General features: G+C 69.8%; 46 protein-coding genes. 20 read left to right on the forward strand and 26 right to left on the reverse strand.

Annotated features, from left to right (window positions below):
- Nucleotides 1-1,168 precede the first annotated feature (1,168 nt).
- Nucleotides 1,169-2,251 carry an SBBP repeat-containing protein gene (locus WME97_RS35015; protein WP_437544098.1) on the forward strand — a complete coding sequence of 361 codons (1,083 nt, stop codon included), beginning with the start codon at nucleotides 1,169-1,171 and terminating at the stop codon, nucleotides 2,249-2,251.
- 129 nt (nucleotides 2,252-2,380) lie between these two features.
- Here WME97_RS35015 and WME97_RS35020 read toward each other — a convergent pair whose 3' ends face one another.
- From WME97_RS35020 to WME97_RS35045, 6 genes are all read right to left on the reverse strand, one after another.
- Nucleotides 2,381-3,709: a ferritin-like domain-containing protein gene (locus WME97_RS35020; protein ID WP_437544100.1), complete on the reverse strand. Its 1,329-nt coding sequence runs from the start codon at nucleotides 3,707-3,709 to the stop codon at nucleotides 2,381-2,383.
- 145 nt (nucleotides 3,710-3,854) lie between these two features.
- The gene (locus WME97_RS35025) at nucleotides 3,855-5,432 is read right to left on the reverse strand and encodes a leucine-rich repeat domain-containing protein (protein ID WP_437544102.1); all 1,578 of its coding nucleotides are present in this window, start codon (nucleotides 5,430-5,432) and stop codon (nucleotides 3,855-3,857) included.
- A gap of 448 nt (nucleotides 5,433-5,880) precedes the next feature.
- Nucleotides 5,881-7,470, reverse strand: coding sequence for a caspase family protein (locus tag WME97_RS35030; protein WP_437544104.1), 1,590 nt, complete (start codon nucleotides 7,468-7,470; stop codon nucleotides 5,881-5,883).
- On the reverse strand, nucleotides 7,467-8,240 hold the full coding sequence (locus WME97_RS35035) for a DUF4384 domain-containing protein (protein WP_437544106.1): 774 nt from the start codon (nucleotides 8,238-8,240) through the stop codon (nucleotides 7,467-7,469). The genes WME97_RS35030 and WME97_RS35035 overlap by 4 nt, the downstream gene beginning before the upstream one ends.
- Nucleotides 8,237-8,746 carry an RNA polymerase sigma factor gene (locus WME97_RS35040; RefSeq protein ID WP_437544108.1) on the reverse strand — a complete coding sequence of 170 codons (510 nt, stop codon included), beginning with the start codon at nucleotides 8,744-8,746 and terminating at the stop codon, nucleotides 8,237-8,239. Before WME97_RS35040 ends, WME97_RS35035 begins: the two co-directional genes overlap by 4 nt.
- Before the next feature lie 19 nt (nucleotides 8,747-8,765).
- Nucleotides 8,766-9,479, reverse strand: coding sequence for a hypothetical protein (locus WME97_RS35045; RefSeq protein ID WP_437544109.1), 714 nt, complete (start codon nucleotides 9,477-9,479; stop codon nucleotides 8,766-8,768).
- A 580-nt stretch (nucleotides 9,480-10,059) separates the two neighbouring features.
- On the opposite strand from WME97_RS35045, the gene WME97_RS35050 reads away from it, so the two are divergent.
- The 3 genes from WME97_RS35050 (at nucleotide 10,060) to WME97_RS35060 (ending at nucleotide 12,480) form a co-directional block, all read left to right on the forward strand.
- Nucleotides 10,060-10,656: a hypothetical protein gene (locus tag WME97_RS35050; RefSeq protein WP_437544111.1), complete on the forward strand. Its 597-nt coding sequence runs from the start codon at nucleotides 10,060-10,062 to the stop codon at nucleotides 10,654-10,656.
- A gap of 108 nt (nucleotides 10,657-10,764) precedes the next feature.
- The gene (locus tag WME97_RS35055; RefSeq protein WP_437544113.1) at nucleotides 10,765-11,448 is read left to right on the forward strand and encodes a hypothetical protein; all 684 of its coding nucleotides are present in this window, start codon (nucleotides 10,765-10,767) and stop codon (nucleotides 11,446-11,448) included.
- A 501-nt stretch (nucleotides 11,449-11,949) separates the two neighbouring features.
- Entirely contained in the window at nucleotides 11,950-12,480 is a 531-nt protein-coding gene (locus WME97_RS35060) for a hypothetical protein (protein WP_437544115.1), read from the forward strand.
- 65 nt (nucleotides 12,481-12,545) lie between these two features.
- On the opposite strand, the gene WME97_RS35065 is transcribed toward WME97_RS35060, so the two are convergent.
- The 5 genes from WME97_RS35065 to WME97_RS35085 form a co-directional block, all read right to left on the reverse strand.
- On the reverse strand, nucleotides 12,546-13,613 hold the full coding sequence (locus WME97_RS35065) for a hypothetical protein (protein WP_437544117.1): 1,068 nt from the start codon (nucleotides 13,611-13,613) through the stop codon (nucleotides 12,546-12,548).
- 203 nt (nucleotides 13,614-13,816) lie between these two features.
- Nucleotides 13,817-15,247: a M56 family metallopeptidase gene (locus WME97_RS35070; protein WP_437544119.1), complete on the reverse strand. Its 1,431-nt coding sequence runs from the start codon at nucleotides 15,245-15,247 to the stop codon at nucleotides 13,817-13,819.
- A complete protein-coding gene (locus WME97_RS35075; RefSeq protein ID WP_437544121.1) occupies nucleotides 15,244-15,618 on the reverse strand; it encodes a BlaI/MecI/CopY family transcriptional regulator in 375 nt (124 codons plus the stop codon). Before WME97_RS35075 ends, WME97_RS35070 begins: the two co-directional genes overlap by 4 nt.
- Before the next feature lie 105 nt (nucleotides 15,619-15,723).
- Nucleotides 15,724-16,119 (reverse strand): GFA family protein, encoded by a 396-nt coding sequence (locus WME97_RS35080; protein ID WP_437544122.1) that lies wholly within the window; start codon nucleotides 16,117-16,119, stop codon nucleotides 15,724-15,726.
- Between the two features lie 96 nt (nucleotides 16,120-16,215).
- Nucleotides 16,216-17,124 carry a pirin family protein gene (locus WME97_RS35085; protein ID WP_437544124.1) on the reverse strand — a complete coding sequence of 303 codons (909 nt, stop codon included), beginning with the start codon at nucleotides 17,122-17,124 and terminating at the stop codon, nucleotides 16,216-16,218.
- 1,210 nt (nucleotides 17,125-18,334) lie between these two features.
- On the opposite strand from WME97_RS35085, the gene WME97_RS35090 reads away from it, so the two are divergent.
- The gene (locus WME97_RS35090; RefSeq protein ID WP_437544126.1) at nucleotides 18,335-19,090 is read left to right on the forward strand and encodes a hypothetical protein; all 756 of its coding nucleotides are present in this window, start codon (nucleotides 18,335-18,337) and stop codon (nucleotides 19,088-19,090) included.
- Nucleotides 19,087-19,809 (forward strand): hypothetical protein, encoded by a 723-nt coding sequence (locus tag WME97_RS35095; protein ID WP_437544128.1) that lies wholly within the window; start codon nucleotides 19,087-19,089, stop codon nucleotides 19,807-19,809. The genes WME97_RS35090 and WME97_RS35095 overlap by 4 nt, the downstream gene beginning before the upstream one ends.
- A 136-nt stretch (nucleotides 19,810-19,945) precedes the next feature.
- Here WME97_RS35095 and WME97_RS35100 read toward each other — a convergent pair whose 3' ends face one another.
- Entirely contained in the window at nucleotides 19,946-20,359 is a 414-nt protein-coding gene (locus tag WME97_RS35100) for an NAD(P)-binding domain-containing protein (protein WP_437544130.1), read from the reverse strand.
- 355 nt (nucleotides 20,360-20,714) lie between these two features.
- Here WME97_RS35100 and WME97_RS35105 point away from each other — a divergent pair, with 355 nt between their 5' ends.
- Together WME97_RS35105 and WME97_RS35110 are read left to right on the forward strand one after the other, a co-directional pair.
- Nucleotides 20,715-21,749 (forward strand): RNA polymerase subunit sigma-70, encoded by a 1,035-nt coding sequence (locus WME97_RS35105; protein WP_437544131.1) that lies wholly within the window; start codon nucleotides 20,715-20,717, stop codon nucleotides 21,747-21,749.
- Between the two features lie 122 nt (nucleotides 21,750-21,871).
- The gene (locus WME97_RS35110) at nucleotides 21,872-22,498 is read left to right on the forward strand and encodes a glutathione S-transferase family protein (RefSeq protein WP_437544133.1); all 627 of its coding nucleotides are present in this window, start codon (nucleotides 21,872-21,874) and stop codon (nucleotides 22,496-22,498) included.
- A 190-nt stretch (nucleotides 22,499-22,688) separates the two neighbouring features.
- On the opposite strand, the gene WME97_RS35115 is transcribed toward WME97_RS35110, so the two are convergent.
- Both WME97_RS35115 and WME97_RS35120 read right to left on the reverse strand, forming a co-directional pair.
- The gene (locus WME97_RS35115) at nucleotides 22,689-24,023 is read right to left on the reverse strand and encodes a hypothetical protein (protein ID WP_437544135.1); all 1,335 of its coding nucleotides are present in this window, start codon (nucleotides 24,021-24,023) and stop codon (nucleotides 22,689-22,691) included.
- Nucleotides 24,024-24,760: 737 nt separating this feature from the next.
- Nucleotides 24,761-25,594, reverse strand: coding sequence for a helix-turn-helix domain-containing protein (locus WME97_RS35120; protein WP_437544137.1), 834 nt, complete (start codon nucleotides 25,592-25,594; stop codon nucleotides 24,761-24,763).
- A gap of 120 nt (nucleotides 25,595-25,714) precedes the next feature.
- On the opposite strand from WME97_RS35120, the gene WME97_RS35125 reads away from it, so the two are divergent.
- The gene (locus WME97_RS35125) at nucleotides 25,715-26,443 is read left to right on the forward strand and encodes an SDR family oxidoreductase (protein ID WP_437544139.1); all 729 of its coding nucleotides are present in this window, start codon (nucleotides 25,715-25,717) and stop codon (nucleotides 26,441-26,443) included.
- 32 nt (nucleotides 26,444-26,475) lie between these two features.
- Entirely contained in the window at nucleotides 26,476-27,156 is a 681-nt protein-coding gene (locus WME97_RS35130; RefSeq protein WP_437544141.1) for a dienelactone hydrolase family protein, read from the forward strand.
- Between the two features lie 93 nt (nucleotides 27,157-27,249).
- On the opposite strand, the gene WME97_RS35135 is transcribed toward WME97_RS35130, so the two are convergent.
- On the reverse strand, nucleotides 27,250-27,558 hold the full coding sequence (locus WME97_RS35135) for a DUF6968 family protein (RefSeq protein ID WP_437544143.1): 309 nt from the start codon (nucleotides 27,556-27,558) through the stop codon (nucleotides 27,250-27,252).
- 995 nt (nucleotides 27,559-28,553) lie between these two features.
- Between WME97_RS35135 and WME97_RS35140 the strand changes: the two genes are divergently transcribed.
- Nucleotides 28,554-29,774, forward strand: coding sequence for a cytochrome P450 (locus WME97_RS35140; RefSeq protein WP_437544144.1), 1,221 nt, complete (start codon nucleotides 28,554-28,556; stop codon nucleotides 29,772-29,774).
- Between the two features lie 314 nt (nucleotides 29,775-30,088).
- Nucleotides 30,089-31,012 carry a hypothetical protein gene (locus WME97_RS35145; RefSeq protein ID WP_437544146.1) on the forward strand — a complete coding sequence of 308 codons (924 nt, stop codon included), beginning with the start codon at nucleotides 30,089-30,091 and terminating at the stop codon, nucleotides 31,010-31,012.
- A gap of 120 nt (nucleotides 31,013-31,132) precedes the next feature.
- Here the strand turns inward: WME97_RS35145 and WME97_RS35150 are convergent, their stop codons facing one another.
- The 9 genes from WME97_RS35150 to WME97_RS35190 all read right to left on the reverse strand — a co-directional run bounded on the left by WME97_RS35150 (nucleotide 31,133) and on the right by WME97_RS35190 (nucleotide 40,998).
- Complete coding sequence (locus tag WME97_RS35150) at nucleotides 31,133-33,232, reverse strand: ATP-binding protein (protein ID WP_437544148.1); 2,100 nt, start codon at nucleotides 33,230-33,232, stop codon at nucleotides 31,133-31,135.
- A gap of 144 nt (nucleotides 33,233-33,376) precedes the next feature.
- The gene (locus tag WME97_RS35155; RefSeq protein ID WP_437544150.1) at nucleotides 33,377-34,387 is read right to left on the reverse strand and encodes a cupin-like domain-containing protein; all 1,011 of its coding nucleotides are present in this window, start codon (nucleotides 34,385-34,387) and stop codon (nucleotides 33,377-33,379) included.
- Between the two features lie 49 nt (nucleotides 34,388-34,436).
- Nucleotides 34,437-35,018, reverse strand: coding sequence for a hypothetical protein (locus WME97_RS35160; protein WP_437544151.1), 582 nt, complete (start codon nucleotides 35,016-35,018; stop codon nucleotides 34,437-34,439).
- Between the two features lie 242 nt (nucleotides 35,019-35,260).
- Nucleotides 35,261-36,526, reverse strand: a complete 1,266-nt coding sequence (locus WME97_RS35165) for a hypothetical protein (protein ID WP_437544153.1) — start codon at nucleotides 36,524-36,526, stop codon at nucleotides 35,261-35,263.
- A 133-nt stretch (nucleotides 36,527-36,659) separates the two neighbouring features.
- Nucleotides 36,660-37,550: an STAS domain-containing protein gene (locus WME97_RS35170; protein ID WP_437544155.1), complete on the reverse strand. Its 891-nt coding sequence runs from the start codon at nucleotides 37,548-37,550 to the stop codon at nucleotides 36,660-36,662.
- Nucleotides 37,551-37,584: 34 nt separating this feature from the next.
- Nucleotides 37,585-38,070 carry a hypothetical protein gene (locus WME97_RS35175; RefSeq protein ID WP_437544157.1) on the reverse strand — a complete coding sequence of 162 codons (486 nt, stop codon included), beginning with the start codon at nucleotides 38,068-38,070 and terminating at the stop codon, nucleotides 37,585-37,587.
- A gap of 324 nt (nucleotides 38,071-38,394) precedes the next feature.
- On the reverse strand, nucleotides 38,395-39,402 hold the full coding sequence (locus WME97_RS35180) for an RNA polymerase sigma factor (protein ID WP_437544159.1): 1,008 nt from the start codon (nucleotides 39,400-39,402) through the stop codon (nucleotides 38,395-38,397).
- Nucleotides 39,399-39,986 carry a dihydrofolate reductase family protein gene (locus WME97_RS35185; RefSeq protein ID WP_437544161.1) on the reverse strand — a complete coding sequence of 196 codons (588 nt, stop codon included), beginning with the start codon at nucleotides 39,984-39,986 and terminating at the stop codon, nucleotides 39,399-39,401. Before WME97_RS35185 ends, WME97_RS35180 begins: the two co-directional genes overlap by 4 nt.
- A 232-nt stretch (nucleotides 39,987-40,218) precedes the next feature.
- Complete coding sequence (locus tag WME97_RS35190; RefSeq protein WP_437544163.1) at nucleotides 40,219-40,998, reverse strand: DUF1287 domain-containing protein; 780 nt, start codon at nucleotides 40,996-40,998, stop codon at nucleotides 40,219-40,221.
- Between WME97_RS35190 and WME97_RS35195 the strand changes: the two genes are divergently transcribed.
- Both WME97_RS35195 and WME97_RS35200 read left to right on the forward strand, forming a co-directional pair.
- On the forward strand, nucleotides 40,997-41,917 hold the full coding sequence (locus tag WME97_RS35195) for an iron-containing redox enzyme family protein (RefSeq protein WP_437544165.1): 921 nt from the start codon (nucleotides 40,997-40,999) through the stop codon (nucleotides 41,915-41,917). The two genes, WME97_RS35190 and WME97_RS35195, sit on opposite strands and share 2 nt — an antisense overlap.
- Nucleotides 41,918-42,029: 112 nt before the next feature.
- Nucleotides 42,030-43,016, forward strand: a complete 987-nt coding sequence (locus WME97_RS35200) for a hypothetical protein (RefSeq protein WP_437544167.1) — start codon at nucleotides 42,030-42,032, stop codon at nucleotides 43,014-43,016.
- Between the two features lie 13 nt (nucleotides 43,017-43,029).
- On the opposite strand, the gene WME97_RS35205 is transcribed toward WME97_RS35200, so the two are convergent.
- Nucleotides 43,030-44,259, reverse strand: a complete 1,230-nt coding sequence (locus WME97_RS35205; RefSeq protein WP_437544169.1) for a serine hydrolase domain-containing protein — start codon at nucleotides 44,257-44,259, stop codon at nucleotides 43,030-43,032.
- A gap of 401 nt (nucleotides 44,260-44,660) precedes the next feature.
- Between WME97_RS35205 and WME97_RS35210 the strand changes: the two genes are divergently transcribed.
- On the forward strand, nucleotides 44,661-46,292 hold the full coding sequence (locus WME97_RS35210) for a sigma 54-interacting transcriptional regulator (protein WP_437544171.1): 1,632 nt from the start codon (nucleotides 44,661-44,663) through the stop codon (nucleotides 46,290-46,292).
- Between the two features lie 208 nt (nucleotides 46,293-46,500).
- On the opposite strand, the gene WME97_RS35215 is transcribed toward WME97_RS35210, so the two are convergent.
- Complete coding sequence (locus WME97_RS35215; protein WP_437544173.1) at nucleotides 46,501-48,459, reverse strand: DUF4215 domain-containing protein; 1,959 nt, start codon at nucleotides 48,457-48,459, stop codon at nucleotides 46,501-46,503.
- A gap of 668 nt (nucleotides 48,460-49,127) precedes the next feature.
- Here WME97_RS35215 and WME97_RS35220 point away from each other — a divergent pair.
- From WME97_RS35220 to WME97_RS35240, 5 genes are all read left to right on the forward strand, one after another.
- Nucleotides 49,128-50,405 (forward strand): ABC transporter substrate-binding protein, encoded by a 1,278-nt coding sequence (locus tag WME97_RS35220; protein ID WP_437544175.1) that lies wholly within the window; start codon nucleotides 49,128-49,130, stop codon nucleotides 50,403-50,405.
- Between the two features lie 11 nt (nucleotides 50,406-50,416).
- Nucleotides 50,417-51,313, forward strand: a complete 897-nt coding sequence (locus tag WME97_RS35225) for a carbohydrate ABC transporter permease (protein WP_437544176.1) — start codon at nucleotides 50,417-50,419, stop codon at nucleotides 51,311-51,313.
- Between the two features lie 116 nt (nucleotides 51,314-51,429).
- Nucleotides 51,430-52,197, forward strand: a complete 768-nt coding sequence (locus WME97_RS35230) for a carbohydrate ABC transporter permease (protein ID WP_437555552.1) — start codon at nucleotides 51,430-51,432, stop codon at nucleotides 52,195-52,197.
- Entirely contained in the window at nucleotides 52,194-54,548 is a 2,355-nt protein-coding gene (gene yicI, locus WME97_RS35235; protein ID WP_437544178.1) for an alpha-xylosidase, read from the forward strand. Before WME97_RS35230 ends, yicI begins: the two co-directional genes overlap by 4 nt.
- Complete coding sequence (locus WME97_RS35240; protein ID WP_437544180.1) at nucleotides 54,545-57,520, forward strand: glycoside hydrolase family 3 C-terminal domain-containing protein; 2,976 nt, start codon at nucleotides 54,545-54,547, stop codon at nucleotides 57,518-57,520. Before yicI ends, WME97_RS35240 begins: the two co-directional genes overlap by 4 nt.
- Nucleotides 57,521-57,671 lie beyond the last annotated feature (151 nt).

Here is a 57,671-nt window from a genome sequence, read left to right on the forward strand (position 1 = left end):
TACTATCAGCCCGCAGGCGGACCGGCTGATTTTCGGACGTTCCAGGAGGGCTGCACCACTCCGGGTGAGCGGCAGCTGCGTCAACACTGCACTGGCGGCGGGAGTCGCCTCGTCGGTTCCGGAGATCGGCGTGCCGAGTTGCTACGCGCGAGCACGGTGCCCACGCTCTCCGGCGACGGCGGAGCTTCTCCGACGTGTCCGGTTGCGCGGCCACGATCGGCAGGTGCGGGCTCAGGACGACGGCGGGCCTGCCGCCTCCAGGTGCTCGTCGATGAGCTTGGCGAGACGGACGCGGCAGGGGCGCTCGCATCGCGGCGCCGGCACATCGCCGCGAGCAGCGATACCACAACCTATCATTCCCACTGAAAGCGCGGGCCAGCCCGAGGAACCAACCGACTTCCTCAGCAGAGTGGCGTACGCTACTCCAGCACTCGCGCTGCGCGGGGGCAGTGGGGTCAGCATGCATTCAAACCACGATCGCCAGCGGCCAGCGCACCGCCAGGTCAGCGGCTTCCTCATCGGCGGAATCGTCCTTCTCGGCTGCGGAAGCACGGTCCACGAAGAGGACACCCGGCCTTCTTCCGGGGGCACGGGTCACGCGGAAGGCACCGGAGCGACAGGCGGCGGACCATCGAGCGGAGGAACGGGCGCGAGCGGCGGCCTCGGGAGCGACGCTGGGAACACGACCGCCGCCGCGGGCAACTCGAGCGGCAGCGGAGGGGCGTCGGGCGGAGCAACCGGCGAAGGCGGAGGGACCTCAGGCGGAGCAACCGGCGAAGGCGGAGTGGGGTCGGGCGGAGCAGCGGGCGAAGGCGGAACGCCCGGCGACGGAGGAGCAGGTGGCGCGCCGGACGACAGACCCAAGATCTGTCCTGATGGTTCGTTCGATCATGACGGCGACCCCAGCAACACCTGCAAAGCGTGGTCGCGATGCCCCCCGGGTCAGTACATCGCGAAGGAAGGCACCGGCACCAGCGACCGCCAGTGCGTGATCTGCGGCGATGGTACCTTTTCGACGATGCAAGACGCGCGCGCGTGCACGCCCCTCACGGATTGCGCGCCGGCTTCGAGCTCATGGCCACAGGGCGGTGTGGCGACCCCCGGAACAGCAACCGCCGATGCCGTATGCGCCGACCCTTATTACAAATTCGGTTCGGATGGCCTGTACGTGGCCTTTGCCGTGGCGGTCGACGGCGGCGGCAACGTTTACGTCGCGGGAAACGCCTACGGCGCGCTCGCGGACGGCGGTGAATCGGACGTCTTCGTCCGCAAGCTCGATGCGCATGGATCCGTCGTGTGGACTCAGAAGTTTGGGACATCGAGCGACGAGCATGTCAAAGGCGTGGCGGTCGACGGCAGCGGCAACGTCTACGTGGCTGGAACCACGGGGGGCGTGCTCGAGGGTGCCAACGGAGGATTTGGCGACGCGTTCGTGCGGAAGCTCGACTCGAGCGGCGCGACGCTGTGGACACGGCAGCTTGCCACGTGGCGTTCGGAGTCGGCGAACGCGCTGGCTGTCGATGGCCAAGGAAATGCTTATGTTGCCGGAACCAGCTACGGCGGCGACCAGAGCACGGGTGAGGCGTTCGTGACCAAGATCGACGCGAACGGCGCGCCAGCGTGGACTCAGCTGTTTGGTGGGCCAGACGAGGACGAAGCCATGGCCGTGGCGGTCGACGGCAGCGGCAACGCCTACGTCGGCGGATACACCTCCGGTGGCGTCGTCGCAGACGCGGACCGAGGACAGCGGGACGCCTTCGTCCGCAAGCTCGACTCGAGCGGCGCGACGTCATGGACTCGGCAGTTCGGCTCCACGGAGAACGACTTCGTCTTCGCAGCGCGCGTGGACGGCAGCGGGAACCTTTATGTTGCGGGGAGCACCGCCGGCGAGGTCGGCGGCCCGAGCGAGGGATCCCCGGAAGCCTTCGTGCGCAAGTTCGACGCAGACGGCGCGACGTCATGGACTCACCACGCCGGCAATGCGTCCTACGACTACGGCTTTGCCCTGGCCATCGACGGCAAGAACGACGTCTACCTCGTGGGATCCACGAGCAGCGGCGAAGAGGACGTCTACGTTCGCAAGCTCGACGCGAGCGGCGCAGCGCAATGGACCAAGGAGATCGGGACGGCGCGCAGCGAAACGGCGCTCGCTGCGGCCGCGGACGCCGACGGCGATCTGTACGTCGCCGGGTACACCGGCGCGTTCTTTACCACGTCGTACCCATTCGTCCTGCACGTGCCCGCCCAATGACCCAGGGCCGTCCGCTCAACAGACCGCCGGGAATACGCTGAGCGTCTCCAGCGGCGCGACTCTCCCGGCCCGTGGCGCCTGAATTTCCGGCGACGGCTCATTCTCAATCGGCTTTTCTCGCAGGATTTCTCACCCGCGGTGCTGGGCCGACAGCAGCGTGCGCATGGCCGGCGTGATGACGTCCGCGATCGCGCGGCGCCACGTGGAGGCCAGGGCGGCGCCTTCGAGCCGCCCGTGCGCGGCCAGGGCGCCGGCTGGGGCGGCCTGTGCCGGAGCGGCCGGCGGGGGCGCGGCGAGGGCGGCATCGAACGCCGCCGCGACCGCCCGGCGCGCCGCATCGCCGCCCGCCTGGAGCGCCCAGGCCACGAAGCGCCACGCGAGCTCGGCGTGCCTGGCCTCGTCCTCGGCGATCGTGGCAAGGACGCCCCGGACCGCGGCGTCGCTCGCATGCGCGAGCTGCTCGCTCGCCAGCACGGCGGCGAGGGTCTCGCCGACGCAGCCTTCACGGACGGCGCGCGCCGCCATCTCGGGGAGATCCGAGCTGACCTCGACGAGGCCGCCGAACTCGAACGGCGCGGGCTCGAGCGCCGCGCCCGCGTACGCGCTCGCCAGCCCGAAGCAGAGCGCCGCATGGCGCACCTCGTCGCCGGCGGCCTCGTGCGCGGCGGCGAGCATCGCGGCGGGGGCGCCGACGGCCATCATCTCCAGGGCGAAGCGCGAGAACGAGGCGACGGATGCGTGCTCGAGCAAGGCGTCGCGGAGCCACGCATCGGCCAGCGCGGCGCGGTCTGCCGGCGTCAGCTGCGCGACGTCCGGGCGCGCCGCTGCGCCCCACGCGCCCGCCTCGCGCCGCGCTGCCCGCGCGGTGCGGGCGCGCTCGCCCACGACGAACGGGCGGCCCACGGAGGCGCATTCCGCGGTGTAGTCGTAGCAGCACTGGCCATCTCGAAGGACGCCCTCGCCGATCTCGTAGACTCCGCAGCCGCTGCCTGGGAAACGGTGTTTACTATCGTAAGGGTTGACAGGAGGGCACGGGCTCGCGGGCGCGCCGCCCTGGCCCCCCACGCCGCCAGCTCCCCCTGCACCGCCCTGCCCGCTGACCTCCTCCCGCGGGATGCAGTGGGTGCCTTCGACGGTGTCGTAGTAGACACCACCCGAGCTCGCCGACACGGGGCCACCGTCGATGCCGCCGCCTTGCCCGGCCATCTCACCATGCGATCCCGAGCTCTCGTCGTCCTCTCCACGCGATCCCGAGCTCGCGTCGCCCGAGGTGCGGCCGCCGCCTCCCGCGGTGAGGCCTCCGCCACCTTCGCCCGACGTGCGATCCCGGACGACATCGCCGCTGCACGCGGCGCCTCCAGCCACCATGCCGAGCGTCGCCGAGGTGAGTATCGCGCGGGTCAGCCGTTGAGCGAGCGCGATTTGAAATTGAGCCGAAGAAAAGGATGTCGTCGTCATGGGGCTGCCTGTCAGCAGCAAGCATGCCAGACACGAGATCTTGGGGAATTCAGCGCTTCTGTGCCAGAGCAGCCGGCACATCCTGACACAGAGATGGGTGCGCGTCGGTGTCGAGCGTCAACAACGGCGTTGACCTCCCCGCGGCTCAGGGCGAGCAGGTCCCGGTACCGTTGTTCTCCTCGATCGTGCTCTCGGGCAGCCAGTAGAGGCCATCCATGAATGCCTCGACTTCGCAGCTCGGCAAGCTGTCGTTGTGCGCGATCCGCATCCAAGCAGCGATCGTTCGAGCTCCCAGGCCGCGAAGCGTCGCGAGCGACCGGTTCCCCTCGACGAAGAGCCAGGAGAGCTCGGCCAGGTCTTCGAGCCCGGTCAGCGCAGGCAATGCGTCATTGCCCTGGATGGTGAGCTGGCGCACGTGGACCAGGCCACGCAGAGCGTCGATGTCCACGAGCGCATCGTTGTCCTCGAGCGTCACGCTGTCGGTCACGCCGTTGCCCTCGCTGAGCGAACCGAGCCCGTCGAGCGTGGTGAGCGCAGGATTACCGGTGATTCCGATCCCGTATATGTTGCGGAGGCCGCTCAGGGGTCGGAGATCCGTGAGCCGAGGATTGTGGCTGATCGACAGCTGATCGAGCTCCGAGAGCTGCTCGACTCCCGTGAGGCTCATGAGTCCGGCGTTATCGCTTACGCCGAGAGCCGCCAGCTGGGTGACGCCGGCGAGATCGGACAGATCCGACAGGGAGTCACAGCCGGAGACGGAGAACATTTGCAGGTGCGTTACACCGCCGAGATCGATGCGCGTGAGCTTGGGGTTGCCCGAGAAGTAAAGCCCCGGCATGAGGTCCTCGCCCGAGGGAACATGCGCGAGCGCGCCGGCGCTCACGAGCTCGGGATTCCAACTGACAGCGAGATACTGGATACCGCGGAGCGATAGCATGCCGTCGAGGCTGACCATCGAGGGATTGCCGCTGACCTCGAGAGAGTTGACGGTCTCGAGCGCCGCGAGCCCGGTCAGGTCCACGAGACGCTCGTTCAACCCGATCTCGATGAACCCCGCTTGGACGAGGCCGTCGAGGCCGCGCAGCGAGCTCAGCTGCCGATTCTTCCACAAAAAGAGGTGCTCGACGCTCGTGAGCCGCTCGATACCTTCCAGGCTGGCGAGCCCGTCGCTCTCGGAGATGGCGAGCTCATCGAGCTCCTCGACGGCTCCGAGGCCCTCGAGGCTGGTCAGCGCGTCGCTGTCGAAGACGGTGAGGCTCCCTCGGCGGAGGTTCCCCAGCCCGTCCAGCGTCGCGAGCCGGTCATTGCCCTCGATCCAGAGCTCCCCCTCCTCCATGGTTTCGAGGCCTGCCAAGGACTCGAGCGAATCGTTGTCGATCACGCGCAGCTCCCCTACGTTCACCCCGACGCCGGTGAGGCTCTCGAGGAGCGGGTTTTCACGGATGTCGATGGTTCCCGTGACCTGTCGCAGGCTCGAAAGTCCGCTGAGGCTGAGCAGCGATAGGTTCCGCATCACCTCCAGCCGCATCCCGATGGAGGAAAGGGCGTCGAGACCGTCCAGGGTAGACAGCTGAAATGTGTCGTTGATATCGAGGCGGCCCGTGATGGTCGTCAGGCACGCGAGCGGGGACAGATCGGAGACTTCCCCGCCGATGGTGAGCCTGCCATCGAGCACGGAAACACCGCGCAGCTTCTCGAGATCCTCCTGGCGATTGGCATTCACGACGCCGCCGAGTGAACGGCCCGGCTCGCACCCCTGCGCAGCGCCCCCCGCTCCCCCGTCCCCACCCGCGCCTGCGCCCCCGTCCCCGCCTGCGCCCCCGTCCCCGCCTGCGCCTGCGTCCGGCTCGCTTGGCCCACCTCCGGAGGATTGACCGCCTGAACTGGCGCTCGCGACGACCGCCGGGTCGCCCGAGCCGGATGACGCGGCGCCGGCACCGCCAGCCCCTGCCGTCGAACCGACCTCGCCTCCGCCCGCCGGCGGTTCTTCGACGTCACGCACAATCCGGCCATCACAAGCCGGCGCGAGCGCAATCAGCGCAAGCACGCCCATCCGCCACGACTTCCCCATGCCACGACGTTGAGCTCACTCCGATCCTGCGTCAAGACCCCGGGGCGACGCTGAAAGTGCGCAATCGCGACGCGGCAATTTTGCAGGAGCGCGGCCCGCGTCAAAGGCTCATGCCCACGCCCACGCGGAGCCGCATGGCCACCGCGGGGCCGACCTCTCCCTCGTCGCTGCCGGCGCGTTGCTGCTTGAAGACGTACGTCTGCGCCGCCGCCTCGACGCCGAGGTAGAAGCCCTCCGGCAGATCGATGTTCACCCCTGCATCGACGCCGAACGCCCCTGCCAGGCCATGGCGGTCGGGCGCGCGCCCGGCGGTCTCGAACCGCTGCCTCAGGACGGCGAGGCCGACGTCCAGCCCGACGCCGAGGCTGATCACGGGCAGATCCCAGGAGCGGGACAGGCGCACGTCCAGGCCGAGCTCATCGTCGCTCGCCGTGACGTGCTCGTTCTGGAACGCGCTGCGACACGCGCTGAGCCGGGACGCGACGCCGAGGTGCTGGAGCTCGATCCCGTACCCGACAAAGCCGCCGTGACAGAGCGAATCCCCGGGGACAAGGGGCGTCCTGAGCTGATAACCCGCCACCGGCCCCTGCGCGACCTCGCGGACGCCGCCGCCCTTGCGCACGAGCCGGGCGAACATGACGCGGCTCAATCGCTCGTCGCCGACATCCATCGTCTGCCCGGCCCCGGCGTCGACGCTCCCCTCCAGGAGAAAGTCGGGGCCTCGCCCCCGCACGAAGTAACGGCCAGGGCGCAGGCTGACGGTCCGCGTCGCGTCGCTCGCCCCCACCTCGGCCACCACCGCGCCCTCGCTGGAGTCTCGCATCACGAGGTAGGCCCTGCCGGCCGGAAACCGGAGCACGCCCCGGAGCGACGCATGGACCGGCAGCTCGGTCAGGACGAGCTTGCCCTGGCCGCGGAGGTCGTAACGGAAGGTGGGGTGTTGCGCCCCGGCCCACGTGCGGCTCGTCGCGCGCAGGGTGCTCTCGTAGGCATGGCGGTACGCCTCCTCGAGGGAGACGGCGCCGTCTCGATCCGCGTCGGCCGTCCCGAGCAGCCCCGAGACGAGCGCGTGGGTGAAGAACGACCCTTTGAGCTCATCGGACTCCTGAGCGTCCTCGTTTCCGGAGCTCGACGTGAGCGTCACCATCCCTTGCCCGGCGAGCCGCTGATCGAGCTTGATGACGAAGGGAGGCGCGCTCGTGCCGCCCTTGACGCGCGTCAGCGCCCCGGAGCGGCACGAGTCGACGATCAAGAGCCGCGCCGACGCCGCCGAGCCGCGGACGAGCTGCTCGAACTCCGTCAGCGAGAGCGGCGTCGGCCCGAGGTGAAGCGCGTTCGCGTCGGCGTGGCCGGAGTAATAGACGAGGTAGAGGACATCGGTGTCCGGGCTCGAGATGGCCGCGCGGACACGGTCGTTCATCGTGATGAGCGTGCGCCGGACCGTGTCCGCGCCCTCGCTCCGCAGGAGCACCAGGTTCGCCGGGGGAAAGCCGCCGAGGTCCTTGAGCACGTCGTACATCTTCGACGCGTCGTCCTCCGCGTACCGGAGCTCTACCTCGCCCTTCTCTCCGGCGTTGTTGCCGATGAGCACCGCGAAGCGCTCGATACGCGCCTCGGCCGGGGCCGCCGAGGCGGCTGCGGCCAGGCCGCACGCCGCGGCGGCGAGCGCCGCTCTGCGACGGCGGATCACGGCGACGCCGCCACCTTCTCCGCCGTGAGCGCGTCGACATCGCAGCCCGGCGGGGCGGGCGGCGCGCCGGGGTGCGCCGCGAGCGCGGCCCGGAGCGGCTCGACCGCGATCGCCTCCGAGCAGAACAGCCCGAAGATCCGCTCGGTGCCGAGCGTGTCGTCGAGCACCGTGCTCTGGGGGAGGAGGACCTCCCGGCCCGGCTCGATCCGCGCCGCGACAGGACCGCTCGGGTAATAGACGCTCGCCTGGGAGGCCCCGTCGACGCTCAGGATCACGAGATATCGCGCCTCCGCGCTGGAGTACGTGAACTGGATCGCGTCGCCTGGATGGAGCCTCTCGCCTGCCCCGCCGGGCAGGACGCTCCCGCCGCGCTTGACGTAGAAGCCGATGTGCTCCGCGCCCTTGATGCGCTCTCCGGGGAGCTCCGCGTCTCGTCCCTCTGGCCCGGCCTGGAAGCGGAAGAAGAAGAGCGCCGCCGCCGCCGCCGCGAGCGCGCTCGCCGCCGCGGGCGCCAGCCATCGGCGCGGCGGGCGGACCTTCTCCGCGGCGCGGCGCTCCGAGATGGAGGCGCCGCGGCCGAGCCGCAGGGGCGGCGCCGACGCCGCGAACGAGGCGCGCGCCGCCTCCATCTCGGAGCGCCGCGCCGAGCACCGCGAACAGCCAGCGACGTGCGCGCTCGCCTCCTGCGCAGCGGCCGCGTCGAGCTGGCCCGCCATGAGCTCGTCGAGCTTCAGCTCCGAGAGGCACCCTTCGGGTCGCGCTGGCGTCATGGACTCGAACTCCCTTCTCTCATCCGGTCGGAGAGCGTGGCCTTCAGCCGCTCCAGCAGGTTGCCGACGTGCCGGCGGGAGCAGCCCATCACGCGCGCGATCTCCTCGTGGGTCATCTCATCGGAGTAATAGTGGACGGCGACCTGCGCGAGGTCGCCCGGGAGCTGCGCGAGGAGCTCCCGCGTGAGGAGGGCGTTCTCGGCGGACGCCGCCGCGCTCTCTTGCTGCAGGGGTGCGACGTGGGTGTCGAGGAGCCGTAGCCGGTTCTTGTGATCGCGGATGCGGTTCAGGCACGCGTGCGTGGTGGCGCCGTAGAGCCAGCCCACCATCGGGCCCTTGCCCTCGAGCTGCCCGGGCTCGCCGAGCAGGGACGCGAAGACATCCTGGAGGATCTCCCGCGCCTCCTGCTCGTTCCCGAGGAGCCGCCGCGCCCGGCGCAGCACGAGGTGCCCATGCTGCCGGTAGGCCGCCTCGATCAGCGACACCAGCGCCTCGCGATCCTCCACGTCCGAGCGTGTACCACGATCAGTGCCAGTCCGGGAACTCCAAATCTTCCTGCGGCGCCATGCGGACCGTGAGCGCCGAGCTCGCGCCGCCCGCAGCGGGGCGGATCTTGAGCTTCACGTCATACCCCACGCAGGCCAGATGCTCCGCTTCCGTCGTCGCCGCGGCGTCGCAGGCGTCGAAGGCCGCTTGCATCTCTGCGTCCACGTCGCTCCCGGGCGTGCGCGGGACCGCATCCATGACGTGGTACCCGGGGGCGAGCGGCCCGCCGAAGAGATTCGACCAGCCGCCGTCTTCGTCCATCTCGCTCTCGACGTACACGATCACGTGGTGCTCATCGACGCCGAGCCAGCTGCTCTCCGAGTCGGCATAAACCCCGCTCGGCGCCGCCACGATGATGCCGATGCCGACCCTGGTGTCCTCGAGGCCGACCTCGCTGAGATCGTTGAGCCCGCTCTCCGGAGGGGGCTCATGGATCGACAGCGTGAAGCTCGCGGGGAAGCTCCCGACCGCCGTCGCCCGGACGGGAAAGTTCTCGTTGCCGCTGCCGACCTGCTCGATGTTCCAGACCAGCACGGCGTCGACCGGCCCCGCCGGCGCCTCGTCGAGCTCATTGGCGATCGTGCCTCGCACCGTCAGCAGAGCCTCGCCGGGGTAGTCGGAGCCCACCTGGGGGTCGCCGCACGCGGCGAGCAGGAGCGGGAGCGCAAAAGAGACGATCGAACGATGCTTCATGACACTTCTCCTTGAAAAAAGAACAACAAGCAACGGTGAACGAGCAAACCAGCCATCCGCGAGAGGACCCCGCGCGCAGCGCGCGCCGTCACCGCCGTGGTGCGGTCGCGCCGCCGACGGAGCTCTCCTGGATGCACGGCGAGGCGCCTGCCGTTCGGTGCAGCGCGGCGCCCCAGGGGGGACCCGCCTTCGCTGGCCCCTTCGACCTGGAGAGACCGCAGGGGTCCCGGTTTGGGCACGGGTCGATGTCGATTGCTCATTTTACAGCTCCGATGTAAAACTGCCTCCCCACCATCGGACCGAGCCAGCTCGGGCCGACGCCGCTCGAGTTGCGCGAAGCTGGCTCAAGCCGCTCGCCGCGCGCCGCACGCATCTCCTCCTGCACCCCGTGAACGCCGGCGCCGGCGCGCTCGCGGCGCTTGGCGCATCGGTTGCTATTCCACGTCGCCAGCAGGCGCACGAACGCAGATGGCGAGGCGGCGTGGAGGTCCCCGACCCACGCACGCCTGGCCGGAATGCTCCGGCCGATGCCCGCCCGACGGCGCCCTGCCGACACCACAGACAAAGGAGCCTTGCTGTCATGAACAAGATCGCCCTGCTGTTCGGAGGCTGTGTTGCGCTCGCGTCGATCGCGGCGGCCTCTCCCGCCCAGGCTGGCTGGACCGGCTACGTCTCGGAAGAAGACGCCCCCGTCTACTGTCCCGGCCCCGAGGCCGCCACCGGCTTCGCGTGCTGGGGGGATTACTGCGACGAGGTCGCGCTGCACTGCAATGGATTGCCCTCCTGGAGCTCTCTGGACATCTCCACCAGGTACTGGACGAGCTACTTCTCCGAGGAGGGGGACAGCGATCTCGGCGAGATCGTGTGCTCGGACGGCCCGAGCGGCGGCAGCTGCGAGGCGTTCGAGCTCGGCGACAACGTGCGCTACTGCTTCGGCGGCCGCGGGAACAAGGGCATCGTGACGGGCATCGATTGCGCGGACAGCTACTGCGACGAGATCTCGCTCGAGTGCACCAAACCTGCGGTTGGGCGCCTCACGAGCTGCTCCTGGTCGGGCTGGCTGTCGGAGGAGGAGTGGTACGTACACTTCGGCACGAACCGGTTCATCACGGCGGTGGAGTGCAGCGGCGACTACTGCGACAGCAAGCGGTTCTACGTCTGCTCGCTCGTCCAGTAGCGGCCCGGGCGCCGCGGCGCTCGCCGCGGGGTCGGCCCGGCGGCTCGTGCGTCGCCGGGCGTCGAGTTGTGATACTGCTCGTCTCCCCGGGGGGAGAAGGAAAGCACCATGTCGGAGTCGAAGCTCGCCGCGCCGCAGATGGTCATCGACAGCCGTATGCTCTATTCGAGCTGGGTCCCAGCGGATCCGGCCGCCGCCGCGGCGCTCTTGCCGGACGGGATCAGGCCGGCGGAGAACAAGGCCATTTACATGAACCAGTACGTGGTCGACAAACCGGAGCAGACCTCCGGCTTCGGCGCCTATTCGCTCACCTACCTGGGGCTGGATCTCGCGGATCACACGACGCCCGACGGCGCGAGCCCGGCCCGGTTCTTCACGCACTACGTCAACTCCTCCGAGACGGTGCGCCGGTACGTGCGCGAGCGCGGCGTGCCCGCGTCGCCCGGGGCGACGACGCTCGAGCTGCACGGCAGAGAACTCGTGGCGACCACCTCGGTCGACGGCGTGCCCATCATCCGGACCAGGGCGCTCGTCGGCAACAAGATCGGCGTGGTCGCGCGCGGCCACCTCGCCTACGTGACGAAGGTCGACGGGCGGCTCGTCGCCGGCAACTACCCCTATATCGCGGACATGGCCGACCCGTACGAGCTCCTCGCCGTCGAGTTCCTCGCGAAGGATCACCCGGTGTACGCGCTGCGGCCCGGGAGCCCGGTCCAGGTGGTGACGAGCGCCTCGTGGTACTCGCCCCGCAGCTCCTTCGTGTATCCGGGCGGAGAGCGGGACCTCTTCTGACGGCGCCGCCCCCGGCCGCCCTTCGCTCCGGCGCGGCGCTCGCCGCGGCCGGCGCGGCAGCGGCGTGCCGGGGGTTCACCGGGACGCCAAGGCCGCCAGGAGAGCCAGGATTTTCTCTCCCTTTCGTCCTTGCGCCGGATGGCTCCTATTCACGTCGTCCGATCCGCTTCGTCCGAGCGCCAGAGCGCCGTCCCCTGTGAGCGCGCCGCCGCCATGGCAGGGCGAGCGGCCCTGTACCCATCCTGCCCGCGCCGGCGAGCGCGCGCGCACACACACAGAAGGACAGGCGGTCAGGGTGGATTGGATGGGATCTCGCCAGAGCGCGCGGTCGTGAAGGAGGGAAGCCTGGAAGACCCATGAGCGCTTGGTTTTCAATCGTCGCGCCGCGGGCGGCGACGGAGCCCCGCGCGGCCCCGTCGTGCACAACGCGGCCCCGGGTACGTCGGTTGCTCCGAGCCCGTCCGCGGCCGGAGCCGGCCGCTCGTACAAGGGAGAGAACGAATGAATCGACTGATTCGACTCGGAGCACTCTCGGCCTTCCTGTCGCTCGTCCTCTGGGGCGGCAAGGATGTGGCGGCCGCTCCGATCCCCGCCGCGCTGAGCAGCAAGCAGCTCAAGGACCTGACGACCGCGGACGAAGACACGACGTGTCAATCGCTCATGCCGAACCTCGTGCTCACCAGGCAGGATAGCTGCGAGTTCGTCGGGCTCCTGTGGTCCACGGTCGGGCAGGTGTGCACCGCCGTGAGGGACAAGTGCCTGGCCGAGGGCCAGCAGCCGCCGGCGCGAGCGGACGAGACGGCCACGCCGAGCTGTCTGCCGCCGGCCGATACGCGCGTCGGCTGCACCGCGACGGTGGCCGAGTACGAGGCGTGCATGCTGGCGAACGCCGAGAAGGTCCGGGCGCTCAGCTGCGATTCCGCGGCGAGCGCGCTCGAGGCCCCCGTCGCGGCGTGTGACCTCATCGCGCAGAAATGCCCCGATCTCGGCAACACCGACGACGGCCAGGGCCAGGGCGAAGACCAGCCCTGACGCCACCGCAAGGCGCGCCCCGCAGGCCCCCGTCTGCCTCGGGCCGGCCGCGAGGCGCGCCGCGGCTACAGCGCTGCGCTCCCGATCTGCTGGATCGTCGCCTCCACCCGCAGCCGCTCTCGCTGCTCCGGTGACGACTGGATGAGCTCGTTCAGCTTGCTGTGGATGACATAGAGCTTTCCGTCCCGGAGCACGCCGGTCGTCGGATAGACGTCGCCGAGCCGCTCTACCGCGCGCAACCTCGCGGTGCTCCAGCCGTCCTCGCTCGACAGCGAGAACGCGGCGTTCGACGCGACGCCGGCGGCCTGGTTCGCGACGACCACGAGATCTTTTCTCCCCACCAGGGTCAACCCGTCTCCGCCCACGAACCGCTCGGCGACGTCGACCCTGGAGAACCGCGAGGGGTTCGCGAGGGGCACCTTGAACAAGGTGCCATCGCTCTTCTTGACGACCAGCAAATAGCCATCGGGATGGACGACCACCCCGTTGAGGTTGATCCCCTCGCCGGTGAATTGCTCGTCCCGCAGGAAGACGGCCGCGTTCCCCTGCGGATCGACCTTGTAGATGGTCGGCGCGAAGCTGTCGGTCACGTAGGCGTTGCCTGCCGAGTCCAGCGCGATGCCGTTCACGAGGTGAGCGCCTGGGGACAGCGGCGCGAGATCCACGTAGTGGATGGCCTTGCCCGTGGCGAGATCGTAGACGCCCACGGCGGCCAGGTTCTTCGGCCCCGCGGCAGATGGCTTGACGCTCGCGCCGAGATCGGAGCTCACCGCCCAGAGCCTCCCCCGCTCGGCGTCCACGGCGATGCCGAGCACCGAGCAGAGGCGTGGGTCGTCGACGACACGGGAGACGCCGCCATCGCCGTCCACCGCGTAGATCGCGCCCTCCCTGAACGAGCTCACAAGGAATTTGCCTCGGCTGCCGTCGTATTCGATCGTCTCCGGATACAGCGCTGGCCTGTGGACGGTGATGGGCTGTCCCGTTCGCTCCAGGGTGACGACCTCCGCGCGCGCGCAGCCGGCGGATGTCAGCCCGATCGCCGCAACCGCGCACAGAGCCCGGGCGGTCAAGCCCGCACGCGCCGCGCGCGCAGCCGTACGCCGCGCGCTCGGCGTCCTGTTCATGATCGACATGTCAGCTCCTGTTCTGCTGAGGCATCGCCTCAGTTTCTTCGGAAAATTCACAGGGAGACGGGGAGACGGGGAGACGAGAGGGAAATAGTCAAATACTCCCTGTCTCCCCGCCTCCCTGTTCAATTTCCCCGCTGAAAGCGGCGGCAAAATGAGGGGGATAGCTCGGCCTGTTCTGGACAGGTCCGTGCGATGTGCAGAGCGCGCTATCGAGGCGCGCTGCCGGACGCCCGCGGGCGCCTCTCCCACGTCGTCGATTCGTCGATGAATCGCTCTTCGATCCAGGCCTTCGCGGCGCGCGCGTGCCTCAGCTCCTGGCGCAGCTCGAGCACCCGCACGGCAGCCTGGGTGTCCTCGCGCTGCGCGTCGGGGAGGAGCAGCGCTTCCTCGAGCCGCGCCTCGATCTCCTGCTCGCGGCGCGCGAGCTCGGCCATCTGCTCGCTCCCGGCGGCTGCGTCGGGCGGCGATGCCGTCACATCGAGGGCAGCGCCGCGATCCCGCGGGAGCGCGCTGCCCGCGCCTGCCACGAGCAGCGGCGGCCGCGCGCGCGCCACCTGGACGCTCAGGCCAGCAGCCGCGATGCCGGCCGCGGCGAGGCTGGCGATGGCCCGCCGCCGGCCCAGAGGGCTCGACGTGGCTCGCGCCCGGCTCCTCGCATCGAGGAGGCGCCTGACGCGCGGAAGGAGCGCGCCCGCCGAGCGCGCCATGGCCGGGACCAGCGCGCGCCGCGGGGCGAGCGACGCGCCCGACGCGACCTGGACCAGCGCGCGCGCCAGACCGAGGGGATCCCCCGTGAGCTCGACAGCGCGATCGTCGCAGGCGAGCTCCGCTGTCTGGCGAAAGCGGGACGACGCCCAGTGGATGAGAGGATGCACCCACAGGACCGACTGCACGAGGCCTGCGGCCGGAAACCACAGCCCGTCGCGGCGCTCGATGTGCGCCAGCTCGTGCGCGAACACGGCGTCGACCTCTGCGTCGGTGAGGGCGGCGAGCCTCGCCAGCGGAACGCAGATCTCGGAGGCTCCGATGACGAGCGGACTGCCGATGCCGGCGCTCTCCGTCAGCGCGACCCGGCGCAGCCCGATCCGGGCGCGCAGCCGCTCCAGCCGCTGGAGCAACCGCGCGTCCTGCACCGCCGTGCGCCCGCGGAGGCCACACCACAGCAGCAGCGCCGACGAGGCGAACCGCAGCAGCCCCAGCGCGGCCGCTCCGGCCGTGCACGCGGCGAGCAGGTTCCACCCCGGGCTTCCCCCCGCGCGCCGCGCCGGTGATCCGGCGCCGGCGCTCTCCCTGGTCGAGCCGCCGGCCGCCGGCTCGGCATCGAGGACCGCCGGCGCGGGGGCGCCCTCGAGCGACAGGACGGCGATCTCTCCAGGAGATGCCGTGTCCCCGGGCGCGCGCTCGAAGCCCCATGACATCACCGCCGCGAGCAGCAGTGTCGCGAGCGGACCGAAGAGCGCCATCTTCCAGAGCAGGTGCCGCGTGGAGGACGAGAGGGATCTCCGTCGAGCCAGGAGCGCCGCCGCCCCGGTCCACACCGCGGCGTGGACCGAACAGGTGAGCAGCAGCGCCAGCCAGAGGGCCGCCATGGCGGGCCAGGCGCCCGGCCCCGCGAGCAGGTGGAGCGCCAGGATCACGCTCCTTTCTCCTTGATCAGCCGCTGCATCTCCTCGAGCTCTTCAGGGCTGAGCTGCTCCGACTCCAGGAGCTGCGCGGTGAGGGCCGAGGCCCTGCCGCCGAAGAACGAGCGCAGCACGCGGTGGAGCACGCCCCTGGCCGCCTCCTTCTGATCGACCGACGCGCGGTACACGAACTGCCTGCCAGACCGCTTGCGCTCCACCCACCCCTGCTGGCTGAGCCGCTGCAGCAAGGTCGCCACCGTCGTCGGAGCGAGCTCCCGCCCGTCCTCCGCCATCGCCGAGACGACGTCCCCGACGGAGCCTTCCCCGACGGTCCAGAGGGCCTTCATCACCGCGAGCTGCAGATCGGTCAGCGCTTCGGTTCCCACGACGACAAGTGTCGTTCATGGGCGGCCGTCCGTCAACTACAAATGTAGTCGCGTGGGTTCCGGGGCGGCGGCCGGCGGGATCCCGGGCCCGGGTCGGGCCGCGTGCTACGCCGGCAGCTCCTCGAACTGGGGGAAGGCGTCGGTGATCTGATGCCAGGGCGCCTTCGAGCCGACGTAGATGTGGTGATCGGGCCCCTTCGCCGGCGCGCCGTCGAGCGTGCCGAGCTGCACGTGCGCGAACCGCTGCTCGCGGATGACGTCGTACACGGGCGAGAAGCATTGCTGGCAGACGCAGCGGTACCCGTCCTCGGACTCGCCGACCCGGAGCAGGTGCTCCCGCCCCGCGGTGACGCGGAGCCTGTCGATCTCGATCCCGCCGATGGCGGCGCAGGCGGCGCCGGTGCGCCTCCGGCACCTCGAGCAATGGCAGTAGAAGGCGTAGCCGAACGCGTCGTCGACCTCGAAGCGCACGGCACCGCAGTAACAAGCTCCGTTCAACATGGCCCGTCTATCTCCCTTGAACGCGGCGCCTGAGAGCGCCGCTCCGGCTCCCTCGAACGCGGCGCCTGGGAGCGCCGCTCCGGCCCTCGCGCCCCCTCACCCATCGGGGAACGGGATGAACTCGATGTCGTCGCCCGGCACCTTGGGAAAGAGCCCTGCCTTCCAGTCCTGCTTCGCGCGCTCGATGCGCTCCGGCGAGCTCGAGACGAAGTTCCACAGGATGTGGCGGTCGCCTTCGAGCGCGGCGCCGCCGAGGAGCATCACGCGGCTCTGCGACAGCGCGCGGAGCTCCGGCTGCGCTCCGGCGCGGAACACGAGCATCGTCCCCTCGCCGAAGCGCTGGCCCTCGCAGCCGACCGACCCGTCGATCACGTAGGCCGCGCGCGCCGCGTGCTCCTCGGGCAGCGGGAGCGTCGCGCCCGGGTCGAGCTCCGCGTGGACGTAGAGCGTCGGCGACAGGACGCCGACCGGCGAGCGCGCGCCGTAGGCCTCCCCCGCGATCACGCGCAGCACGGCGCCTTCCCGGGTGACGACGGGGATCGTCGCCGCCGGGTGGTGCTCGAAGCGGGGCGCGTCCTCCTCGTGCTCCAGCGGCAGCGCGAGCCAGCACTGGACGCCGTGGAGGTGCGTCTCGTGCGCCAGGTCGCCGCGCTCAGAGTGGACGATGCCGCGCCCGGCGACCATCCAGTTGACGTCGCCCGGCCGGATCGGCTGCGTGGAGCCGAGGCTGTCGCGGTGGAGGATCTCCCCCTCGAACAGGTACGTCAGCGTCGCGAGCCCGATGTGCGGGTGCGGGCGCACCGAGATGCCCTGTCCCACGGCGAAGCGCGCAGGGCCCATGTGGTCGAAGAAGACGAACGGACCGACGAGCCGCCGGCGGACCGACGGCAGAACGCGCCGCACGGAGAAGCCGCCCAGATCGCGGGCGCGCGCGTCGATGACGAGCTCGATCGCGTTCGCGGGCGAGTCCACGCAGGCGGGTTCATGGTCGGCGTAACGGCTCATCGGGGGCTCCTTCGCGGCGCTGGGCGGGGTGCGCGGGGCGTCGCCTCGGTCCGGGGATCGCTACCCTACCCCAGGAGGAGCTCCGGATGTGTAGCGGCTCGTCGCCCAGGTTTTTGTGTGGCTGCGTGTGAGATGGTGCCAAGCCGCCCGGGGGCCTGCTGTGAGCGCGGAACCAGGGAAGTTCTTGGGCGCCCTCGGGCCTTCGACTTTTCGGCGGGCGCAACGTCTACGCCGCCGAGGCGAACGCGGCCCAGATCGGCCTAGGTGCCAGGAGTGAACGGTGAACGCCGGCGATGACGTGGCCGCGATCTTCACCGACCCGACGCGCGACGCGATGATCACCGACAGGCGCGCCGTCAACCGCGGCGGCGGCCCGCCCAGGGCGTCGCGGCGGGTCGCGCCCGCTCGTGGCGCTGGCACGCGGGCGACGTCGTGCAGCCCAGGGCGCACCGCCGTCCGAGCGCTCTCACGGTCACCTGGACAGACCGCCAGTGACAGCAGCCTGACGAACACTGGCACCGCAGGCAGCTGCGCAGTGGCCCACGCTGTGGACGGTATGACTCATGTCCATTGGGATACCCTCCTCCAGGTTGCATTTGACGCCCAATCCTGCCATCAGAAGAATTGGTTGCATCGCCAGGTTCTCCGGGCGGTACCAAAGGGGGAAGTAACCGATGAGAACGGAATGCCGACGGGTCGCATCGGCGGCGATGTTCGCTCTCGTGCTCGGTGTTGCTTCGACGCAGGTAGAGGCATCGGAGCTGAGCGCCGGTGTAAGCCTCGGCTGGATCCAGGCTGGCACTGCGCCGCGCTTCGCGGTAGGCCCGCATGCTGGGATATCGTGGCACCTCAAAAAGAACCTCCTGCTGAAGGTTCATGATCTGTGCAGCGTTGTGCCTCCAATCCAGATAGGCGGGCCCGGCGTTTACAATCACACCTCCGTTGTCCTTGGATATAGCTGGAGGGATGGCGAGATTGGCGTGGGCCCATCGGTTGCGCTCTACTTCATGCCAGCGTGCGGAAGCACCTTGTGTGGGCGGGTTGCCGGGATGGCGGTAGGCGGACATGCGCAAGCCAGCGCGTACATTGCGGGGCCGCTGGGCATATCGGCGAGCGCCAATCTGGATTGGATCGACGGAAGAAGTCTTGTTCTACCAGGCTACGCATCCGTCGTTGTCGTTGCCGGCCCCGTGATGCGATGGAGTTCCAGATGAGCTCAAGGACGAGCCTGTTTTTCATCGTAACTATCGCGATCTGGGTGTTGGCGGCGTGTAACTGGACGGTGGGAGACTGCTACCCTCGCGAGGAATGGACCTCGGGCGCAGGTGCGGGGCCAGGTTCGGAGCCCGTTCCGGTCTTCAGCTCCAGCGCATCCGGTGACTTCGGAAATGCGCCATCGGGAGAACGGCAAGGCGCCGGCGAGCAAAAGATCCAGTGCAACAAAGCGGATAGCCCAGACGAAGAGGAAGAAGAGCGCTCGGAAGACAGCTCGGAGAGTCCGACAAATGGCACATGCTCAGGCCCCGGTGACACCGCCGGAGACGGCCAGACTTACGTATTCTGTAGCGACACCTGCAGTTCGAAGTGTCCGCCGGCCGGAGTGAACGGCTTCTCGCCAACCATCTTCCGTTTCGTTACGACGATCCCCGACGACGGAACAGGCGAATCGGGAGGCTGGCAAAAAGCTACCGTTCGTCTGAAGGTCAAGCGGTGGGTTGAGATTTATCCGGAGTTCTGGGAATGTCCACAGATGACGTTCGGGATGCCACTGCGAAACAGAGCTCAGGGGCAGATTCCAGCGGACGAGGCTGCGCGCATCAGTGCCGACGTGGCGACCAGAGCTTCGCGTAAGATAATGAGGGCAAACCCCACCATTCCGCGAGGAATCTACTGTACCATGTTAAAGGACGAGATGGACATCAGCCTCCGCAAGCGCGTGGCTGGGTCCAGAGTCACACAGCCATGACGCACGGGGTCGAGGAGTTGTTCGACGTCGTATATCGCTACTACCCTCGGCGAGTTCCGTACGAGGATCTTGGTCGCGTACAAACAGAAGAGGATCGACGGCTGGTGGACGCCCGTCGCCGAGCCGGCGCCGATTGCGAACGGTGGCTTGGCATGTTGCGGCGCCTGCGTGAGCAGTTCCCCGAGAACGAGGTCGACAATCTCTCAGCTCATCTCCCGATGGGAAGTCACGACGGCTGTTATTCCGGCTCTCTCTATCTTCCGAAGGCCACCGAAGAACACCGACATGCAATCGAATTGAGGGTGAGCTTCCTGGCCCCTTATTACATCGTCTACGGCTCGCGCCTCGTTGATGATCTCGAGGGGATCGAGAGGAAAAAATCGCTCCGCGCGACGCCACCTCGTGCCGTCACGATCTTCGTCCATGATACCGCCTACATCCTGCCCGCCTGGGTTGGCAAGCTGATCAAGCTGGTCAAGCCCAAGCTTGCTGAGCCACCTTCGATGGAAGATAAACCCACGAGGCAGGTCATCTCCTTTGAGCTATCGCCCGATGAGCAGCCGTACGCTGCAGGGATCGCCCAAGAGATCGAAGCGACATGGGGATACGAGCGCATGCCGCCGGAGGTCGGCAACGTGGTCGTGCCGGACGTGGCGACCAATCTACGACGTTTGGGAGAGGCCAGGCTATACGATTGCCTTTTTTCAGACGCATGGTAAGCCGGTGATGCTCTCAACCTCGACACTCACCGACATCCCAAGCGATCTGGCAGAGCATGAAGCGCAGCGGACCGGGCTCGAACCGTCCAGAGCGGGCCGAGCTCGCCGACGGGACCTTCGGCCTTCGCGCCCGGTTCTATCGAGCCGGATAGCGGTGTGCGTCGAACGCGGTCTGCGAGCCGCTGTAGAGGATCGCCGAACCCGGGCCGCCGATCATCTCGGGGACGGCCATGATCCCGCCGTCGAGGTAGTCGATGCCATGGGACGCCGACCACGCCGCCAGCTCACGAGCCTGGTTCGGCGTGCTGGTTGTGAGGTTCACGAGGGTACGCCCGCGCAGGCTCCCTGCGGTCGGGCCGAGCACCTTGAGGACCGAGGCGTGGTCGAACAGGCAGGCGACGATGAGGGGGCTGGCGGAGACGGCGGCCTCGGCGGAGCCCGCTGCGGTAGCGCCGCGAGCGACGAGCGGCCGTGCCTTGGCGGGCGAGCGGTTCCAGACGGTGGTGGGGTGCCCGGCGTCGATCAGCGCGGCCGGCCTCAGACGCTTCACCCGCTGGGCGCCTGGGGAACCGAGCGGGTGAAGCGCCTCGAGGCCGGCCAGCGATGATCCCGCCGGGATCTGGGCAAGAGGGCTCGGAGATCGCCGCCGACTTCCCGGAAGCCACCTCGGTGATCGTCAATCACGCGCCTATTCGAGGATTTCACCAGCATTAGGTCGACCCGAGCGCGTCGCAAGAAACCCCTTGACTTCGCAGATCCGTTTGGACCCGCTATACGCCGAAGGTGACGTCGCGTACGCAGTACGGCCGGCTCTCGATGCCCCGGCGCCCGCGCAGAGTCCGCGCAGCGCCTCGGCGCTCGCCCCCGGCGTTGGCGCCCGCCGCGGTTATCGTTATAGACGGCGCATGAGCGACCACGAACCCGCGCCGGCGCCACTCGGGGCCAAGGCGCCCGCCGCCGAGCCCGCCGGCGACCGCGAGGCTTTCGAGCGACTGGCCGCCGAGCTCGGCCCGCAGCTGCGCCTGCATTGCTATCGCATGCTGGGCTCGCTGCACGACGCCGAAGACGCGCTGCAAGAGGGGTTCATTCGGGCGTGGCGGGCGTTCGACGGCTTCGAGGAGCGCGGCACGCGCAAGGCGTGGCTCTACAAGATCGTGACCAACGTCTGTCTCGACCTGGCCGCCCGGCGCAAGCCGCGGGCGCTCTTGCCCGAGGGGATAGGGCCTTCCGACCGGACCGCGCCGCTTTCGCCGCCCTCGCCCGAGCCCTGGTGGCTCGAGCCCTGCCCCGAAGCCTGGTCGGCCGAAGAGGCGGTCGGGCCCGAGGCGCGCCTGAGCCGGCGCGAGGGCGTGGCGCTCGCGTTTCTGGCGGCCATTCAGCTCTTGCCGCCGCGGCAGCGCGCGGTGCTGCTCGTGCGCGACGTGCTCGGCTGGTCGGCCGAAGAGACGGCGTCGCTGCTCGAGGTGACGACCTCGGCGGTCAACAGCTTGCTCTCGCGCGCCCGGGCGACGCTCGAGACCGAGGCCCCGCTCGCGCGCGAGGCGCCCTGGCAGCCGCCCGACGGCGAGGCGGCCGAGCTGCTCGCGCGCTACGTGCAAGCGTGGGAGGCCAACGATCTGACGCTGCTCGCGGCCGTGCTGCGCGACGACGCCTTCTTGACCATGCCGCCCGTGCCAACCTGGTACGCGGGGCGCGAGGCCATCGTGAGCTTCGCCGCGCACAAGCCTTGCGGCGGAGCAGGCCGGCTGCGCCTTCTGCCCGTGCGTGCCAACGGGGCGCCGGCCTTCGTGGCCTACCGGCGCGACGACGACGGCGCCTTCCGCCCCATCGGGCTGCATGTGCCGTCGCTCTCGCCCGGGGGGGTGGCGGCCATCTACGTCTTCTTGTTGCCGGCGGGCGAGCTCGAGCGCTACGGCGCGCCGGCGCTGCTGCCCGGCTGAGGGCGGGCAGGGCCGCGTCGAAAAAAAAAACGAGGGCGACCGAACAGTTTTCGCCGCCGACCCGGTCTCAAGGGGAACGTGCCTCGAAGCATGGGGCACCCACCTCGACAGGAGCACCGACGATGAAACTGTACGAATTTCCGCCGACCCGATCAATTCGTGCCCGCTGGACGCTGCAGGAGCTGGGGGTCGACTTCGAAGCCATCGAAGTCAACCTCATCGCGGGCGATCATAACCGCCCCGAATTTCGCAAGATCAACCCCGCCGGCAAGGTGCCCGTGCTCGTCGACGGAGACTTCGTCGTCACCGAGTCGGTGGCGATCGCGCTCTATCTCGCGGAGAAGTACCCGCAAAAGCGCCTTCTGCCCACCGATCTACGGCAGCGGGCCGAGGTCGACCGCTGGCTTCTGTTCACCGTGACTGAACTCGAGCAGCCGCTCTGGCGCATCGCCAGGCACACGTCGATCTATCCCGAGGCGCTGCGCCTGCCTGCCGACGTCGACCTCGCCGGCCGAGAGTTCAAAGACATGGCCGCGGTGCTCGAGGGGCACATGCAGGGCCGCCAATTCGTTGTGGGCGACGGCGTCACCGTCGCCGACCTCGTGCTCGCCTACACGCTCGACTGGGGAAACGAGGCCAAGCTGCTGGGCGATTGCCCCAAACTTATCTCTTACATGGAGCGAATGTACGCCCGCCCCAACGCAGCGCCGCGTATCGCACAGGCCAGGGCGAGCCTCGCGGCCAGGTAGGTCGCCTTCGCCGCCCGCGCCACCCGGGCTCCGAGCCCGCTCGGCCTCACGCACCCAACGTAAACAGACCCTGGTGTCGTCGCCGTCTCCCCGCATTCGCACGAGCGGGAGCTGGCCACGGTCGTGCATACCCTCGACAGCGCTGCGCTCGTCGCGCGCGCCCGGGCCCACCTCGATCGATGCGGCGCCGTCACCCATCACGAGCCTGGGGTGCCGGCGCTCCGAGCAGCCGCCCGATCGCCTCGTGCGCCACGCGGGCCCCTTCGCCATCGCCGGCAGCGATGGCCAGCCGGAGCCCCTCCCCGAGGTAGGCGAGGATCTTGGTTCGCGGCGCTCGTGTCGCCGTCAGCGCGCCCTCGTCCGACCAATCTGCGGCCGGTCCGCACGCGCCTATTGAATGGCCAGTAGCGGGCCCTGAATGGCCGGCTGCCGCAGGCAACAGTGCCGAACCGTCGTCTGCCCGCTCAAATTCCCGGCATTTCTCTCGCTTCGCACGGTTCGCCCGGCCCAGAGCGCCTTTTGAATCCAGAGCAAAGCCAGCAAGGTGCGCGCCTCGACTTCCCCGTGGGCGAGGGCACCCGCTCCCGCCGTCGTTGTGGGTCAGCGGCTCCGCAGCGAACAGCTGCCCGTCCTCCGGTGGCGCACACCTGGCGCCGGTGTCCCCTGCGCGGGAGCACGGCGACCCAGGCATCCGCGTTCCCGGCGGAGTGGAGACTGGGCGTCCGGATGCGGCGGGCCACTGTCGGCGCGAGCTTGCTCGCCTCTTCGGTGCTGGCGCCAAGCCGAGCAGCCTACCAATCGCCTCGTGAATGACCCGGGCCGCCGCCTCATCACCGAGCGCGACGGCGCGGGTGAGCGTCTCGGCGAGCGAGGCGACCAGGGGGGCCGAGCGGAGGGACTGGTAGGCGCGAGCTCGTCGAACCCGATGCCCGGCGGCTGGGCCCGGGTTGGGTCTATGCCCTCCGAATGGGTGCGATCCGTCGTCACGCCCCCTCGAAATACCGGCGGATCCCACGGTTCGAGACGGTTCGCCACCGCATATTCGTCCTTGGGCGACATCCTGGCTGCATCCGTCTGGTTGCGCTTGCGAGACCGTGCCCGACAGGTGGACCTCGACCGTACCGCTCCCCGTGTTGCTGGTCTTGACGAAGGCGAGGTCGAAGGTGCCATCCTGATCGTAATTGACGAGCTGCCAGGCACCGTCGGCCTCGGGCCTGAAGGAGGTCGGGGTCGAGAGGACACGGGTCTGGTAGCCCGACGCCCCGGACGCGACGAACACCTCGACTCTGCCGGTGGCCGTGTTGCTGGTCTTGATGAACGTCAGGTCGGGGATGCCATCGTGATCGTAGTCGACCAGCTGCCAGACGCCGTCGGTCTCGGGGCTGAAGGTCGTTCCCTTGTGGATCGGCACCGGTGCGTGGTTATCCACCGTGTCGCGAATCCACGTCGCTGCGACCGCTGAGAAGCCTTCGACGCGGTGTGCCGGCCAGTCGCCGTCGCTGTGGCCCGTGACCACGGCGGTCACGCTGCCCTGCGGGAAGGCGGCGTTCGTGCAAATGAGCGGGCCTCCGGAATCGCCCTTGTCGTGGATCGCGGTGCCGCATCACCGCGCCGCCCGCGCACACGGCCGCGAGGGCGATCCTGAGGTGGGCGCGAGTGCGTGTTGTCGGCGGCGAGGTGACGCCACCGCGCTGGATGGCCAGGTCGAGCGCGGCGAGGAGCTTGCTGCGAAACAGAGCACCCATGACCTCGACGGGAAACAGGGAGGATAGGCATGTTGGGAACGTGGCGTCCGCAACCTCGTCCCCGCAGATCCTCGCAGGTGCCGACCGCACTGGTCCCACCGGTGACGGGACTGTCGCGGTGGACATGGATCCGCTCTCGCTCCTGTGCCGCCTCGCGGCCAGCGTCCCGCCGCCGCGCTTTCACACTGTCAAGTACGCTGGCGTGCTCGCCTCGGCAAGTCGCCCACGTTGGCGCGCAAGCGCATCGGACCGCGCCCTGCGAAGCCAGAAGAGCCCACGAAGGCGGACGATGACGCCGCTCCGAAACGCAAGCGTGGCGGCTATCGAGCGGTCGACAAACCGCGCCGAGCTCTTGCGCCGCACATTTGCTATCGATGTCCTCGAGTGCCCAGCTTGCAAGGGGCGGATGAAGCTCGGCGCCTCGCGCGGCCGCCGTCGCTTCCGGGAAACTGGCGATCACCGACTTCGGCATCTCCGTCCGCCACCTCGACAGGCTCCTCGGTGGCCTGCCGAAGAGTCAGCGGGCGGCTCGGGCGTAGGCCCCCGGCGTCACCCCGGCGATGCGCTTGAAATGCCGGTGGAGCTGGCTCTGGTCGTAGAGCCCCACGCGCGCAGCGACCTCCGCCTGAGGGACTCCCCGGGCGAGCAGCGCCCCTGCGAGGCCGACGCGCCGGTAGGTCACGTACGCGTGCGGGGGAAGCCCGACCTCCTCGCGGAAGGCACGACAGAGGCGGAACTTGTCGAGTCGCGCGTGGGCGGCGAGCTCGTCGAGCGCGATCGATTCGGTGAACCGCGCATCGAGGAGCTCGCGCGCGCGCGTCACCGCGCGAGCCCACGCGCTGCGCGGACGGGGCCGATCTCGGCGCATGGTGGTGAGCTCGCACAGGGCGGCGAGCGCCTCGGACGACATACCCGCGAGCTCGAGAGGCGTCGCGTCGCCGCGAAGCAGCGAGCGATGCAACGCCGCCAGCGGTGCAGCGCGCGGGTCGTGCGCGCAGAGCGCGTTCTCCGTCGGGGGCGACGCGGGAGAGTCCAGCGTCGCGCGCGCCTCGTCGACCATGCGCGCGTCGAAGATCACGACTTGAAACCGCCGCTGGCCTTGGCGGGCGTGCTCTGCGAAGACCTCTCCGGGGACCTTCACGTCGATCGTGCCCGGGCCGCTCGACCAGCGCGCGCCTCGAAGCGACCACTCGGAGCGGCCACTGAAGTGGAGCGCGGTGGCGTAGCGGTCCGTCACGCAGGTGAACAGGGGCCCGTCGCTCCGGAACTGCCCGACGGTGAGGCCGGGGAGCGCAGCCGGGCGTGAGAATGCGATCCGGCTCCGCCCGCGCTGCGCCGCCGAGAGGTCCATGCCGAGGACGATACCGCGCGGCCCTTCTCGGCGCTACGGCGTTCTCGGGCTGCTCCCCAAGGACGCGCGTCAGCCAAGATCGCCCAATCTCCTCTGGGCGCTCGGTCGTAGATGGAGGGCATGAACGTCCAGCGAACAGCGCTCGTCACGGGCGCGAACAAGGGGATCGGCCTCGAGACCGCCCACCAGCTCGGCCGCGCTGGCATGACGGTGCTCGTCGGAGCACGCGACGAGGAGCGCGGCGCGCGAGCCGCTGCGGCGCTGCGCCGAGAAGGCATCGACGCGCGCTTCATCGCGCTCGACGTGACGGACGCCGCGAGCGTCGCCGAAGCGGCTTGCACGATCGAGCGCGACCTCGGGCGGCTGGATGTCCTCGTGAACAACGCTGGCATCCTCCTCGGCCGCTCCACGCCGAGCGCGACGCGGCTCGACGAGGTGCGCCACGTGTTCGAGGTCAACGTCTTCGCTGCCATCGCCGTGACGAATGCGATGCTCCCGCTGCTCCGACGAGCGTCGCCCGCGGCGCGCATCGTCATGGTGTCGAGCGGGCTCGGCGGGCTCACGAACCACGGCGACCCAGCGTGGGAGTACGCGTCGTTCAACGCCATCGCTTACCCCGCCTCCAAGGCGGCGCTCAACATGGTGACCGTGCAGTATGCGAAGGAGCTCGCCCCGACGGGCATCAAGGTCAACGCCGCGGACCCCGGTTACACCGCGACCGACCTGAATGGCCACCGCGGCACGCAGACCGTCGAGGAAGGCGCCCGCGCGTCCGTGAGGCTCGCGCTCCTCGACGACGCCGGCCCGACCGGCGGGTTCTTCGACGCGCGCGGCCCCGTGCCCTGGTGAAGAAGAGTGAGTGACGAAAGGAGCAGGACCACATGACGACGATGGTGACGTTTTCGTTGGGGAACGCGGGGCAGATGAAGGGCGCCCTCTCCGAGCCGCCTGGCTCGGGCAAGGTCGGGGGGCTCGTCGTGGTCCACGAGTGGCACGGCCTCAACGAGGTGATGCGAGCGCACTGCCAGCAGTTCGCGCAGGCGGGCTTCCTCGCGCTCGCCCCCGACCTCTATCACGGCAAGCTCGCCGAGAACGACGAGGAGGCGGCGAAGCTGATCGGCGCCTTCGACTTCCAGAAGGCCGTAGGTGAGCTCGGCCACGCGGTCGGCTACCTGCGCTCGCATCCCCGGTGCAACGGGAGGGTCGCGGTCGCGGGCTTCTGCCTGGGTGGCGCGCTCACCCTCGCTGCGGCACGTTACGTGCGGCCGGCCCTGGAGGCGGCGGTCCCGTTCTACGGTCTTCCGCGGATCGCACCGGAGGAGTTCGCCGAGGTGAAGACGCCCATCTGCGGGCACTACGCCAAGGTGGACGACTGGGCGAACCCCTCCGTAGCCGAAGCGATCCAGAGGGCGGCGCGCTCCGGTGGAGGCGCGATGGATCTCTACGTCTACGACGCCGGCCACGCGTTCATGCGCTCGACCGATTCGTCCAAGTTCGAGCCGAAGAGCGCCGCGCTCGCGTGGCAGCGCACGGTCGAGTTCCTCCACACGCACATTGGCTGACGCGTCAGGCGGTGCCGGGCCAGGGCTGCGCCGGGTCGGAGCGGCCGGCGTCGGGAAGAGCCGGCTACGCGTTCGCGCGTCAGCGCGCCGGCGTCACGGCCCGGTGAGTTTGATCGCTGGGAACCCGAGCCACTCCGCATCGAGCCACGAGAGCCGGCCCACACCCTCGTATTTGACGAGCATCGACGGGATCAAATGGAGCGCGCTGTGCAGCGCCTGGAAAGCATCGATGCCGACTCCGTGGGTCTTATGAGCGTCCCCCGCTCCAGCGACTTCCACATCAGCTTCCCAGCACATAGCGTGTGGCCTGTACTCGGGCGACCACAGTCGCACTCGGATGCTTTCGTTCGTCCCGTTCGGAAACGTCAGCTCGAGGGTACGCTCCGCAATCACGTCCGGCATACCCCACCAGCTAGCGCCCTCCTCTGCGATGTCAAGCGCCCTGGCTCAACAGGAGCTCAGGCACCTCCTCTGCCCGTTTTGTCGTGCCTGCTCGCAGATGCTCTTCAGGAGCAGGGGCGCGCGCTCTTCACAGTAAAGCTCCCATCGCGTCGAAAGCGCGAGGCATGCAGTCGGGCAACTGGACCGGCACTTCGCGTAGCCTGCGGCTCGCCCTTCGCTGCTCTCCGCAAGGCAGAGTTGTGTCTCATACCGCGTCAAGAATATATCCATCGCTGATCCACACATGAGCCTCCAGACGTCAGCTCGCTCGTCTACCGCGTCTTCGCACCTTCCCCGCGCCGCGAGCGATTCGTCAGCCTCCAGGATTTCATCGTCCAACGGCTTCCGAGTCACGCGCTTGGCCGACCGCGCACGAAGGAATGAAGAAGCAGATGAGAGCTATTGTGATGGTAGCGGTGATTGTTCGCATGCCTCGCCTATTGCGATCGGTGTGCCGGGCTCATGTGTGCCTCCCTGAGGCGCACCGCATCTCTTCCGAACTAGAAACCAAAGGTTTTAGGACATGAACAGGTCACGTCGGGAACCGCCCTCTTGGGTCTCACCATGGCTCCCATCAGCCTCTTTCCACGTCGACCTCCTTCCTCTTTTTACTCCTCAGCGTAGACAACGACGTCCGATGTCCGGGAGGGAACTGTAAGCCGAGCCGGAGCAGCACCGCGGCCGAGGCGTCGAGAGGTGCGTCGGCGAGCTCGGGTCCGTCGCTGGCATCGAGGCGTGCGCCGGGTCCGTCGCCGGCGGGCGGTACATCGCGGCGCGGCTCGGTCGCCTCGGGCCAGCGCCTGGCAGGGCGCGCCACGCGGAGCCTCGCGCGCCCACCTCGGCCGCCGCCGCGCGGCGATCGACCCGCGGGCAGGCCGCTTCACGGCGGCGCGGCGATACCCTAGCCTGGCCGTGGATCTCCGCCGCGCCACGAGCGCCACAAGGAAAGAAGGACCATGGCCGTCACCTCTGGCTTCGACCTCACAAGCGAGCGCTTCTTCGCCGATCCCTTCCCCACGCTCGATCGGCTCCGCACCGAGGCGCCGGTCTACTTCTTCGAGCCGCTCCAGTGCTTCCTCATCATCGCTCCTGCCGATATCGAGGGGCTCGTGAAGGACCCGAGCTTCACCGCGCGGCGGGCGACGGCGATCCTCGGCAGCCTCGGCATGCTCGGCGAGGACGAGCTCTCGAGAAAGACGTTCGACTCCTTGTCGCGGCTCGCCTTCTTTCAGGACCCGCCGCGCCACACGAAGCTCCGACAGCTCATCATGAAAGGGTTCTCGCCGTCGGCCGTCGAGTGGATGCGGCCGCGGGTCGTGGGGCTCGTGCAGCGCGCCGCCGAGAAGGCCCGGCGCGACGGCGAGATGGATGTCGTCTCGGCGTTCTCCGAGGCGGTCGCGCTCAACACGCTCGCCGAGATGTTCGTGATACCCGAGGCCGATCGGCCGCAGTTCATGAGATGGTCGACGGACCTCCTGAAGCTCGCCGGCGGCGGGGTCACCTCCGACGAGCAGAAGCGGGCGGTGAAGCAGAGCTGCTGTGACATGGTCGACTACATGATGCGGCTCGTCGAGGAGCGCCGGAAGGCGCCGGGCGAAGACGTCGCGAGCAGGTTCATCGAGGCAGAAGGCGGAGACACCGAGCTCGCGGGCGAGGCGGCCCTGCAATGCTTCCAGATGGTCGCCGCGGGGTTCGTGACCTCCGTGAACCAGATCGCGAACACCGTGCTCGCGCTCCTCAACCACCCCGCCGAGCTCGCGAAGCTCCGGGAAGCGCCAGGCCTCGTCCGCGGCGCGGTCGAGGAGAGCCTGCGCTTCGAGCCGTCCGTGCTCTCCCTCAGCCGCATGTGCGCGAGGGACACGGAGATCCGGGGCACCAGGGTCGCCGAGGGGCAGTTCGTCTTCGCGATGATCGCCGCGGCGAACCGCGATCCCGGGCTGTTCTCCGAGCCGAACCGCTTCGATATCACCCGGCAGCAGAGCCGGCACCTGACCTTCGGGAGCGGCGCTCATTACTGCCCCGGAGCCCCGCTCATCCGGATGGAAGTGGAGGAGTCGGTGCGCGCCCTGCTCTCGCTGCCGCGCTGGGAGCTCGCCGAACCGACGTTGAGCTACGCCGGCTCGAACCTGCAGGACCGCGGGCCGAGCTCGCTGCGCGTTCGCTTCCCCGCAGCCTGAAGCGGGCGGACTCGGCCCATTGGCCGACGCGCCGCTGGCCGCTGACGCCCCGAGCGAGGCGCCCACCCGAGAAGAGACAGTCACCCAGCTCCTCGAGGACGTAGCCAGCGATCGGAAAGGCACGAGGGGCGCCGTGCGCCCCGATCGGCGCAAGCCGCTGATCACCGCAGGAATCCTGGCGACACGCTCGGCACCGGACACGGCGAGCAGAGCACCGATGGCGGGGACGATGCTGCCACCGCGCTCTTGCGGCGGGCGCTCCCGCTCGATATTCAAGCTGGACGATGTATCGTGCATCCGACGATGCGGCCCTCGTGCGAACGGCCGAGGCGCAGGTGCTCGAGAGCTACGCCGCGCTCGTGCAGGTCGTGGCGCGTGTCGCGGCCCTCAATGCGCGCCTCGTGGCAGGCGGGGTCGCTCCGATTCCGCTCGCCACGTACACGCCGCCGCCCGCCGCGGCGGGGGCGCCGGCCTCCGTGGAGCTCCTCCAGGGCCAGCGCGCGTACTACGCCGGAGAAGCAGCTCGCCTCGGCGAGGCCCTCCGCGCGATGGAATCGGCGCTTGCCCAGCGCGCTCGCCCTGTCGCGCCGCTCCGGCCGGGGCCGCGCGCCGTGCCTGCCGCGTACGTCTTCGCGGAGCTGTCCCGCGGGGCATGGTCCTTCTTCAAGATCGCCCTGTTTCCTCCCTTCACGATGCTGATCGCGCCGGTCCTGCTCGCCCCGTGGTTCGCTGGACCGCACGAGGGCGCCGCAGCGATGGCTGCGTTCCTCGTCGTACTCTGGGGCGTGTCGCTGGCGGGCGCGAGGAAGCGCTTGCGGCTCCTCGCGCGCGGCGAGGTCGGCGCCGTGCTCCAGAAGGGCGAAGCGTACTCGGGCGTGCGGCTCAGCAACTGGCCCATGCTCTGGACGAACGGCTGGGACATCGCGCTGCGCATGTACTCGGGCCTCGGCTCGGTGACGACGCTCACGGTGCAGACCCCGCGCGGACGCATCGCGCAAGTCACGGTGCGTACGGGGCCATCGTTCCACGGCGTCGTGCTCGTCGATCCCGAGACGGGCGACGGCCTGGCGAACTGCGACTTCGCCTCCGCCCCGCGGCCGGACGCGCGGGGCGAATGGGACCCAGCTCTCCCGGGGCGCGTCTGGGCGGCAAGCTGTTTCTCGGTCATCGCGTCGCTCGCGCTCGCCACCGCTGCGACCGTCGCCGCGCTCGCCTCTCTGGACCTCCGGGCCTTTTAGCTCGAAGACGGACCCACGACCAGGGCTGGCGCTCTGAAGAAGCCGGCGCGTATCAGGCAATGGATCCCCAATCCCGTCCTCGGCTGGCCCGGCGTCACGATTGGCTTGCGGACGTTTTGGCTAAGCGCGGGTGCCGACGGAGGACAGGACCCGCTCGAGCTCGATGGGATCGATCGGCTTCGTCATGTGCAGATCGAACCCCGCCTCCCGGGAGCGGCGGCGATCTTCCGCGTGGCCGTACCCGGTCTGAGCGATGAGGTAGGCCCGCGCCGTGGCGGGATCGGCGCGCAGCGCTCGCGCGAGGGCATATCCATCCATCCCCGGCAATCCGAGGTCGCAGAGCACCACGTCGGGCGCGAGCGTGCGCCCCATGGCGAGCCCGGCGGGGCCCGTGTACGCGACCTCGGCCTGATACCCGAGGAGGGCCAGCAATTGCTGGAGGATGTCCGCCGTGTCGCGGTTGTCCTCGACCACGAGCACCCGGAGCGACTCCTCCCGCGACGCGGTCGCAGGCCGGACGGGCTCCGGTCGTCGAGCGGAACGAGCTGGCGTGGAGGAGAGCGGCAATCGGACGCAGAAGGTCGATCCGAGCCCTGGGCCCTCGCTGTAAGCCTCGACGGATCCGCCATGCATTGCGATCAGGCTGTGCACCAGCGAGAGCCCGAGGCCGAGGCCGCCGCGCCGTCGATCGAGGCTGCTGTCGGCCTGACTGAAGGTCTCGAAGACGCGCGGGATCATCGATGGATCCATGCCGATCCCCGAATCCTCCGCCACGATCACCGCGGTGTTCGTCGCCGGATCCGTCTCCAGGGAGGCGACCACGCGGCCCCCCGCGTCCGTGAATTTGAGCGCATTGTGCAGGAGGTTGCCGATGACCTGCGCGAGGCGCGTGTGATCCCCGGAGGCCCAGACCGGCTCGTCCGGGAGGGAGACCAGAAGCTCGATGCCATTGCCCCGGAAGGTCGGCGCATAATCGTCCGTGACCTGACGGACGATCCGCGCGAGATCACAGGGCTCTCTTCGGAGCTCGATCTTGCCCCGGGCGATACGCGACACGTCGAGCAGATCGTCGATCATCCGGGCCATGTGCGCCACCTGGCGCTCGATCATGGCGCGCGTCCGGGCGGCCTCGGGCGCGTCGCCGCCGGTGATGTCGAGGACCTGAATGGCCGTGCGAATGGGCGCGAGCGGATTGCGCAGTTCGTGGGCGAGCATCACCAGGAACTCGTCCTTGCGGCGATCGGCCTCCCGGAGGGCCCGCTCGCTCTCGAGCAGCGCCTGCTCGGCCCGCTTTCGTTCGGTCACCTCCTGCACCACGACGTTGATGCCGAGCATCGTGCCCGCCTCGTCGCGCACGGGGTGGACGCTGACCAGCCAATGGTGGTCCCCCTCGGGCCGCGCGACCCGGAGCTCGCAATTCGTCACCTCCTGCCCCGTCTCGAGGACACGCTCGCAGAGGTCCTTGAAAGGCGTGGCCTCGGGGATGAACTCGCCGAGCGTGCGGCCGAGGTGCTCCGAGATGGGCCGACCGGTGATGCGCGCGAGCGTCTCGTTGACGCTCACGTACCGGAGATCCCGGTCGAGGAAGCAGAGGCCGACGGGGGCCGTCGAATACACGTTCTGCAGGAGCGCGACGTGGCGCTGCGCGGCCTCCTCGCTCGCCCGCAAGCTCCGGCAGAGGCGATTGCGTTCGAGGACGGCTGCCACCTGCACGCTCAGCGTCTGCATGAGCGAGAGCTCGTCGGCGTTCATGTGCGAGCGTTTGCTGGTGGCGAAGGCCAGGGTCCCGAGCAGCCGGTCATGCGAGATGAGCGGATATCCCGCATAGGCCTGCACTCCCGCCTTTTTCAGCTCCGACCCGCATTCCAGGCTGGAGCGCTGGAGATCGAAGGCGATGAGGGGCATCCGGGTCGCCGCCACGGTCCCGCACATGAACTGGCCGAACCTGATCGTCCGATATCGCCGCTCGTCCTCGGGCGAGATGCCCGCGGCCGACTCGAGGACGAGGGTATTCGGCTCGTCGCCGATCATGTAATTGAAGTAGAGCTCGACGCCGAGGTCGTTTGCCAGCTCCTCGAAGAGGGATCCGAGGAGAGCCGAAGGCTCGTCGCAGAGGACGAGCCGACTCGCGGCTTTTGCCAGGATCCTCAGGTGCGCGTGTCCGGCTCGCGCCTGCCCGGGCGTCTCGGCCGCAAGAGCGAATTTCGGGTTGGGCGGCACGTGTACCCATCGGGCGGCACCGAGGGCTTCCTCGAGCTACCCCCCTTGCCTTCACCGTGCAGTGTACTGCGCGGCAGGCACGGCGCCACGGCGACGCTCGCCGAGTTCGAGCGTCCGCATTTCGCAGAATTTTCGAGCGGCTCGCTAACCGATGTTGCTCGGCCGGTACCAGTCGAAGTTGTTGTGGAACGGAAAGCTGTTGATCCCCAGGCTGATGCTGGCGTCGAGCGCGCGGACATGGTGCCACCAGCCCACCGGGATGAAGAGCGCATCGCCCGGCTCGAGCACGACGTCCTTCACGAGCGCCGGGGCCATCGGGTCCTTCTCCGGGTCCCGATCGGCGTACATCGCGCGTGCGCCGTCGAACAGCGACGTCTCGAACGGCGCGATCATGCGGTAACGCTTCCTGCCGTACACCTGCGCGAACAGGATGTTGGACGTGTCGTAGTGCAGCGGCGTGACGGTCCCGGCAGGGCCGAGCCAGAGCGCCGAGGCGCCCAGCAGCCGCTGCGCGGCGCAGTACCCGTCCGGGAGCACCACGTCGTCCAGCAGCGCGCCGAGCCTCGTCCGCTCGAGGACGCGGTTGTTGGCGACCATGTAAAAGTCGTTCGTCTCCTCGCGCGCGGCGCCGGCGATGCGCGCGACGAAGTCGCGCAGCGGCGTGCTCTCGGTGTGCCGCGCCGCGTGCATGTCGTAGTCGGGATCGCTCTGGCGTCCTGTCGTGACGTCGACCACGACATCGCCGAAGCGCTCGGAGAGGTAGGCCGGGGTCCACCGGCCGAAGGCGGGCCAGCGGGTCACGACGTCGGTCAGGACGACCGGGATGTTGCCGGCGACATAGACGTCGCGGAGCTCCTCGCCGGACACGCCGGAGCGCCGCGGGATCCCCGTCGGGTCGCCGGCGACTGACGCCATTCTCTGCTGGAGCCGCGCCAGCATCTCGTGCCGCCGCGCCGACCTCGCGAAGGGCCGAGCGGCGACGAAGATGGGCGAACGGACGATGGCCGAGAGCAGCTCTCCGGCCTGCGCGCTGCTGACGCCGGCCGCCTGGAGCTGCTCCGAGATCTGGCCCTCGGGCACGCCGCGCAGCAGGTTCTCCGTGGCCCAGCGCCACCACTCGGGCGCAACTTCCAGCTCGCGTTCCTGTTCGCCCATCTTCGACCTCACGATGTTGGGGAGCGCAACGGTGCGACGATCGAACGCCTCACTTGCACGGCGGAGGAGGCGGCGGCATCGGCGGGATGATCTCCCCCTCTTCCCCGTCCGGAGGAGGCGGCGGCATCGGCGGGATGATCTCCCCCTCTTCCCCGTCCGGCGGCGGCGGCGGCATCGGCGGGATGATCTCCCCCTCTTCCCCGTCCGGCGGCGGCGGCGGCATCGGCGGGATGATCTCGCCGCCCTCGCAGTCCGGAGGCGGCGGCGGCGGCATCGGCGGGATGATCTCCCCCTCTTCCCCGTCCGGCGGCGGCGGCATCGGCGGGATGATCTCGCCGCCCTCGCAGTCCGGAGGCGGCGGCGGCGGCATCGGCGGGATGATCTCCCCCTCTTCCCCGTCCGGCGGCGGCGGCGGCATCGGCGGGATGATCCCCCCCTCTTCCCCGTCCGGCGGCGGCATCGGCGGGACAATCTCGCCGCCCTCGCAGTCCGGCGGCGGCATCGGCGGGATGATCTCGTCGTCCGGGGGTGGCGGCGGCATCGGCGGGATGATCTCGCCTTGATCGTCCGGGTCCCGTCCCTCGTCGACGCCCGGAGGACCACAGGCGACCACGAAGACGGCAGCAGCCACTGCGGCCGCTCGAGACACCCGCTGCACCAGGGCCGCCGTCCGAGGCGGCGGCGTGGGCTGCGGGGACAACAGGGCTGCATCGTCCGAAAGAAAGTTACGTGACATGAACACCTCCGCTCAACACAGCTTGCAGGACATGTGCCATCTCGCTACTGCCGGATATCCCTGAAGATCTCGCCTTCTACAGCGCCGCCCGACGCACCCCGTCGCGCGTGGCCCAGAGTGGCTCAGCGGCGTGCGGCTCACCGCAAGGCCCGCGCGAGCGCCGCCTCGTCGACCTCCTCCTCGGCGGCGTGCTCAAGCGCCGCGCGCAGCGCATCGTCCGCGGTGGCCCCGGCGGCGACGCGGATGCGCTCCTGCGCCTCGGGGTAGCCGGCGACGCGCAGGAGCAGGGCGGCGCCCACCCGGCGATCCCGCGGGGCGCTCACGTCATCGAGGGCGAGGAGCGCGTCCTCGGGGGTCAGGCAGGCGGCGCGGTAGTCGCCGGCGGCGAGCAGCTTGCGGAGGTCCTCGCGCCAGGCCGCGAGGTCGCGGCCGCGCCGCTCCAGCGCCTCGGCGCCGCGCGGCGCTGCGCCGGCGGCGGCCCCCTCGTGCGCATCGCGGATGCGCTGCGCGAGCGCCTCGGTCAGGGCTTCCCCCGTCCGGAGCACGAGAGGGATGCCGCCGCCTCTGCGAGAGAGAACGAGCCGATCACCGCGCCTCCCGACCGAGTTGAGCTCGGCGTAAGGGACCCAGACGGACGAGAAGGGCCGATCGATGCGCACACCGTCGGTGCCCACCACGACCTGGGTGCGGCGCGCGGCGCGACGGAGGAGCCACGTCGACGCCAGGGCGAGGGCAAACCACGCCACGACCGGCCCGGCGCTGCGAGAGGCCGGCAGCGGCAGGGCGATCGCTGCGATCACGATGAGCCAGAGGATCATGAAGAGCGGCAGACCGATGCAGCCGGCCGCGAGCTCGCGGTGGACGCTGCCGAGCGAGACCGCGACGCGCCGCTCCGTCGGGCCCATCCCGAGGGCCGCGAGCAGGCGCGCGCCCTCCTCTTCCCGCGCGATCTGCACCTCGATCACCCGCCCGCGGCTCAGGCGGAGCTCGACGCGGACGCGCAGATCCGACAGGACCATGCCGGAGAGGATCTCGGCGCGCGGGATCGAGCGCTCCACGGCGCCGAAGGCGAACCGCAGCCCGGCCGCGTCGGCGGTCACGCGGACCGGCCCCTTCCGGCGAATGCCGGTGGTGATGGCCAGGGCGCTCGCGAGGGAGAGGCCCAGGGCGGCGACCACGCCGGGCACGGTCAGGGCGAGGGCGCTGAGCGCGAACCCGCGGAGGCTCGGCTCGCCCAGCGCCGTTGCGAGGATCATGGCGAGCACGCTGGCAAGGAAAGGCCCCGCGATCGCGAGCAGCGCGAGGCCCGCGAAGATGCGGCCGAGGCCCTCGTGGCGCGCCGCGAGCCGGTAGCTCGTGAGCTCGAAAGCAGGTCCGGAGGTCGCCCCCATCGCCAGGGCCATTCTGCGCCCTTTGTCGGGGCGATCTCCAGCGCGTACTTCTCGGCTCGTCCGTTGGCCTCATGGGCCGTGCTCCCCTTGCGTCCGGGGGGGCAGCCCGATCGGACGCGGGCGAGGGGGCCTCACAGCGTCCCGCTCAGACCCGCGCGATCGCGGCCTGCAAACCCGATTGGAGGGTCCCGCTGATCCGCAGGGACGACCAGTCGACGTCGAGAGCGACGAGCGATCGCGCGACCTCCGCCGATATCCCGGTGAGCGAGCAGGTCGCGCCGAGAAGCCTCGCTGCCCCGATGGTCTGGAGCAGGTAACGGGAGACCTCGTCGCTCACCGAGGGCACGCCGGTGATATCGATGATCAACTCCCGCGCCGAGGTCCTGACGATGCTCGACAGCACGCTCTCCATGATCTGCTGCGAGCGCCTGCTGTCGACCGTGCCGACGAGCGGCAGGACGAGGATGCCCTGCCAGACCTGGATCACCGGGGTAGACAGCGCGAACAGCGCCTCCTGCTGCTCCTCGATCAGCCGGATCTTCTCCTGCAGCGCCGCCGTGCGGCTCAGGACCAGCTGCTCGAGCTGTCGCTTGCTCTCCCGCAGAGCCTCCTCGGCTCGCCGCCTCCGCGCCGCGTCGTGGATATCGACGAGGATCGCCTGGCCCGACGCGAGATCCACCTTGCGAGCGTAGCACTCCACGTGGAGCAGGCTGCCATCCTGGAGCGTACGGGGACGGCACTCGAAGCTCTTGTGGACGTCGCTCAGCAGCTCGGGCCAGAGCTTGCGCAGCGGATCGAGCGGATGAGCAACGCCGGCGCTGCCCTCGACGACCTCGAAGAGGCGCACGCCCTCGTGCCCGACCTCGAACATCTCCAGCAGGCGGGCGTTGTAATCAGCGACGGAGCCGTCGAGTCGATAGACGATGACGGCGTCGCGAAGCTGATCGAATATCTCGCCCAGCCTCGCCGGTGAGCGGTCCGGCTGCCCGTGCCCAGGAGCGGCCTCGCTGCGTGCTATGTCGTGGTGCTCCTGCATCCCGGCGCCCCTCGCTCAGCGTTCATCGCGCTGCTCAACCGCGCGTCCTCAGCCATTGCAGGGCGTCCTGCTCGGAGGAGAACGAGGCGTTCACGTTGTCGATCTCGTTCGCGAATCGCTCCAGCGCGAATCGATTGGCGTCGTCCTCCATGCTCTCGTCTCGCTTGACGAACACGGCCAGGTGCCGCAGGCCGGCTGCGAAGAGCCGCGGCATCACGTCGTCTCGCAGGTAATCGTTGACGCCGTCCCAGCTCGCGGCCCACTGGCTCAGGTCAGCGAGGATCTTTGTGCACTTGCTCTCGACGAAGGCTTCCACGAAGTGCCCTCCGAGAATCTCCTTGATCTCCTCATCGAAGACCTCACCGAACCACCGGTGGATGAGGATGCGCTGATCGCGATAGGTGCTCTCGATCGTATGGATGCGGCGGCCGAGGATGTTGAACGTATCGATGGCCCCCGCGGTCTTCACGACGGAGATGCCGGTTCGTGTCTCGGTCGATTGCTTGATAACGACACTCATGGATCCCCCCTGATACCCCCGGTCAGACTGGCGGCCCTCGACGACGCCTGCCGCTGGGACAGGACACCTCATTCCATCTGACCTGTCAAGATCAGCCCGGACTGACATCTCAGCGGACGTGAACCACGTCACAGGTGAGCCCCTCCAGGCGACATGTCGTGACTCGGCCCATAAGGCGATGCCCGGCGGCCCCGGCGACCCGACCTTCACCCGCCTATGTGAGGACGCCGCCGCGGCGAAATCGCCGCTCCCGGGGATCCCCACGTGCTCTCGGTGGACAGCCGCTCACCCCCCCGTGGTCCTTCGTCCTTGAGCGACCGGGCGCTACCCGTGGATCCAGTAGCGGTAGCCGTTGGTGCGGAAGGGCACGGCGAGCTCGCGGCAGATCTCGGCGATCACATCGGGGGTGAAGAAGTAGTTGCGGATGCGGGCGATGTGCTCGCCGTCGGTCTCGACGGTCCAGACGGTGCGCACCGCGGGTCCGGTGTCGTGATCGAACCAGAAGAGCAGCAAGCGCTCGCCGCGGTGCTCGCGCACCTCGCAGCGCGGCGGGCCGCCGAGGTAGCCGACCAGGTGACGGGCATCGACCCCGCCGGCGTCGGTGGTCGTGATCGGCGAGAGGCTGCCGACGAACGACCCGGTGCGCGGATCGGCCGGGGGCTCGCGCCCGTACTCGGTCACAACGCCCACGATCTCGGTGATCGAGCTGTCGAGGAGCAGCGAGGTCAGGGCTGGCAGGTCGCGGGCGTTGAAGGCGGCGCAGAAGGCGTCGAGCACGCCTGGCGCGGGCGCCCGGGGCTCGTCGGCCTCGGGCGCCACGAGCTTGCCGCGGCCGCGGTGCAGCGCCGCCTTGACCGCACCGACCGAGGTCGAGAGCGACGCGGCGACCTCTTCGAGCGAGAAATCGAACACGTCCTTGAGCACGACCGCCGCGCGCTCCTGGGGTGACAGGTGCGCGACCAGGGTGCCGGCGGCCTCGCGCGACGCCCGCTCGTCGGGCGCGTGCCCTGGCGCTGGGTGTGCTGCCGCGGGCTCGCCGATCGCGTCGCGCTCGAGCCGCTGCCGCCGGGCGCGGTCGATCCACAGGTTCGACGCCACCCGGAACAGCCAGGCGCGCGGGTTGGGCAGCTCGTGGAACAGGGTGCCGAGCGTGACGAAGCCGCGGGCCATCGTGTCCTGCACCAGGTCCTCGGCGTCCCACGGGCTCCGGGTCAGGTAGCGGCAGTAACGGTACAGCTCGGGCCGGAGCGGTTCGAACACGTCGAGGAACCGCTGCCATGACGCCTTCACGTCATTGCTCAGCTCGCCGAGGTCGCGCGGCTCGTCGCTCATGACCAGACAGGCTCGTAGCACAGGACCGACAGCCCGCCGCCCAGGTTCTGGGTCCGGATCTGCCGCAGCGAGAGGCGCTGGTCGCGGCGCGCGAACAGCGGCGTGCCGCCCCCGAGCACCACCGGGTGCACGATCAGGCGGAATTCGTCGACGAGGCGGTGCTCGATCAGCGTCGACACCAGCGCGGCGCCGGCCCACGCGACGATTGGCTTGCCGGGCTGCCGCTTGAGCGCGGCGATCTCCTCGGGGTCGTGGGCCACGCGGGTGTTGGCCCACGCGGCGTGCGTCAGGGTCCGGGACAGCACGACCTTGGGCAGGGCGTTCATCTTGCGCGCGAACGCGAGGTCCTGCGGCGAGCGCGGCTGGGCCTCGGCGTCGGGCCAGTACTGGAGCATGAGCTCGTAGGAGGTGCGCCCGTAGACGGCCAGGCCGACGGAATCGATCATCTCGTCGCAGTACCGCTCGAACTGCGGGTTGCCGTCCTGGAACCAGTCGAGCTCGCGGCCCGGGCCCTCGATGTAGCCGTCGAGGGAGGTGATCATGGAGACGTAGAGGCGTCGTTCGGTCGGGGGTGTCGTCGTCATGGCCCACCGACGAACGGCGCGGCCGGAAGGATACGGGGGGCGAAAAAAAATTGTTGGGAGGAGAGGAAGAAGGAGAGATTCACAGGGAGACGGGGAGGCGGGGAGGTGAGAGATGGGGATCAGTCGTTCGAACCCGCAGGCTCGGCGCCGGCGGCTTCGGACGGCATCGATACGGGGCGGCGAGCAGGCTCGAAGGATGATCCCCACCTCTCGCCTCTCCACCTTGCTCTGTCTATCTCTCTCTCCTCCCCGCCTCCCCGTCTCCCTGTGAACTCTCTCTTGCTCTGCTGCCTGCCCCTGAGCGGCTCAGACGGAGCCTGAAGTGGCCCAGCACGGTCCAGGCGTCGAGCACATCGTCCTCGCTCGGCGTCGGCCCGATGTTGTGCAGGACGAGCGGGAGGCCGCGCGGGCCCTTGCGATCGCTGACGATGCCCACGTGGTCCGGCGTGCACGAAGGGCACGGCTTGAGCGCCCAGACCACGATATCGCCAGGCTCCCAGGTGCGCGCCGCGGCCTCGTCGAACGTCCTGGGGAGCGACATGGCGTGGGCGCGCAGGTAAGTAAGCATCGGCCCGACGCGGCGATGATCGATGTTGCGATCGGGACGCTCGACCGTCGTGTAGACCGCCCGGCGCGCGAGGATGTCTTCGTGGATCTTCTCCTGGAGATCGACGCCAGCGGCGCGGACGGCGCGGACGACGACATCGGTGCAGACGCCGCGATCGGGGGCCGGATCGCCGTTGGGGTAGCCGATCGCGACCCACGCTGGATCGTAGGTGACGCCGCGGGCGACCTCGAGGCGGGCGCGGACGACGATCGGATCGCCGGACGCGATGGCGGGCTCGGCAGGAGGCGCCGGAGCACCAGGCTCGGACGCGGGGAGCGGCGCGGGCGACTCTGCGCGTCCAGGCCCAGCAGCCGACGCGTGGCGGCTCTCGCGCGGAGCGGGCCCTTGCGAGCCACAGGCCACGAGGGTGACCGCGGCGACGAATCCCCAGGAACGTGAGCTCATGGCGCGTCATCGGCCGGAGCGGGCGATCTGTGACAAGGACGGCGCACGAGCGCCCCACGCTCTCGAGCTCCTCCCCGCCCTGCCCTGGCTGCGCGCCGCGCTCCGCGCGACCTGCGACGACGGCGCTGGGCAGACGCCGTCGGTGCTGTACAACCAAGGCTCCCCCTTGCCGAGGAGCTGCCGCATGACGCGCCGTCTTCAGGAACGCCTGCTCGCGATCATGGACCGCAAGAACCACTGGGCCTGGGCGCACCTCACCGGCCCCGGCCTCACGCGAGACCAGCTCGCGGTTCACTTCCGGCACGAATACCGGGTCTACGTGCGCGACTTCCCGGTGCTCCTCGCGCGCGTGCTCGGCCAGTCGCCGCCGGCCGCGGTGCGCAGCGCCCTCGCCGAGAACCTCTTCGAAGAGCAGACGGGCAAGCTCTCGCTGGGCGTGTCGCACCCGGCGCTCTTCCTGGAGATGATCGACGGCCTGGGCATCCCGCGCGCGGCCATCGAGGACGAGTCGCTCCCGCTCGAGCCCGAGGCCCACGCCTACCGGGCGCTGCTCGACCACGCGAGCGCGGCGCCGCCGTGGGTCGTGGGCGCGGCGGTGCTGACGATCTTCGTGGAGGGCAGCGTGCACGAGCGCGCGGAGCTCCTCGGGCAGCGCGAGGCGCCGCCGATCGAGGAGGCGCTGCGCGCGCACCCGATGGTGCGGCACTACGGGTGTCCGCCCGAGCGCATGCGCCTGGCCAGGGCGCACCGGGCGGTCGAAGGAGGGCACCGGCAGGACGCGTGGGAGATGGTGCTGGGGCACGCGCCGGACGAGGGCCCGATGGCGGAGGCGGTCGCCTCGGCGGTGGCCGCGGCGCACGCGGCCTGGCTGGCGTACCGGGATGGAGTCGCGCGCGCCATGGGGCTCCGGCAGGCCTGAGCTGGCCTCGGCGCACTCCTCCGGTTCTGCCTGACACGCGGAGGGTTCACTGATAGAATCGCGCGCATCGCTTGGGCCGTTCTGCGCCCGTTTCTTGAGGAGATCTCCCAGTATGTCCTTCTCGGCTCGTTCCTTTGCCTTCTTTGCCATGTACACGCTCGCGTCCGTGGCCGCGTGCGGCGGCGAATCCAGCTCCGGGGCCGGCGGCGCCGGCGGGTCGGGCGACGACGCCGCGGGCCCGGGCCCCGGGAGCACCTCCGCGGGCCCCGGCGCGACCAGCGGCGGCGCCACGAGCGGCGGCGGCGCCACGAGCGGCAACGGCAGCGCCACGACGAGCAACGGCTCGGGCGGCGCCACGAGCGGCAGCGCCACGAGCAGCGGCTCAGGCGACGTCACCACGACCGCCACGAGCACCGGAGCCGGCGACACAACGACCAGCACGGCGGCGACCGGCGGCACGGATCCCGGCGGGTGCAGCATCTTCTGCTCCGACTTCGAGGGCGGCTCGCTGCCTTCCGAGGTCCAGTTCTTCCCGGAGTACCTGCGGCCGAGGATGAGCGAGTTCGTGACGCTGGACAGCACCGGTCACAGCGGCTCGCGCTCCGTCAAGGTCTCGGGCACGGACTTCAGCCAGATGCTCGGCGTGGCCGTACCGAGCAATTTCTGGGGCAGGATCTACCTCAAGAGCGCCACCGACATCCAGATGGGCCACAACACGTATGTCGCGGCCGCGGAAGGCAACGGGGATCCCAACAACGGGGAGCAGATCCGCATCGGCGAGCACCAGTGTCAGCTCGAGCTGAACCGCAGGAGCGACGACAAAGAGATGCTCTCGAACGGCGGAATGTACATGTGCAGCGGCGGCGTGAAGCTCGTCGCGAACACCTGGTACTGCCTCGAGTTCCACTACGACGGGCCGGGCCGCTCGGTGAGCGTGTTCGTGGACGGCACCGAGGTCAACGCGATGCACGTCACGGACTGGGGCCCGTACGACTACAAGCTCTTCAAGTTCGGGTTCGAGAAGTACCACGGCGGGGCCAAGACGATGTGGTACGACGACCTCGCGCTCCACTCCGAGCGCGTCGGCTGCGGCAAGTGAGGCCGCGCCGGGCTCAGTCGTCGAGGACGGCGTTGACGATCCCGTCGAAGAACTCCCCGTTCCCGACCGCGTCGAGCATCCGGTTCCAGCCGATCTCATCGAACGGCGTCGGCACGCCGTGGTTCGTCAAGATGACCCCGATCAGCTCGCGGCGGCGATCGATCCACAGGAAGCACCCGGTGCCGCCCGCCTTGCCGTAAGAGCCGCTCGAGAGGCGCGAGCCGCCGTTGGAGAATCGGCGGGTCGCGAGCTCCCAGCCATAGCCCTTGGGCGTCATCAGGAGGTTCGTTATCGGCGAAACGTCGGTCTCCGACGCCCTCACCTCGGGCGTCTGGTTGCTCACCATCGCGGCGGCGGCCTGGCGGCTCAGGACGCGGACGCCGCCATACCTGCCGCCGTTCAGGATCATCTGGCAGAACACCGCGATGTCCCGCGCCGTCGAGAAGGCGCCGTCACAACCGGCGATCCCGCCGAGCGCGTGATCCTGCTCGTCCTGCACCTCGCCGCGCAGCACCCTCCCCCGGAGCTCGGAGTAGCCCGTGGCCGCGGTCCGCGAGATGAGCGCCGCCGACGGGTTGAAGGTCGTGTCGCTCATGCCGAGCGGGCCCCAGATGCGCGCCTTCGCGAAGGCGTCGAGATCCATGCCCGAGGCGACCTCGATCACCCGCCCGAGGAGGCGGTAGGTGAGATCGCTGTAGAGCACCTGCGTGCCAGGGACGTACTCGAGCGGCGCCTCCGCCATGCGCTGCCAGACGCGCTCGGCGTCCGGGTCGTCCAGGAACTGGCTGTCCAGCGGCAAGCCGGCCGTGTACCGGAGCATGTCGCGCACGGTGATGGCCTCCTTGCCGTTGGCCGCGAACTCCGGGATGAAGTCGGCCACCCGATCGTTCAGCCGCAGCACGCCGTCCTCCACGAGGATCACCGCCGACGTCGACGTCGCGAGGACCTTGGTGATGGAGAGCAGATCGAACAGCGTGTCGAGCGTCATCGGCTCGTCCGCGCCGCGGACCCGGGAGCCGAACGCCCGGTGCCCGACGATCTTGCCCCGCCGCGCCACCAGGGCGACCGCGCCCGGGAACAGGCCGTCGGTCACCCGGCGCTGGATGCGCGCGAAGACGTCCTCGATGCGCTCCGAGCACAGGCCGACGCGCTCGGGCAGCGCCGGGACGAGCTGCTCGTACGTCGTCTGGATGTGCGCCTCAGCCACCTTGGCCGACAGGACCGCCGGCGCGAACGCGGCCATCGCCGCCGTACGGCCCAGCCCCTGGAGAAGGCGCCTGCGATTGAAAAATCCATGCTCGGTGCACATGCTCGCTCCTGATCCGTGATTCGTGGGGGGCCGGGTCGCGCCGCCGCAGAGCCCGCTCGGGCGCGCTTTCCCGCGCCGTCGCCGAGGTCGCCATCGACGCTCGCGAGCGCCCGAATTCCTGGACAGCAGGAGGCGTGCCGGGCAGCGGACCCAGCGATTCGCGGCGCCGCCGCGCGACAGCGCCGGCGGACCGGTGCGCCGATCGTGCATCCGCCTGCACGATCGGCCGCGCCATCGCCCGCGCGCTCCCGACGCTCTGCACGGTTTTGCATGATTCGTGCAAATCAACGCCAAACCAGCGCACGGCGGCGCGCGGCGCCGCGTAGGATGTGCTCGTGGACGAAGGCTTTCCCGGCAGCGATGTGCGGGGTTCCTGCGCGACGGTGCTCCGGCTCGCGATCGTGGCCGGCAACACGCTCACCTTCGCCCCGCTGCCGCCCCACGGCCGCGTCGTCCTCGGGCGCGACGAGGGGTGCGACGTGCGGATCGACGATCGCTCGGTGTCGCGCCGGCACGCGGCCCTCCACGTCGGCCCGCCGCTCCGGATCGAGGACCTCGGGAGCGCCAACGGCACCTTCGTCGGCGAGCCGCAGGCCCGCGCGCTGACGGCGCGCACGCACCGCCTGAGGCGCCTCTCTCGGGAGAGCGCGGAGGTCGGCGTCGGCGAGCGCTTCAACCTCGGCGCGACCACCGTCGTCGTCGGCCGCACGCCCGGCGGGGCGGCCGAGGAGCCCGACCGCGGAAAGCCGCCCGCGGACATCGTGCTGCTGGCCCCGTCGATGCTGGCGCTCTACGAGCAGGCCGCCCGCGCGGCGCGGAGCCCCATCAGCGTGCTCATCCTGGGCGAGACGGGGGTGGGCAAGGAGGTGCTCGCCCGGACCCTCCACGCGCGCTCGCCGCGGTCGAGCGGGCCTTACGTCGAGCTGAACTGCGCCGCGCTGCCGCCGTCGCTCCTCGAGGGCGAGCTCTTCGGCCACGAGAAGAGCGCCTTCACGGGCGCCAGCCACGCGCGCCCCGGCCTGCTCGAGGCGGCCCACGGCGGCACGCTGTTCCTCGACGAGATCGGCGAGCTGCCCCTCGCGTTCCAGGCGAAGCTGCTCCGCGTCCTCGAGGACCGGAAGGTGCTCCGCATCGGGGGCCGCACCCCCCGTCGGCTCGACCTCCGCTTCGTGGCGGCGACCAACCGCGATCTCGAGGCGGAGATCGCGCGCGGCGCCTTCCGCCAGGACCTCTACTTCCGGCTGAACGGCATCTCCCTCGTCGTCCCGCCGCTCCGCGAGCGGATCGCCGAGATCGGCCCGCTCGCCGGCAGGTTCCTCGAGGAGGCGTGCCGGCAGCTCGACCAGCGGGGCGCGCCGCGCATCTCGCCGGAGGCGCTCGCCGCCCTCGAGGCGTACGCCTGGCCGGGGAACGTCCGCGAGCTGCGCAACGTGATCGAGCGCGCGGCGGTCCTGTGCGCGGGGGAATCGGTCCTGGCCGCCGATCTGCCGCCGCACCTGATGAACGGCGCCACGCCCCCGTCGAGCCGCGCCGCCTCGCGGCCGAGCGGCACCATCCCCCCGCCGCCGCCATTGCCGCCGAGCGGCGCCGCGCTGCCGCCCGGCGGCGCCGCGCCCCTGTCGAGCCGCGTCGCGCCCCTGTCGAGCACCGCCGCGCCCCCGTCGAGCCGCGCCGTGCCCCTGTCGAGCGGCGACGCACCCTCGTCGGACCGCGCCGCGCTGCCGCCGCCGCCGCCGCCCAGCGGCGCCGGGCTGCCGCCGGCCGACGCGCCGCCGCCGAGCGGCGACGCCCTGGCGAGGCTCCGGCTCGAGATGAAGGCCGCGGACCGGCAGCGCGTCGTCGAGGCCCTCGAGCGGTCCGCGGGCAACCAGACGCGCGCCGCCAAGCTCCTCGGCGTCTCGCTGCGCACGCTGATCAACCGCATCGACGAGTACGGCATCCCGCGGCCGCGGAAGCGGTCGCCCTGAGCGCTCACGAGCGCGACGAGCGCGCCGCGCCCCCGGCGCCCAGCGCGCGGGACGCCCCCTCCCGGATCGGCGTTGCTACGCTGCTACAGCGTCACTATCAACTCGACGCTGGCAACCGACAGGTGGTCAAGAGGGAAAGTGTCGAAAGGCAGCCTGAACTCCTGCCAATCGGGTCCCACGGTGAGCGCCCGCGACGGCAGCGTCGACCTCAGGGAGCGGGGGTGAAGGCGACGGTGAGCGTGTAGGGGCCGCTGTTGATCGACGTGTAGGTGTCGACGATGACGAACAGGGGCTCGCCGCCGGTGACATCGATCACGAGCGTCTCGTCATGGCCGCGGCCTTCGTCGTCGACGCACGCGAGCTCGGAGCCGAAGTCCGCGCAACTCTCGCGCAGGTAGATGCCCAGGTCGGTCTCGGCGGACAGCGTCAGCGTGAGCGTGCCGTCGCTCGGCGGCGTGAACCTGTGGATCGTCTCCGGCGCGTCCCATCGGAGGCAGCTGCCCTCGAACACCGAGGGGCCGGTCGCCGTGTTGCCCGTGTTCTCGCCGATCACGAGCTCGACCGCGTTCTCGCACAGCACGTCGGGCTCGTAGGCGCACGTGGCGGAGCAGCCATCGCCGCTCGTGGTGTTGCCGTCGTCGCATTGCTCGGCCGAGCCGACGGTCCCGTCGCCGCAGACGACCGGCGTGAAGCTGACGTTCAGGGTGTAGGGACCGGCCTCCCGCGGCTCATAGGAGTCGACGACGATCGGCACGGTCTGGCCGTCGCTCACGTGGATCTCGATCCGCTCTTCGTCGGGCAAACCATCGTGGGGGTAGTTCTCGTCGGAGCAGTCGATCTCGGAGAGCATGTCCGCGCACGAGCTACGGGCATAGACGCTATGCTCGGTCGGCGACTCGAGCTCGACAACGAGCGTGCCCGACTGCCCGGCGGGCGGCGTGAACAGGTGGATCTCCTCCGGTCCGTGCCCCGTGTTGCCGAGGTAGCAGGTCCCTTCCAGCCCGCTCGTGCCCCCCGACGTGTCGCCGTGGATCGTCGTCGAGACGATCGGTGTCGCGCTCGCGCAGGCGGCCTCGGCGATCGGGGTGCAGGTCGCGGCGCAGTCGGTGTCCGCGCAGTCGTAGGACCCGTCCCCGTCGTCGTCCTCGTGGTTCGCGCAGTCCGTCTCGCCTGGCGTGCAGACGCCGCTCAGGGTGTCGCACACGCCGAGCGAGGGGCACTGCGCGTTCGAGGTGCACCTCGGGACGCAGGCCCGGATGCCACCGCCGATGTCCTCGCAGGCATAACCGTCGCGGCACTCCGACGACGCGCTGCAGAGCGCCAGGCACGCGCCCACGCCATCGAAGATATCAAGACAGACCCCGCCGTCGCACTCTCCGCCCGGCGTTGGCTCGGCCGCGGGCTCACACAGGTCCGAGCAGAGCCCGGACGGGTATCCAAGTTCCTCCTCGGAGAGGCAGATGTCCCCGGTGCACTCATCGTCCATCGCGCAGGCCTCGTACAGCGCGCCCGCCGGCCCGCCTCCGCCGCCACCGGTGCCGGTTGGCTCGGCGCCGCCGCCGCCTCCGGTGCCGGTTGGCTCGGCGCCGCCGCCGCCACCGGTGCCGGTTGGCTCGGCGCCGCCTCCGCCGCCACCGGTGCCGGTTGGCTCGGCGCCGCCGCCGCCTCCGGTGCCGGTTGGCTCGGCGCCGCCTCCGCCACCGGTGCCGGTTGGCTCGGCGCCGCCGCCGCCTCCGCCGGTGGGCTCGGCGCCGCCAGCACCGCCACCGCCGGTTGGCTCGGCGCCGCCGCCGCCACCGGTGCCGGTTGGCTCGGCACCGCCGCCTCCGCCGCCACCGGTGCCGGTTGGCTCGGCGCCGCCAGCACCGCCACCGCCGGTGGGCTCGGCGCCGCCAGCACCGCCACCGCCGGTGGGCTCGGCGCCGCCAGCACCGCCACCGCCGGTGGGCTCGGCGCCGCCAGCACCGCCACCGCCGGTGGGCTCGGCGCCGCCGCCGCCGCCACCGCCGGTGCCAGTTCCGGTGCTCGTGGCGTCGACGCCGCCGCCACCGCCAGCGCCGCCGGAGCCGCCATTGCCGCCGGCGCCGACCTGGCCGTCATCGTCTCCGCAGCCCGCGGCAGCCGACAGCGCCAGCACGAAAAGACCTGCAACGAGTCGTACGTTCATCCACCTGCTCCAACGCAAGAGAGAGCTGTCGTGACGCGACGTGGGCCTCACCCCACGGCGCAGCGTGATGCCATCTTCGGCACAACCGATCCGCCTGGCAAACCCCCTTTCATGAAGGCCGCCTGCCTCCGCCGCGCGCCAGTGCGCGCGGCCGCCGGATCCGGGCGTGGCTGCGCATCGCACGGAGAATCGCGCGCGGAGCGCACAATGCGCCTGGCTCGTCTGCTGAGAGGGCTGCTCTTCTTTCATCAAACGCTCCGGACTCGCCCTCCGACAGTACGCGCATCGAGGGTCGGTGTTTCAGGCACATTGGCACGGAGGGCTCCGCAGCCAGCGGAGTGACCTCCTGGGGTAGCTGGTGTTGATCAGGAACCTCGTATCGGAAAAACCTGCCGCGAATACCTGGGCAAGAGCAGGATCGGGATCCGAGTGAAGCGGCCAGGCGCGGGGCCCTATGCGCTGTCGAGCATGATGGACGCGAGCTTCATGGCCGCTGCCTCCAGGTGCGCCTGGCGGCGACGTCGCCCACACTCTCCCAGGTGAACGCGTGACCAGCACTTTGTTGGGTTTCCTTGTTGTGTGAACGTTCACATGTCGTTTATCATCTCGGCACTCGAAGCGCTTCGAAAAGGAGGGCCGATGCCCGTTTCTCACCCCGGAGGAAATTTATGATCACAAGAGTCACGGGCGCAGCGCTGCTCGCCGCAGGGACCCTGACGCTGGCCGCGTGCGGTCGCAGCGACGACGGCGAGTCCGGCGGCAAGGAACTGCGCATCTGGCACTACGAGGCTCCCGAGAGCGCCATGGGCGTGGCCTGGAACGAGGCCATCAAGGAGTTCGAGGCCACTCATCCGGGCGTGAAGGTCAAGCTCGAGGAGAAGGGCTTCGAGCAGATCCAGAAGACCGCGCCCATGATCATGAACTCCAAGAGCGCCCCCGACGTCATGGAGTACAACAAGGGTAACGCGACCGCCGGGCTGTTGTCCAAGCAGGGCCTGCTCGAGGACCTCACGCCCGAGGTCACCAAGCGCGGCTGGGACAAGCTGATCAGCCCGAACGTGCAGGCCGTCGCCAGGTACGACGAAAAGGGGATCATGGGCGGCGGCAAGTGGTACGGGGTCCCCAACTACGCCGAGTACACGCAGGTCTACTACAACAAGGACCTGTTCAAGAAATACGACGTCAAGGTCCCGACCACGTTCGACGAGTTCACCAAGGCGATGGACGCGTTCGTCGCCAAGGGCGTCACGCCGCTGGCGAACGCCGGCGCCGAGTACATGGCGCAGCAGTACGTCTACCAGCTCGCGCTGGAGAAGGCCGACCCGCCGTGGGTGAACGCGTTCCAGCGCTACACCGGCAAGGCCGACTTCACCGACCCGGCATGGACGTACGGGGCGACCACGTTCGCCGACTGGGTGACGAAGGGCTACATCGCCAAGAACTCGGTCAGCGCCAAGGCCGAGGATGCCGGGGTAGCGTTCATGAGCGGCAAGTTCCCGATGATGTTCTCCGGGAGCTGGTGGTTCGGCCGCGTGTCCAAGGAGGCCAAGTTCGACTGGGGTACCTCCGTGTGGCCCGGCGCCAAGATGACCCTCGGATCGGGCGGAAATCTGTGGGTCGTACCGGCAGGATCGAAGAACAAGCAGCTCGCCTACGACTTCATCGACATCACGTTGAAGAAGAAGATCCAGAACATTCTCGGCAACGCGGGCGCGGTGCCGGTGGCGGCCGACAGCTCGGCCATCACCGAGCCCAGGGCCAAGAAGCTCAACGACGACTTCAACACCCTCGCCCAGTCGAGCGGCCTGGCGTACTACCCGGACTGGCCGGTCGCGGGCTTCTACGATCAGTGGGTCTCGCATACCCAGAAGCTCATGAACGGCGATTCGCCGCAGTCGGTGCTCAGCGGAATCCAGAGATCCTACGACAGCGGCCTGCCCAAGTGACGACACGCAGCTTGACGGGGCGTGACCGGCTCGCCTACCTGCCCTACCTGATCCCCGGGCTCCTGCTGTTCGCCGGGGTCATCGGGGCGCCGTTCCTGATGAACATCGGGACCAGCTTCACCGAGTGGGCCGGCGTCGGCACCCCGACGTGGGTAGGGCTGGACAACTACCGGGAGCTGGCGACGGACGGCGAGTTCTGGGCGTCGTTCCGGCACAACGCGCTGGTCATCGTCGGGATGGCGATCCTCCCGACGATGATCGGCCTCGTGCTGGCCGCCGTCTTGACCGACCTGATCGACCGGCACTTCGGCCCGCGCGCCGCCAGCGCCCTGCGCGCCTGCATCTACCTGCCGCAGGTCCTGCCAATCGTCATCGCGGGCATCGTGTGGAGTTGGCTGCTCGCCCCCGAGAACGGCGCGGTGAACGTCCTGCTGGACGCGATCGGGCTCGGCTCGCTCGCGCATGACTGGCTCGGCGATCCCGCCACCGCGCTGTGGAGCGTCATGGGGGTCATGGTCTGGATCCAGATCGGATTCCCCCTTGTGATCTTCATGTCCGGGCTGCAGCGCGTGGACCCCTCGCTGTACGAGGCGGCCGAGATCGACGGGGCCTCGTGGGCGCAACGCTTCTGGCACGTCACCATCCCGCAGATCAGGCCCGAGATCTTCGTGGTGCTGCTGTGGACGACGATCGCTGCGCTCAAGGCGTTCCCGCACATCTTCGTGCTCACCAGGGGCGGCCCGGGAGGCGCGACCAGCGTGCCGTCCTACTACTCCTACGTCAATTTCTTCGAGAAGACCGACGTCGGCTACGGCTCCGCGATCGCCACAGTGCTGACGCTGATCATCATCGCGCTCACCATCGCCTTCCTGCGGCTGCAGGGCGGTGAGCTGGGGGAGGAGCGGTGACCGTGACGCTGACCGAGAGCCCGGTGAGCGCACCCGCGCGGAACCGGCCGCGGCGGCGCCGCCGGGGTCCGTCGGCCTACGCGGTGCTGCTGGCGCTGGCCGCGCTGGCCGGGATCATGCTGATCCCCTTCGCCGTGGTGGTCTTCAACGCGCTGAAGACGCCGGAGGAGTACACCGCCAACGGCCCGCTCGCCCCGCCGGAGGGATTCTATCTCGAGGGGATCAAGGACTTCTGGGAGCGCGTCGGCTTCGGCCACGTCCTGTTCAACAGCCTGCTCATCAGCGGCTCGGTGGCCGTGCTGGCGGTCCTGCTGTCGGTCCTGAACGCCTACGCGCTGGGCATCGGCCGGATCAAGGGACGGATGTGGGTGCTGGTCCTGCTGCTGATGGCCAACACGCTGCCGCAGGAGTCGCTGGTCTACCCGCTGTACTACCTGGCCAACAAGGTCGGGCTCTACGACACCCGGATCAGCGTGATCATCGTGTTCGCCGTCGTCCAGAGCGCGTTCGGCACCTACCTGCTGTCGTCGGTGATGTCGGCGTTCCCCCGGCCGTTGCTGGACGCGGCGCGGATAGACGGCGCCAGCCGGTGGCAGATCCTGTGGCGGGTGATCGTGCCGGTCGTGCGGCCCACGCTGGCAGTGATGCTCGTCTTCTTCTTCATCTGGACCTGGAACGAGTTCCTGATCCCCCTCGTCTTCCTCATCTCCAACGACAACCAGACGGTCTCGGTCGCGCTCGGCGTGCTGCAGGGGCAGCGGCTGATGGACGCCACCATGTCCAGCGCCGCCGCGCTGCTCGGCCTGCTGCCGACCATCGTCTTCTTCCTCATCTTCCAGCGCACGCTATCGCGCGGACTCACAGCAGGAGCGATCAAGGAATGAAGTTCAGCGACGGTTATTGGATGATGCGCAAGGGGGTGCACGCGGTCTACCCGATGGAGGTCCTCGACATCGACGCCGGGCCGGCGTCGTTCGTCGCGCACGCGCCCGTCCAGCGGATCCGGCACCGCGGCGACCTGCTCAAGGGACCGGTGGTGACCGTCACCTGCGCGTCCCCGATGCCGGACGTCATCGGTGTCACCATCACGCACTTCGCGGGCGAGCGGCCCCGCGGCCCGGCGTTCGAGCTGGCCACCGACCCGACCGGGGCGGTGACGTTGGACGAGGAGGCGGCCACGCTGACCTCCGGCGCGCTGTCGGTGCGGGTCGGGCGCGGCGAGGGGTGGAGGCTGGACTTCCTGGCCCGGGGCCGCCGCCTCACCGGCAGCGCGCAGAAGGCGACGGCGATCATCGACACCGACGACGGCCGCCACTACGTGCGCGAGCAGCTCGACCTCGGCGTGGACCACTTCGTGTACGGGCTCGGCGAGCGGTTCGGGCCGCTGGTCAAGAACGGCCAGGTCGTGGACATCTGGAACGCCGACGGCGGCACGTCCAGCGAGCAGGCGTACAAGAACGCGCCGTTCTTCCTCACCAACGCGGGCTACGGCGTGTTCGTCGACCATCCCGGGCGCGTGTCGTTCGAGGTGGCCTCCGAGGCGATGGCGCGGACGCAGTTCAGCGTCGAGGGCCAGTCGATGCGCTACTTCCTCATCTACGGGCCGACGCCGAGGGAGATCCTGCGCAAGTACACAGCGCTCACCGGGCGGCCCGCGAGGGTGCCGGGCTGGTCGTACGGGCTGTGGCTGTCCACCTCGTTCACCACCGATTACGACGAGGCGACCGTCACCTCGTTCATCGACGGGATGGCCGAGCGGGGCCTGCCGCTCAGCGTGTTCCACTTCGACTGCTTCTGGATGCGCGAGTTCCGGTGGTGCGATTTCGAGTGGGATCCGCGCGTGTTCCCCGACCCGCCCGGGATGCTGCGCCGGCTCAGGGGGCGCGGCCTGCGCATCTGCGTCTGGATCAACCCCTACATCGGGCAGCGCTCGCCGCTGTTCGAGGAGGGCAGGGCGCGCGGCTACCTGCTGCGGCGCCCGAGCGGCGACGTGTGGCAGTGGGACCTGTGGCAGCCGGGCCTGGCCGTGGTCGACTTCACCAACCCCGAGGCCCGCGCGTGGTACGCCGCCAAGCTCGACGCGCTGCTCGACATGGGCGTGGACTGCTTCAAGACCGACTTCGGCGAGCGCATCCCCACCGACGTCGTCTACCACGACGGGTCCGACCCGGACCGCGCGCACAACTACTACGCTTATCTCTACAACCAGACGGTGTTCGAGCTCTTGCGCAAGCGGCGCGGCGAGGGCGAGGCGATCGTGTTCGCCCGCTCGGCCACGGCGGGCGGGCAGCAGTTCCCGGTGCACTGGGGCGGCGACTGCGAGTCGACGTTCGAGGGCATGGGGGAGAGCCTGCGGGGCGGCCTGTCGCTGGGCATGTCGGGATTCGGCTTCTGGAGCCACGACATCGGCGGATTCGAGGGCACCCCCGACCCGGCGCTGTTCAAACGATGGATCGCGTTCGGGCTGCTATCGTCGCACAGCCGGCTGCACGGAAGCCGCTCCTACCGGGTGCCATGGCTGTTCGACGAGGAGTCCGTGGAGGTCCTGCGGCGCTTCAGCCGGCTGAAGATGCGGCTGATGCCCTACCTGGCCGGGGCCGCGCGGCAGGCGTACGGCGAGGGCCTGCCGATGATGCGCGCGATGGTCGTCGAGTTCCCGGACGACCCGGCCTGCACGCATCTCGAGCGGCAGTACATGCTGGGCGACGACCTGCTTGTGGCGCCTGTCTTCTCCGCCGACGGGGAGCTCTCCTACTATGTGCCGCGCGGCGTTTGGACGCACTACCTCACCGGGGAGCGCGTCGAGGGCGGCCGCTGGGTGCGCGAGCGCCACGGGTTCGACAGCGTGCCGCTGCTCGTCCGGCCGGGGGCGGTGATCCCCGAGGGCGCGGTGGAGGACCGTCCCGATTACGACCACGCGGATGGTGTAACGCTGCGCGTGTACGAGCCGGCGGACGGCGCCCGCGTCACCACCGTGATCCCGGGCGCGGACGGGGACGCGGTCACGACGTTCACCACGTCCCGGGACGGCCCGGTGGTGCGGGTGGAGGCCGCGGGCGCCCCAGGTGCCTGGAACGTTCTCCTCGTCAACCGCCGCGTCGCGGCCGTTGAAGGCGGGGAGAGCGCGGAGCACGCGCGGGGAGCGCTGGTCAGGGCGACCGGCGGCGAGCTGGTCATCACGCTGGAAGAGAAGGGCTCAACCACGGCGCCCGGTCCCAAAGGAGACGACCGATGAAGAGATTTCGCTCAATCGTTGCTTCCGTTCCGTTCGTCCTCGCGCTTTCGTTTCACCCCTCGGACTCGAGCGCGAGTGACATGCTGCCGTTCCAGGATCCCGGTCTGGGGATCGAGATCCGCGTCCGCGACCTCCTCGGCCGGCTCACGCTCGACGAGAAGATCTCGCTCCTGCATCAGTTTCAGCCTGCCATTCCGCGGCTCGGCATTCCGGACTTCAAGGCCGGCACCGAGGGGCTGCACGGAGTGGCCTGGTCCACCGATCGCGACAACGGCGGCGCCGTCGTGACGGCTACCGGCACGGTGTTCCCGCAGGCGATCGGCCTGGCGACGACCTGGAACACGGATCTCATCCGGCAGGTCGGCGAGGCTGTCGGAGCCGAAGTTCGCGGCTATCACGCGCTCGCCCCTCGCGTCTGGGGTCTGCAGGTGTGGGCGCCCGTGGTCAACCTCCTGCGCGACCCCCGCTGGGGGCGCAACGAGGAGGGCTATTCCGAGGACCCGCTCCTCTCCGGCGCGATCGCCACCGCATACGGGCGCGGCCTCGAAGGGGACGACCCGCTCTACCTGAAGACCGCGCCGGTCATCAAGCACTATCTCGCCAACAACAACGAGATTCATCGTGACACCACGTCGTCGAATCTGCGCCCCCGCGTGAAGCACGAGTATGACGAGCTGGCCTTCAAGATACCCATCGCCGCCGACGCCGTGACCGGCGTCATGACATCTTACAACCTGGTCAACGGCAGGCCGTGCACCGTCAACCCGGATGTCGGCGAGGTCGTGCGGAGCTGGACGGAGAAGACGCTCTACAACGTGTCCGACGCCTGGGCCCCCAACAACTTGAGCGCCTCGCAGAAGTACTTCGCCACGAGCGAGGAGGCCTTCGCGGCCACGCTCCTGGCCGGAGTGGACAGCTTCACCGTCGACGACGCCAACAGCGCGCGCACCATCGAGATTCTCCACTCGGCGCTCGCGCAAGGGCTTCTCACCGAGGAGGACATCGACGCCTCCGTCGAGCACGTCCTTTCCGTCCGCCTCCGGCTCGGCGATTTCGACCCGGACGGGGGTCCCTACGCCGGCATCGGGCCCGAGGTCATCGACAGCCCGGAGCACCGCCAGCTGGCCCGCCGGGCCGCCGACGAGGCCATGGTGCTGCTCGCGAACAGGCGTCGCCTCCTGCCGCTGAACCCGTCGGCCACGCGGCGGATCGCGGTCGTCGGGCCTCTCTCGGACACGCTCTACACGGACTGGTACTCCGGGGCGCTGCCGTACCGGGTCACGCCCCTGGACGGCATCCGCGAGCGGCTCAGCGGCGCCACTGTCCTCTCCAGCGAGGGCGTGGACCGGATCGTGCTGCGCGACGTCGCGAGCGGCCGCTACGTGACCGCCGGCGCGGACGAGGACGGGGACATCCTGCGCGTCGGCGCGGCCAGCGCGGGTCCCACCGAGGAGTTCGACGTGTTCGACTGGGGGCAGGGCATCGTCACGTTGCGCAGCGCGGCCAACGGCAAGGTGGTCGACCGCTTCAACTTCGGCCCCAACTTCGCGAACCGCGCCGCCCAGCCGTACGGCTGGTTCGTCCAGCAGCAGTTCGTCCTCGAGCCGCAGAGCGACGGCACGCACGTCATCCGCTACGCCGGATACGAGAAGGCATTCGACTGGGCCGGCCCCGAGGTCTACCTGACGATCGCCGAGGACGGCGCGCTCGCCCTGACCGCGACCGAGGCGGCCAACGCGGCTCACTTCGCGGTCGACGTGGTCCGGAGCGGCGTCGACGAGGCCGTGCGCGCGGCGACAGGCGCCGACGCCGCCGTGGTCGTCGTTGGCAGTATGCCGTTCATCAACGGGCGGGAGGATCACGACCGCACGTCGATGGCCCTGGCCGACCGGCAGTCCGCCCTGGTACGGGCGGTGCTCGCCGCCAATCCGCGCACCATCCTCGTGATGGAGACCAGCTATCCGATGACCATCCCGTGGGAGAAGCTCCACGTCCCCGCCATCCTGTGGACCACCCATGCGGGCCAGGAAACCGGCAATGCCATCTCCGACGTCCTTTTCGGCGACCACAACCCTGCCGGGCGACTGACCCAGACCTGGTACCGCTCGGCGGACGACCTGCCGGACGTCCTCGATTACGACATCATCAAGGCCCGGCGGACCTATCTCTACTTCGACGGTGATCCGCTCTATCCGTTCGGGTACGGGCTGTCGTATTCGACCTTTGGGTACGACAACCTCCAGCTGAGCGCCTCGTCGGTCCAGGCCGGCGACCAGATCTCGGTGCGCGTCGACGTCACGAACACGAGCCTGCGGGCCGGCGACGAGGTCGTTCAGCTCTACAGCCGCCAGCCATCGTCGCGCGATCCGCAGCCCGCCAAGCAGCTGCGGGCGTTTCGGCGGATCCGTCTCGCGCCGGGCGAGAAGCGGACGGTCGAGCTCGCTTTCGCCGCCTCCGACCTCGCCCACTGGGACGTGACCCGGAGCCGCTGGGTCCTCGAGGCGGCTGGCGTCGAGCTGATGGTCGGCTCCTCCTCGGCCGACATCCGCCGGAGCGCGGTCGTGCGCGTGCGCGGCGAGCGCATCCCGGCGCGCGACCTTGCCCGCGAGACGCGAGCGCTCGACTTCGACGACTACGCCGGCATCGAGCTGGTCGACGAGAGCAAGGAGTGGGGCGATGCCGTGGGCGCCACCGCGGGCGACTGGCTCCGCTTCTCCGATGTGGAGCTGGGCAGCGGTGCCAGCCACTTCAGCGGCGGGTTCGCCCGCGCCGAGGCGGGCGACGCGCTCGTCGAGATCCGGCTCGACGATCCGGTCCGCGGCAAGGTGGTTGGGACCGCCGTCGTGCCGAGCACGGGCGACGTGTACGCCTACGCCACCGCGACCGCCGAGCTCGACGGCGCTTACGGGCGACACGACGTCTACCTCGTCTTCCGTGGAGCCGCCCGCCTGTCGACGTTCGCGATCGACTGAGGGGCCCTTCGACGTAGGTCTCCGCATACCCGTCTCCGTGCCGGTTTATCCCGGCGCACTGGAGGTTGGGTGGGATCACGTCACGCCCGGGTCATTCCCGACGGGTGGCGGGCTCTTCGGTGGGCGGGAGGGGCGTGGCGGCGCGGGGGCG

Source organism: Sorangium sp. So ce367 (assembly GCF_051520455.1).
Lineage (GTDB): Bacteria > Myxococcota_A > Polyangia > Polyangiales > Polyangiaceae > Sorangium > Sorangium cellulosum_B.

Bases quoted from the DNA above. Each gene is read 5' to 3' on its own strand.
- WME97_RS35240 (WP_437544180.1), top strand. From the start codon at position 54,545: ATGAAGAGATTTCGCTCAATCGTTGCTTCCGTTCCGTTCGTCCTCGCG.
- WME97_RS35055 (WP_437544113.1), top strand. From the start codon at position 10,765: ATGTCGGAGTCGAAGCTCGCCGCGCCGCAGATGGTCATCGACAGCCGT.
- WME97_RS35200 (WP_437544167.1), top strand. From the start codon at position 42,030: ATGTCCTTCTCGGCTCGTTCCTTTGCCTTCTTTGCCATGTACACGCTC.
- WME97_RS35095 (WP_437544128.1), top strand. From the start codon at position 19,087: ATGACGCACGGGGTCGAGGAGTTGTTCGACGTCGTATATCGCTACTAC.
- WME97_RS35130 (WP_437544141.1), top strand. From the start codon at position 26,476: ATGACGACGATGGTGACGTTTTCGTTGGGGAACGCGGGGCAGATGAAG.
- WME97_RS35180 (WP_437544159.1), bottom strand. From the start codon at position 39,402: ATGAGCGACGAGCCGCGCGACCTCGGCGAGCTGAGCAATGACGTGAAG.
- WME97_RS35190 (WP_437544163.1), bottom strand. From the start codon at position 40,998: ATGAGCTCACGTTCCTGGGGATTCGTCGCCGCGGTCACCCTCGTGGCC.
- WME97_RS35205 (WP_437544169.1), bottom strand. From the start codon at position 44,259: ATGGCCGCGTTCGCGCCGGCGGTCCTGTCGGCCAAGGTGGCTGAGGCG.
- WME97_RS35125 (WP_437544139.1), top strand. From the start codon at position 25,715: ATGAACGTCCAGCGAACAGCGCTCGTCACGGGCGCGAACAAGGGGATC.
- WME97_RS35080 (WP_437544122.1), bottom strand. From the start codon at position 16,119: ATGTTGAACGGAGCTTGTTACTGCGGTGCCGTGCGCTTCGAGGTCGAC.
- WME97_RS35140 (WP_437544144.1), top strand. From the start codon at position 28,554: ATGGCCGTCACCTCTGGCTTCGACCTCACAAGCGAGCGCTTCTTCGCC.
- WME97_RS35185 (WP_437544161.1), bottom strand. From the start codon at position 39,986: ATGACGACGACACCCCCGACCGAACGACGCCTCTACGTCTCCATGATC.
- WME97_RS35230 (WP_437555552.1), top strand. From the start codon at position 51,430: ATGCTGATCCCCTTCGCCGTGGTGGTCTTCAACGCGCTGAAGACGCCG.
- WME97_RS35220 (WP_437544175.1), top strand. From the start codon at position 49,128: ATGATCACAAGAGTCACGGGCGCAGCGCTGCTCGCCGCAGGGACCCTG.
- WME97_RS35050 (WP_437544111.1), top strand. From the start codon at position 10,060: ATGAACAAGATCGCCCTGCTGTTCGGAGGCTGTGTTGCGCTCGCGTCG.
- WME97_RS35085 (WP_437544124.1), bottom strand. From the start codon at position 17,124: ATGAGCCGTTACGCCGACCATGAACCCGCCTGCGTGGACTCGCCCGCG.
- WME97_RS35165 (WP_437544153.1), bottom strand. From the start codon at position 36,526: ATGGCCCTGGCGATGGGGGCGACCTCCGGACCTGCTTTCGAGCTCACG.
- WME97_RS35135 (WP_437544143.1), bottom strand. From the start codon at position 27,558: ATGCCGGACGTGATTGCGGAGCGTACCCTCGAGCTGACGTTTCCGAAC.
- WME97_RS35120 (WP_437544137.1), bottom strand. From the start codon at position 25,594: ATGGACCTCTCGGCGGCGCAGCGCGGGCGGAGCCGGATCGCATTCTCA.
- WME97_RS35090 (WP_437544126.1), top strand. From the start codon at position 18,335: ATGAGCTCAAGGACGAGCCTGTTTTTCATCGTAACTATCGCGATCTGG.
- WME97_RS35020 (WP_437544100.1), bottom strand. From the start codon at position 3,709: ATGACGACGACATCCTTTTCTTCGGCTCAATTTCAAATCGCGCTCGCT.
- yicI (WP_437544178.1), top strand. From the start codon at position 52,194: ATGAAGTTCAGCGACGGTTATTGGATGATGCGCAAGGGGGTGCACGCG.
- WME97_RS35215 (WP_437544173.1), bottom strand. From the start codon at position 48,459: ATGAACGTACGACTCGTTGCAGGTCTTTTCGTGCTGGCGCTGTCGGCT.
- WME97_RS35105 (WP_437544131.1), top strand. From the start codon at position 20,715: ATGAGCGACCACGAACCCGCGCCGGCGCCACTCGGGGCCAAGGCGCCC.
- WME97_RS35155 (WP_437544150.1), bottom strand. From the start codon at position 34,387: ATGGGCGAACAGGAACGCGAGCTGGAAGTTGCGCCCGAGTGGTGGCGC.
- WME97_RS35195 (WP_437544165.1), top strand. From the start codon at position 40,997: ATGGCGCGTCATCGGCCGGAGCGGGCGATCTGTGACAAGGACGGCGCA.
- WME97_RS35110 (WP_437544133.1), top strand. From the start codon at position 21,872: ATGAAACTGTACGAATTTCCGCCGACCCGATCAATTCGTGCCCGCTGG.
- WME97_RS35170 (WP_437544155.1), bottom strand. From the start codon at position 37,550: ATGCAGGAGCACCACGACATAGCACGCAGCGAGGCCGCTCCTGGGCAC.
- WME97_RS35065 (WP_437544117.1), bottom strand. From the start codon at position 13,613: ATGTCGATCATGAACAGGACGCCGAGCGCGCGGCGTACGGCTGCGCGC.
- WME97_RS35045 (WP_437544109.1), bottom strand. From the start codon at position 9,479: ATGAAGCATCGTTCGATCGTCTCTTTTGCGCTCCCGCTCCTGCTCGCC.
- WME97_RS35035 (WP_437544106.1), bottom strand. From the start codon at position 8,240: ATGACGCCAGCGCGACCCGAAGGGTGCCTCTCGGAGCTGAAGCTCGAC.
- WME97_RS35175 (WP_437544157.1), bottom strand. From the start codon at position 38,070: ATGAGTGTCGTTATCAAGCAATCGACCGAGACACGAACCGGCATCTCC.
- WME97_RS35060 (WP_437544115.1), top strand. From the start codon at position 11,950: ATGAATCGACTGATTCGACTCGGAGCACTCTCGGCCTTCCTGTCGCTC.